This is a genomic window from Paraburkholderia aspalathi (assembly GCF_900116445.1).
Taxonomy (GTDB): Bacteria; Pseudomonadota; Gammaproteobacteria; order Burkholderiales; family Burkholderiaceae; genus Paraburkholderia; species Paraburkholderia aspalathi.
Map to the genome: position 1 here is coordinate 114658 of NZ_FPBH01000001.1, position 57671 is coordinate 172328.

The 57671-nt window shown below is 63.5% G+C and carries 47 protein-coding genes, 1 pseudogene and 1 riboswitch (2 of these 49 only partly in view); of the genes and pseudogenes, 29 read left to right on the plus strand and 19 right to left on the minus strand.

Going from position 1 to position 57671, the window contains the following annotated elements; genetic code table 11:
• The 4 genes from BM438_RS00530 to BM438_RS00545 form a co-directional block, all read left to right on the plus strand.
• Positions 1 to 787 carry the 3' portion of an ABC transporter ATP-binding protein gene (locus BM438_RS00530; protein WP_093632419.1) on the plus strand. It extends 44 nt beyond the left edge of the window, so 787 of the gene's 831 nt are visible here — the last part of the coding sequence; the start codon falls outside the window, past its left edge; its stop codon occupies positions 785 to 787.
• Between the two features lie 41 nt (positions 788 to 828).
• The gene (locus tag BM438_RS00535) at positions 829 to 1866 is read left to right on the plus strand and encodes an ABC transporter substrate-binding protein (protein WP_093632420.1); all 1038 of its coding nucleotides are present in this window, start codon (positions 829 to 831) and stop codon (positions 1864 to 1866) included.
• Between the two features lie 116 nt (positions 1867 to 1982).
• Positions 1983 to 3251, plus strand: coding sequence for a sulfite dehydrogenase (gene soxC / locus BM438_RS00540; RefSeq protein WP_093632421.1), 1269 nt, complete (start codon positions 1983 to 1985; stop codon positions 3249 to 3251).
• The gene (locus BM438_RS00545) at positions 3244 to 3834 is read left to right on the plus strand and encodes a c-type cytochrome (RefSeq protein ID WP_093632422.1); all 591 of its coding nucleotides are present in this window, start codon (positions 3244 to 3246) and stop codon (positions 3832 to 3834) included. Before soxC ends, BM438_RS00545 begins: the two co-directional genes overlap by 8 nt.
• A gap of 94 nt (positions 3835 to 3928) precedes the next feature.
• Here the strand turns inward: BM438_RS00545 and BM438_RS00550 are convergent, their stop codons facing one another.
• Positions 3929 to 5077 (minus strand): acyltransferase family protein, encoded by a 1149-nt coding sequence (locus tag BM438_RS00550; protein WP_093632423.1) that lies wholly within the window; start codon positions 5075 to 5077, stop codon positions 3929 to 3931.
• Positions 5078 to 5339: 262 nt separating this feature from the next.
• Between BM438_RS00550 and BM438_RS00555 the strand changes: the two genes are divergently transcribed.
• A complete protein-coding gene (locus tag BM438_RS00555) occupies positions 5340 to 5759 on the plus strand; it encodes a DUF1801 domain-containing protein (RefSeq protein WP_093632424.1) in 420 nt (139 codons plus the stop codon).
• A 63-nt stretch (positions 5760 to 5822) separates the two neighbouring features.
• Here BM438_RS00555 and crcB read toward each other — a convergent pair whose 3' ends face one another.
• Positions 5823 to 6203: a fluoride efflux transporter CrcB gene (crcB, locus tag BM438_RS00560; RefSeq protein ID WP_093632425.1), complete on the minus strand. Its 381-nt coding sequence runs from the start codon at positions 6201 to 6203 to the stop codon at positions 5823 to 5825.
• 80 nt (positions 6204 to 6283) lie between these two features.
• A riboswitch (Fluoride riboswitch) is annotated at positions 6284 to 6360 on the minus strand.
• Between the two features lie 152 nt (positions 6361 to 6512).
• Between crcB and BM438_RS00565 the strand changes: the two genes are divergently transcribed.
• Positions 6513 to 6860 carry a DUF190 domain-containing protein gene (locus BM438_RS00565; protein WP_093632426.1) on the plus strand — a complete coding sequence of 116 codons (348 nt, stop codon included), beginning with the start codon at positions 6513 to 6515 and terminating at the stop codon, positions 6858 to 6860.
• Between the two features lie 43 nt (positions 6861 to 6903).
• On the opposite strand, the gene BM438_RS00570 is transcribed toward BM438_RS00565, so the two are convergent.
• Entirely contained in the window at positions 6904 to 8106 is a 1203-nt protein-coding gene (locus BM438_RS00570) for an ammonium transporter (protein WP_093632427.1), read from the minus strand.
• Between the two features lie 408 nt (positions 8107 to 8514).
• On the opposite strand from BM438_RS00570, the gene BM438_RS00575 reads away from it, so the two are divergent.
• Positions 8515 to 10269: a sensor histidine kinase gene (locus tag BM438_RS00575; protein ID WP_093632752.1), complete on the plus strand. Its 1755-nt coding sequence runs from the start codon at positions 8515 to 8517 to the stop codon at positions 10267 to 10269.
• Here the strand turns inward: BM438_RS00575 and BM438_RS00580 are convergent.
• Together BM438_RS00580 and BM438_RS00585 are read right to left on the minus strand one after the other, a co-directional pair.
• Positions 10256 to 10582 carry a hypothetical protein gene (locus BM438_RS00580; RefSeq protein WP_054034668.1) on the minus strand — a complete coding sequence of 109 codons (327 nt, stop codon included), beginning with the start codon at positions 10580 to 10582 and terminating at the stop codon, positions 10256 to 10258. The two genes, BM438_RS00575 and BM438_RS00580, sit on opposite strands and share 14 nt — an antisense overlap.
• A 129-nt stretch (positions 10583 to 10711) precedes the next feature.
• Positions 10712 to 11293 (minus strand): DJ-1/PfpI family protein, encoded by a 582-nt coding sequence (locus BM438_RS00585; RefSeq protein ID WP_054034667.1) that lies wholly within the window; start codon positions 11291 to 11293, stop codon positions 10712 to 10714.
• Between the two features lie 279 nt (positions 11294 to 11572).
• Here BM438_RS00585 and BM438_RS00590 point away from each other — a divergent pair, with 279 nt between their 5' ends.
• The 4 genes from BM438_RS00590 (at position 11573) to BM438_RS00605 (ending at position 16237) form a co-directional block, all read left to right on the plus strand.
• The gene (locus BM438_RS00590; RefSeq protein ID WP_167378273.1) at positions 11573 to 12046 is read left to right on the plus strand and encodes a BCAL1086 family glycoprotein; all 474 of its coding nucleotides are present in this window, start codon (positions 11573 to 11575) and stop codon (positions 12044 to 12046) included.
• A 105-nt stretch (positions 12047 to 12151) separates the two neighbouring features.
• Complete coding sequence (locus tag BM438_RS00595) at positions 12152 to 12607, plus strand: Rrf2 family transcriptional regulator (RefSeq protein ID WP_093632754.1); 456 nt, start codon at positions 12152 to 12154, stop codon at positions 12605 to 12607.
• A 169-nt stretch (positions 12608 to 12776) separates the two neighbouring features.
• Positions 12777 to 13424 (plus strand): NAD(P)-dependent oxidoreductase, encoded by a 648-nt coding sequence (locus BM438_RS00600; protein ID WP_093632428.1) that lies wholly within the window; start codon positions 12777 to 12779, stop codon positions 13422 to 13424.
• Positions 13425 to 13624: 200 nt separating this feature from the next.
• Positions 13625 to 16237, plus strand: a complete 2613-nt coding sequence (locus BM438_RS00605; protein WP_093632429.1) for a mechanosensitive ion channel family protein — start codon at positions 13625 to 13627, stop codon at positions 16235 to 16237.
• 97 nt (positions 16238 to 16334) lie between these two features.
• On the opposite strand, the gene BM438_RS00610 is transcribed toward BM438_RS00605, so the two are convergent.
• Positions 16335 to 16979 carry a cysteine dioxygenase family protein gene (locus BM438_RS00610; RefSeq protein WP_093632430.1) on the minus strand — a complete coding sequence of 215 codons (645 nt, stop codon included), beginning with the start codon at positions 16977 to 16979 and terminating at the stop codon, positions 16335 to 16337.
• Positions 16980 to 17117: 138 nt separating this feature from the next.
• Between BM438_RS00610 and BM438_RS00615 the strand changes: the two genes are divergently transcribed.
• Positions 17118 to 17600 carry an Lrp/AsnC family transcriptional regulator gene (locus BM438_RS00615; protein WP_093632431.1) on the plus strand — a complete coding sequence of 161 codons (483 nt, stop codon included), beginning with the start codon at positions 17118 to 17120 and terminating at the stop codon, positions 17598 to 17600.
• A gap of 86 nt (positions 17601 to 17686) precedes the next feature.
• Positions 17687 to 17905 (plus strand): hypothetical protein, encoded by a 219-nt coding sequence (locus BM438_RS00620; RefSeq protein ID WP_093632432.1) that lies wholly within the window; start codon positions 17687 to 17689, stop codon positions 17903 to 17905.
• A 14-nt stretch (positions 17906 to 17919) separates the two neighbouring features.
• On the opposite strand, the gene BM438_RS00625 is transcribed toward BM438_RS00620, so the two are convergent.
• A complete protein-coding gene (locus BM438_RS00625) occupies positions 17920 to 20409 on the minus strand; it encodes an FUSC family protein (RefSeq protein ID WP_093632433.1) in 2490 nt (829 codons plus the stop codon).
• 212 nt (positions 20410 to 20621) lie between these two features.
• Here BM438_RS00625 and recC point away from each other — a divergent pair, with 212 nt between their 5' ends.
• The 3 genes from recC to BM438_RS00640 are packed head-to-tail and all read left to right on the plus strand — an operon-like array spanning position 20622 to position 29880.
• Positions 20622 to 23999, plus strand: a complete 3378-nt coding sequence (gene recC, locus BM438_RS00630; RefSeq protein WP_093632434.1) for an exodeoxyribonuclease V subunit gamma — start codon at positions 20622 to 20624, stop codon at positions 23997 to 23999.
• Complete coding sequence (gene recB / locus BM438_RS00635) at positions 23996 to 27688, plus strand: exodeoxyribonuclease V subunit beta (RefSeq protein WP_093632435.1); 3693 nt, start codon at positions 23996 to 23998, stop codon at positions 27686 to 27688. The genes recC and recB overlap by 4 nt, the downstream gene beginning before the upstream one ends.
• A complete protein-coding gene (locus BM438_RS00640) occupies positions 27685 to 29880 on the plus strand; it encodes an AAA family ATPase (protein ID WP_093632436.1) in 2196 nt (731 codons plus the stop codon). The genes recB and BM438_RS00640 overlap by 4 nt, the downstream gene beginning before the upstream one ends.
• A gap of 127 nt (positions 29881 to 30007) precedes the next feature.
• On the opposite strand, the gene BM438_RS00645 is transcribed toward BM438_RS00640, so the two are convergent.
• Entirely contained in the window at positions 30008 to 30649 is a 642-nt protein-coding gene (locus BM438_RS00645) for a VC0807 family protein (RefSeq protein WP_093632437.1), read from the minus strand.
• A 150-nt stretch (positions 30650 to 30799) separates the two neighbouring features.
• Here BM438_RS00645 and arfB point away from each other — a divergent pair, with 150 nt between their 5' ends.
• Positions 30800 to 31204 (plus strand): alternative ribosome rescue aminoacyl-tRNA hydrolase ArfB, encoded by a 405-nt coding sequence (gene arfB, locus BM438_RS00650; protein WP_093632438.1) that lies wholly within the window; start codon positions 30800 to 30802, stop codon positions 31202 to 31204.
• Between the two features lie 123 nt (positions 31205 to 31327).
• Here the strand turns inward: arfB and BM438_RS00655 are convergent, their stop codons facing one another.
• Positions 31328 to 32623 (minus strand): EAL domain-containing protein, encoded by a 1296-nt coding sequence (locus BM438_RS00655; RefSeq protein WP_093632439.1) that lies wholly within the window; start codon positions 32621 to 32623, stop codon positions 31328 to 31330.
• Positions 32624 to 33186: 563 nt separating this feature from the next.
• On the opposite strand from BM438_RS00655, the gene BM438_RS00660 reads away from it, so the two are divergent.
• Entirely contained in the window at positions 33187 to 33477 is a 291-nt protein-coding gene (locus BM438_RS00660) for a putative quinol monooxygenase (RefSeq protein WP_093632755.1), read from the plus strand.
• 164 nt (positions 33478 to 33641) lie between these two features.
• On the opposite strand, the gene BM438_RS00665 is transcribed toward BM438_RS00660, so the two are convergent.
• The 3 genes from BM438_RS00665 to BM438_RS00675 all read right to left on the minus strand — a co-directional run bounded on the left by BM438_RS00665 (position 33642) and on the right by BM438_RS00675 (position 35306).
• Positions 33642 to 33899 carry a hypothetical protein gene (locus tag BM438_RS00665; RefSeq protein ID WP_007182306.1) on the minus strand — a complete coding sequence of 86 codons (258 nt, stop codon included), beginning with the start codon at positions 33897 to 33899 and terminating at the stop codon, positions 33642 to 33644.
• Positions 33900 to 34098: 199 nt separating this feature from the next.
• A complete protein-coding gene (locus tag BM438_RS00670; RefSeq protein WP_093632441.1) occupies positions 34099 to 34341 on the minus strand; it encodes a hypothetical protein in 243 nt (80 codons plus the stop codon).
• 245 nt (positions 34342 to 34586) lie between these two features.
• Positions 34587 to 35306 (minus strand): YdcF family protein, encoded by a 720-nt coding sequence (locus tag BM438_RS00675; protein ID WP_372341958.1) that lies wholly within the window; start codon positions 35304 to 35306, stop codon positions 34587 to 34589.
• A gap of 266 nt (positions 35307 to 35572) precedes the next feature.
• Here BM438_RS00675 and BM438_RS00680 point away from each other — a divergent pair, with 266 nt between their 5' ends.
• Positions 35573 to 35896: a hypothetical protein gene (locus tag BM438_RS00680; RefSeq protein ID WP_054034659.1), complete on the plus strand. Its 324-nt coding sequence runs from the start codon at positions 35573 to 35575 to the stop codon at positions 35894 to 35896.
• A gap of 374 nt (positions 35897 to 36270) precedes the next feature.
• Here BM438_RS00680 and BM438_RS00685 read toward each other — a convergent pair whose 3' ends face one another.
• Both BM438_RS00685 and BM438_RS00690 read right to left on the minus strand, forming a co-directional pair.
• Complete coding sequence (locus BM438_RS00685; RefSeq protein WP_093632446.1) at positions 36271 to 36525, minus strand: hypothetical protein; 255 nt, start codon at positions 36523 to 36525, stop codon at positions 36271 to 36273.
• 299 nt (positions 36526 to 36824) lie between these two features.
• Positions 36825 to 37220, minus strand: a pseudogene (locus BM438_RS00690) (transposase); the annotation flags it as partial.
• Positions 37221 to 37628: 408 nt separating this feature from the next.
• Here BM438_RS00690 and BM438_RS00695 point away from each other — a divergent pair.
• The 4 genes from BM438_RS00695 to rluB all read left to right on the plus strand — a co-directional run bounded on the left by BM438_RS00695 (position 37629) and on the right by rluB (position 43382).
• Positions 37629 to 38531: a LysR family transcriptional regulator gene (locus tag BM438_RS00695; RefSeq protein ID WP_093632447.1), complete on the plus strand. Its 903-nt coding sequence runs from the start codon at positions 37629 to 37631 to the stop codon at positions 38529 to 38531.
• A gap of 137 nt (positions 38532 to 38668) precedes the next feature.
• Complete coding sequence (locus BM438_RS00700; RefSeq protein ID WP_093632449.1) at positions 38669 to 39892, plus strand: pyridoxal phosphate-dependent aminotransferase; 1224 nt, start codon at positions 38669 to 38671, stop codon at positions 39890 to 39892.
• Between the two features lie 372 nt (positions 39893 to 40264).
• Entirely contained in the window at positions 40265 to 41419 is a 1155-nt protein-coding gene (gene scpB, locus BM438_RS00705; RefSeq protein WP_093632452.1) for an SMC-Scp complex subunit ScpB, read from the plus strand.
• Positions 41420 to 41483: 64 nt separating this feature from the next.
• Positions 41484 to 43382, plus strand: a complete 1899-nt coding sequence (gene rluB / locus BM438_RS00710; protein WP_093632453.1) for a 23S rRNA pseudouridine(2605) synthase RluB — start codon at positions 41484 to 41486, stop codon at positions 43380 to 43382.
• On the opposite strand, the gene BM438_RS00715 is transcribed toward rluB, so the two are convergent.
• Positions 43379 to 43729 (minus strand): hypothetical protein, encoded by a 351-nt coding sequence (locus BM438_RS00715; protein ID WP_093632455.1) that lies wholly within the window; start codon positions 43727 to 43729, stop codon positions 43379 to 43381. The genes rluB and BM438_RS00715 overlap by 4 nt on opposite strands.
• Positions 43730 to 43915: 186 nt before the next feature.
• On the opposite strand from BM438_RS00715, the gene rimP reads away from it, so the two are divergent.
• The 5 genes from rimP (at position 43916) to truB (ending at position 50508) form a co-directional block, all read left to right on the plus strand.
• Positions 43916 to 44374, plus strand: coding sequence for a ribosome maturation factor RimP (rimP, locus tag BM438_RS00720; RefSeq protein ID WP_028199738.1), 459 nt, complete (start codon positions 43916 to 43918; stop codon positions 44372 to 44374).
• Positions 44371 to 45846 carry a transcription termination factor NusA gene (gene nusA / locus BM438_RS00725; protein ID WP_054034655.1) on the plus strand — a complete coding sequence of 492 codons (1476 nt, stop codon included), beginning with the start codon at positions 44371 to 44373 and terminating at the stop codon, positions 45844 to 45846. Before rimP ends, nusA begins: the two co-directional genes overlap by 4 nt.
• Before the next feature lie 94 nt (positions 45847 to 45940).
• Complete coding sequence (infB, locus tag BM438_RS00730; RefSeq protein ID WP_093632457.1) at positions 45941 to 48901, plus strand: translation initiation factor IF-2; 2961 nt, start codon at positions 45941 to 45943, stop codon at positions 48899 to 48901.
• A 202-nt stretch (positions 48902 to 49103) separates the two neighbouring features.
• Positions 49104 to 49469, plus strand: coding sequence for a 30S ribosome-binding factor RbfA (rbfA, locus tag BM438_RS00735; protein WP_054034654.1), 366 nt, complete (start codon positions 49104 to 49106; stop codon positions 49467 to 49469).
• Between the two features lie 103 nt (positions 49470 to 49572).
• Positions 49573 to 50508: a tRNA pseudouridine(55) synthase TruB gene (gene truB / locus BM438_RS00740; RefSeq protein WP_093632460.1), complete on the plus strand. Its 936-nt coding sequence runs from the start codon at positions 49573 to 49575 to the stop codon at positions 50506 to 50508.
• A gap of 120 nt (positions 50509 to 50628) precedes the next feature.
• Here truB and BM438_RS00745 read toward each other — a convergent pair whose 3' ends face one another.
• The 4 genes from BM438_RS00745 to BM438_RS00760 form a co-directional block, all read right to left on the minus strand.
• Positions 50629 to 52191, minus strand: a complete 1563-nt coding sequence (locus BM438_RS00745; protein WP_093632463.1) for a DHA2 family efflux MFS transporter permease subunit — start codon at positions 52189 to 52191, stop codon at positions 50629 to 50631.
• A 31-nt stretch (positions 52192 to 52222) separates the two neighbouring features.
• Positions 52223 to 53497, minus strand: coding sequence for an EmrA/EmrK family multidrug efflux transporter periplasmic adaptor subunit (locus BM438_RS00750; protein WP_200618550.1), 1275 nt, complete (start codon positions 53495 to 53497; stop codon positions 52223 to 52225).
• Positions 53498 to 53573: 76 nt separating this feature from the next.
• Positions 53574 to 55097, minus strand: a complete 1524-nt coding sequence (locus BM438_RS00755) for an efflux transporter outer membrane subunit (protein ID WP_093632465.1) — start codon at positions 55095 to 55097, stop codon at positions 53574 to 53576.
• 49 nt (positions 55098 to 55146) lie between these two features.
• Positions 55147 to 55662 (minus strand): MarR family winged helix-turn-helix transcriptional regulator, encoded by a 516-nt coding sequence (locus BM438_RS00760; RefSeq protein ID WP_093632466.1) that lies wholly within the window; start codon positions 55660 to 55662, stop codon positions 55147 to 55149.
• A 318-nt stretch (positions 55663 to 55980) separates the two neighbouring features.
• Between BM438_RS00760 and typA the strand changes: the two genes are divergently transcribed.
• On the plus strand, positions 55981 to 57671 hold the 5' portion of the coding sequence (gene typA, locus BM438_RS00765) for a translational GTPase TypA (RefSeq protein ID WP_093632467.1). The gene runs 136 nt beyond the window's last position; only the first 1691 of its 1827 coding nucleotides appear in the window; the start codon lies at positions 55981 to 55983; the stop codon falls past the right edge of the window.

Consider the following 57671-nt stretch of genomic DNA (forward strand, 5'->3'; position numbering starts at 1 on the left):
GTCGATCCGTGACGGCGCGCGCATCGACGTGCGCCACGTCAGTCATCAATTCGCGCTGCGAGGCGCCGCGTTGCCAGTGCTTCAGGATGTCAGTTTCACGGTCGAGCCGGGCGAGTTCGTCGCGTTGCTCGGTCCGAGTGGTTGCGGCAAGTCCACCTTGCTGCGGCTGGTCGCTGGACTCGATACGCCGACGCAGGGCAGCGTGCAGGCCGATGGTGCGGCAATAGCCGGTCCTGATCCGTCGCGTGTAGTGGTGTTTCAGGATCCAACCTTGTACCCATGGCGTACGGTGCGTGGCAATGTCGGGGTCGGTCCGCAGGCGCAGCGCAAACGCTTCGCGCGACGCAACGGTCCGCAAGAGAAGCAGGCGGAGCAACGGATCGACGCCGCACTTGAGTTGGTCGGCCTCAGCGAATTCGCCGAAGCGTTTCCGCATCAATTGTCGGGTGGCATGGCGCAGCGCGTGGCGTTGGCCCGCGCGCTCGTCAACGATCCGGCGCTGCTGGTGCTGGACGAGCCGTTCGGCAAGCTCGACTCCCTCACACGTATCCGCATGCAGGGTGAACTGGCGCGGCTTTGGTTGGACGCGCGCTTTTCCGTGCTACTGGTGACGCATGACGTGGAAGAGGCGCTGTTGCTCGCCGACCGCGTGATCGTTTTCAGCGAGCGGCCTGCGCGCGTGGTCGCCGAAGTGCGCAACGACGCACCGTATCCGCGCCATCGCGACGATCCGAAACTGGTGGCGCTGCGCCGTGAGGTGCTCGCCCAGCTCGGACTCGACACCTGAACGAATAAAACAATCGATAATGACCAGAGGAACAGTCAACCATGAATCCCTACGATGAATCTCCGCTGAGTCCGGCCCGCCGCGCGTGGTTGCGCAAGATGGCCTGGACAGCGGGCGCGGCGGCGCTCGGTGGTGCGTCGCTGATGCCAGGAACGCTTGCGTTCGCTCAAACGCCGCAGGCTCCGCTCAAGCCCCTCAAGCTCTCCTGGAACGCGGGCGCAATCTGTACCGCGCCTGTGGCTGTTGCAGTGAAGCAGGGCTTTTTCGAGCGGCACGGTTTGCAGGTGGAACTCGTGAATTTTTCAGGGTCGACCGATCAGTTGCTCGAGGCAATCGCGACGGGCAAGTCCGATGCGGGTGTCGGCATGGCGCTGCGTTGGATCAAGCCGCTGGAGCAGGGCTTCGATGTGAAACTCACTGCGGGGATTCACGGCGGGTGCATGCGTTTGCTGGCCACGCGCGCGTCGGGCATCGTCGATGTGGCGGGGCTGAAGGGCCGCACGATCGGCGTGAGCGATATGGCGAGCCCGACCAAGAATTTCTTCGCCATCGTGCTGAAAAAGATCGGCGTCGATCCGGAGCGCGATGTGAACTGGCGCCAGTATCCGGCGAACCTGCTGGGCGAGGCGCTGAAGAAGGGCGAAGTGCAGGCGATCGCGGATGGCGACCCGACGATCTGGTCGATCCGCGAATCCGACCACTTGTATGAGGTGTCGAACAATCTGTGCGGTGAATATCAGACGCGTTCGTGCTGTGTGCTCGGCGTGCGCGGTACGCTGGTGCGAAAGGATCGCGCCACCGCGCAGGCGTTGACGCAGGCGCTGCTCGAAGCGACCGAATGGACTGCGAATCATCCTGCGGACGCCGCCGCGATTTTCTCGGTCTATACGCCGTCCGCCGATGTGGGCCAACTGGCGGCGATGCTCAAGAGCCACACCGATCGCCACCATCCGGTTGGGGATGCGTTCAAGAAGGAGATCTCGCTTTATGCCGACGACCTGAAGGCGGTGGGCGTGCTCAATAGCGGCACCGATTCCAATCGTCTCGCGGATCGGGTGTTCTCGAACGTGCTGGCTTGACGGCGCGCCGTATCCGTCCGATATGCGGTTTGTGTCGATCGATAGTCGAATTTATCGTTTGGCCGTGGCGGAAGGCATCGTTACGCTAATCGGCTTGCCTATGATGCGCCGACGCCATGATGAACCCGCACAATTCTCCGCCGTCGCGCGGCCGCCGTCGACTGCTGGGTCGTCTGGCGGCCGGCGGTCTCGTCGTTTCACACGCCGCGGCAGCTAGCGAACTGCTGCGGCCGCTCGAGGTCGCGTCTTCGACTCGGGTGCCCGGCGGGCCTGTACTCGAGCATCCATACGGCGTGCCGTCGCCGCATGAAGCAAATGTCGTGCGGCGGAGTGCGCGCGCGTGGCCGCTGCCCGGCGCGGCTTCGTCGATGACGCCGCTTGCCGATCTGCACGGTACGCTCACACCCAACGGTCTGGTCTACGAACGTCATCACGGCGGCGTGCCCGACATCGATCCCGATCAGCATCGGCTAGCCATTCATGGCCTCGTGCGCACGCCCAAACTGTTCACGATGGACGACCTGCTGCGCCTGCCGTCCGAATCGCGGATTCATTTTCTCGAATGCTCCGGCAATACCGGCAACGAATGGAATGGCCCGAGCGGCATGCCGGTGCAACTCACGCATGGTTTGCTGTCGTGCTGCGAATGGACCGGTGTGCGTTTGTCGACTTTGCTGGAGGAGGTGGGTGGTGTGACGGCGTCCGGCAAGACAAGCGGCGGCGGCTGGTTGCTGGCCGAAGGCGCGGATGCCGCTGCGATGACACGCAGCTTGCCATTCGATCGGATACTCGACCGCGCGCTCGTGGTCTATGCGCAGAACGGCGAACGCTTGCGTCCCGAGAACGGCTATCCGTTGCGTCTGATCGTTCCCGGCTTCGAGGGCAATACGAACGTCAAATGGCTACGTAGGCTAAAGGTGGTCGATGCGCCGTTGCAAACGCGCGAGGAAACTTCGAAGTACACGAGCCTGCTTGCGAACGGCACCGCGCGTCAGTTTGCGTTCGAGATGGATGCGAAGTCGGTTATCACGCGACCCTCGCCAGGACATCGTCTCACCACGCACGGTTATTACCCGATCACGGGTCTCGCCTGGTCCGGACGCGGGACGATCCGCAAGGTGGAGGTGTCGACCGACGGCGGCGCGACGTGGCGTCCCGCGCGTCTGGACGGTGCGATCCTGGATCGTGCGCTCACGCGTTTTCAGGCGGACTGGCGCTGGGATGGCGGTGCGACTGCGATTCTTTCGCGCGCCACCGATTCGACCGGCTATGTGCAACCGACACGAGCCGAACTCGTCGCCGCGCGTGGCCTGAATTCGCAGTACCACTACAACGCGATCCAGCAATGGCGAGTGGATGCTAACGGCGAGGTGCGTAATGCGTGATGACCGCCGTTTGACCGGCGTGCGGGCGCGAACGGCACGGACCGCGCTGGCCGTGCTGCTTTCGCTCACGGCACTGACATCGTGCTCATCGATTGCGCCGGGTGACCAGAGCGCCAGGTCGATCCATGATATCGGCACGCCGCTCACCGAGCAGGACCTCGCTGCCTGGAACATCGACGTGGCGCCGGATGGCCGCGGCCTGCCTGCGGGCAGCGGCGACGTCGCCACCGGCGCGCACATATTCGCCGCAAAATGCGCGGCGTGCCACGGCGCGCAGGGGCAGGGCGGTCTCGGCGATCAACTGGTGGGTGGGCAGGGCACACTGACCAGCGCGAAGCCGAAGCGCACCGTGGGCAGCTACTGGCCCTATGCGACGACGCTCTTCGACTATATTCGCCGCGCGATGCCCTACAACGCGCCTGAATCGCTTTCCGCCGACGAGGTGTACGCGCTCAGCGCATTTCTGCTCAACCAGAACGGCATCGTGCCGGCGAATACGCGGCTCGACGCGGCCTCGCTGCCGCGTGTGGCGATGCCTAATCGCGGCGGTTTTGTGGCTGATCCGCGTCCAGGGCAGCTATGAGGCGCTTGCGCTGATCGGACGGTCCGGGAGCGGGCCCGAAGCGCCGCTAACCGTTATTGCCGGCTCGCTCATGTAACCGCTCATGCAGTCGGCTTCATGCAGCCGGCGCAGCAGGCGCATTCGGTGTGTATTTCCGCAGCCGCTGGGAAATCAGATGCGAAGGTTTTTCGATCATCCGGTAAAACGCGTAGCTGATGGCGAACGCCAACGCCACCTGCACGAACCAGGCGAATCGGGACGTCTCGTCGAATCGGGTCATTTCCAGCAGGGCGAGCGCCATCTTGTGGCAAAGATAGAGGCTATAGGACCACGCGCCAAAAGTAGCCAGTCTGGACCAGACGCCGCCTCTGGAAGGCGTGGCTGTCTCCGCCGCGATCCAGATTGCCGCGAGGAACTGAAATAGCGGAAGCGTGATATCGGGCGTAATCAACGGCACAACGGCCGGTTTGAGATTCGATTCGGACAGCAGAATCATAACGGCGGCCCCGGCAGCGACAATCACCACTCTCAGCGCAACCAGGTGATTCGCGAGAAAGCGGGTGCTGCGATCAAGGCCGCGCTTGATCATCAGGGTAAGCGGCGAATACGCGCCACGAACGTGGAACTGCTCCGCGTTGCGCTGAGTCTCCGCGATCAGGCAGCCGAAGATCCATCCAGCCGCATACAGTAAAGCCGTACCCGGAACGCCATACGTCTCAATGACGCAGCCGTGGCAAACGGGATGCCCGATCAGGCGAACCACAGCCACCATCACGCCCGCCGCAACCGCGCAGCCAACGATCATTTCGCCGATGTAGCGAAAGCGGGCGCGCAGGAGCGGATAAGCGGCGTAATACACCATCTCGCAATAGAGCGACCACAGCACGGACTCCAGATAGTTCTGCCCCGTCGGCAACGGTTGAACGAGGCACAGCAGGATGACTAGCGGTAATCCAATGCGGATGAATCTGGACGCGTAATAGTTGATTGGCTTAAGCGTCACATCCTTTTGATATGCGTTATGGATGCAATAGCCGGAAATGACAAAGAAGACGATGACGGCGGCAGGGCCCGCGAACAGCGCTGTCGAGCCGGACCATAGTGCGCCGCCGAGGAAGGCGAGTTGATGAGGCAGAAGTTCTTTAAACGCGGGTGGCTTGAAGTGATACATCAGCACCCAGACAGCCGCGAGGAATCGAATCGCATCAATCTTTAGCGACTTGTTCAGATTCGCAGACGCTGAGAGATTCAAGGTGATCGCCATTTATTGCCCCTTCTTCTATTCAGGCTGCGGCGATCTTACGTCTGTCGTGATCAACAAAAATCGAAAAAAATGGGGAAATAAATGTCCCACCAGGCCTCAGTAAAATGCAATGTTGGGCGGTTGTTTTTGTCAGCGTCAGGTGCGGGTTTACAGCAATACCTTGCGGCATTGGCATAGGTTTTAGCCCGAATGGATTGATGCGGGCACAATTCAAAGCTAGGCTCTGTCGAAACCGAACAATAATTCGAGGCGCAAGGATCCAATGACTCCATCGGAAAACATTGACCAGCTGATCGCAGGCATCACGGACTGGCGTGGCAAAACATTCGCCAGCATCCGCAAAACCATCCTTGAAGCCGACCCGGAGATCATCGAGGAATGGAAGTGGATGGGAAGCCCGGTGTGGTCCCGCGACGGAATGATCGCGGTCGCCAATGCTCATAAAGGGGAGGTGAAGCTGACCTTTGCCCACGGGGCGAATCTCGCCGATCCCGACAAGCTTTTCAACGCGGGCCTCGACGGTAACGCGAGACGCGCGATCGATTTTCTCGAGGGCGATAAGGTCAATGGGCCCGCTTTAAAGAAACTCGTGCGCGCCGCTATTGAGTACAACCAGACCAAATTGAAGAAAAATGCGCCGGCGAGTACTCGAGCGAAAGCACATAAAGCTAAAGAGGCGTGAAGCAATAGCGTTATCTTGGGGAAGCGCTTGGGCCGATCAGGCTGATTGGAATATCTACGGTTCTCAGCGCGACAGCAACGAAACGGTCGCGATGCCGAGAATCGTCATGATGAGCGAAGCCGCTACGTGAATGACGATTTCGCCTGCCGCCCAGCCGAGCCGGCCGTCCTGCAAGCGCTGCACGACTTCCGCTGAGAACGTCGAGAACGTCGACAGGCCGCCCATCAAGCCTGTGATGACGAAGAGCCGCCATTCCGGCGCGATCTGCGGCACCCTTGCGAACCACGCAACCGCGACGCCGATAACGTAGCCGGCAATCACATTAGCGGCGAAGGTGCCGAGCGGCATGCCCGTGAACAGGCCGTTCAGACGGATACCGAGAAACCAGCGGAACAGCGAGCCGAGCGCGCCGCCGATGCCGACCGCGAGAATGGACAAATACATGAAGAAGTACTCTGGCGAAGCCGAAAGGTCGACAAACCGGGCTTGAGCGGAAGGCGTGATGCCGCGTCCGCAGTCGTCCGGGCGAAGCAGGCATCATCAGCCATCGAGGGCGGTTGAGGGAGAACGCCATCGGGAGAATGCCATCTCCAGCGCGCCAGTCTAGCATTGGCAGGGCATTGGGGACAGGTGAGCGCCGTCGCGGCGCGCGTGTCCGGTCTGCATCGCGTGGGGCGTGATCTAGAATCAATAGAGGGCCTGCGAGCGTCTGCCGTGGTCCACTGCAACGCCGCAACCGCGCGGGAGGCCGACATGACGAAGGGCTACCAGCTCACGTTCTATACGGAGAAGAACCGGCGCCACGGCCATCAATCGGTCGTGGAATGTCTGCTGTCGATCGCGAAGCTCATCGGCATTCATGGCGCGACCGTCGTGGCGGCGGCCGAAGGCGTCGGCCACGCTGGCGCGCGGCATGCAGCGCGCTTCTTCGAACTGGCGGATCAACCGCAACTGGTGATCTTCGCGGTCACCGAAGGGGAGGCGGAAGCCTTGCTCGAAGCGGTGCGAGCGGGCTGCCTCCCGGTGTTCTACACGCGTTGCCCGATCGAATTCGGCCTGATCGGTGAACACGGGGACGCGAAACATCCGGCGCGCCGCTAAGCCTGGTTTGCGGTCAATGAGCGACTAACTAGCGGTTAAGCCGTCAGCCGACGCTTTCGCGCTCCGGCGTCGCCGAAATCTTGTGGATCGACAGGTCCGCGCCGTTGTATTCGTCTTCCTGGTCGAGCCGCAAGCCCACCGTCAGGCGAATCGCCCCATACACGAGCGTGCTGCCGAGCGTCGCCACCACGATGCCGCCCAACGTGCCGATCAGTTGCGCGCCGAACGATACGCCGCCCAGTCCCCCGAGCGCATGCAAGCCGAAGATGCCGGCGGCGAGGCCGCCCCACGCGCCGCACAGACCGTGCAATGGCCACACGCCGAGCACGTCGTCGATACGCCAGCGGTTTTGGACGCAGGTGAACATGTACACGAACAGCACGCCCGCAATGCCGCCCGTCACCAGCGCGCCGAGCGGATGCATCACGTCGGAGCCGGCGCACACCGCGACCAGCCCGGCGAGCGGGCCGTTGTACGTGAAGCCGGGGTCGTTGCGGCCCGCGAGCCACGCGCTCAGCGTGCCGCCGACCATCGCCATCAGCGAATTGACTGCCACGAGGCCGCTGATCTTGTCGACGGTCTGCGCGCTCATCACGTTAAAGCCGAACCAGCCGACCGCCAGCACCCACGCACCCAGCGCGAGGAACGGAATATTCGATGGCGGATGCGCGGCGATGCCGCCGTCGCGGTGATAGCGGCCATGGCGCGCGCCGAGCAGCAGCACGGCCGGCAACGCGACCCAGCCGCCAAACGCATGCACCACTACCGAACCGGCGAAATCGTGAAACGGCACGCCGAATACCTGGGTGAGCCAGCCCTGAATACCGAAGCGGCCGTTCCACGCGATCCCTTCGAAGAACGGATAGACGAAGCCGACCAGCACGAAGGTGGCGAACAGTTGCGGATTGAATTTCGAGCGCTCGGCGATACCGCCCGATACGATCGCCGGGATCGCCGCCGCGAAGGTCAGCAGGAAGAAGAAGCGCACCAGCGCATAGCCGTTGTGCGCGGCCAGCGACTCGGCGCTGCCGAAGAACTGCACGCCGTAGGCAATCGTGTAGCCGATGAAGAAATACGCGATCGTCGAGACCGAGAAGTCCACCAGAATTTTGACGAGCGCATTGACCTGATTCTTTTTGCGGACCGTGCCGAGTTCGAGAAACGCGAACCCCGCATGCATGGCCAGCACCATCGCGGCACCCAGCAAAAGGAAGAGGGTATCGGTGCCGGTTTTCAGACTTTCCATCGATGTGTCCCGCTTATGACAAAAAAGCGGGCATGGAATGCAAGAAGTGGGCCAAATTTGTGCCGAAAGCGTCGATAAGGTGCAAAACCGCACCGGGGTGGGGTTCATGACTTCCATGCCCGATCTGGTGATGCACCATCGTTTGCACCTCGGACAATGACAAAAGCACCATATATGTGCGTTATGGCTTCGTATCGGTCGTCGCGATCCAAACCAGGGCACGACATTCGATTTGATTTACGTTTAATTCAAAAGTCTGACGTTTTATGCGGATTCATTGCACCCGGGTTCGTATTTGGCGGCAGAAGCCTGGTTAGTGGCGCATCCTCTTTGTCTTCCTGCGTAAACGCCGACATAATGTGCCGTCCCGCGCACGATCTGCCGGCCATCGACTTCCAATGCGCACGCATGAGACTGACCACTAAAGGCCTGTTGCTGATCGCAATTCCGGCCGTCTTCGAACTGGCGTTGCTGTCCGGCCTGGTTATGGCGCAGGCCGACGCGACGCAAGCCGAACGGTGGGCCATCCATAGCGAAGACGTGCTGCGCCAGACCACCGCGATTCTCGATCCGGTGCTGGGTGAGTCCGTGGCGCTGCGCGGCGCGGTGCTCGCCAACGACACGCACTTTACGACGCCGGTCGCCTTGTGGGTGGACGTCGACCGTCGTATCGATCAACTGGCCGAGCTGGTTGCCGACAACCCGGCGCAAGTCGAGCGCGTGGTGCAGGTGCGCCAGGCCGTGCAGGGGTATCGGCAATGGTCCGACCGCGTTCAGGACATGCTGCATTCGGGGCGGCGGCGTGACCTGCTCGATCGCTTCCGCGACCTGGCCTCGGCCGACGTGCTCGATCGTTTCCGTCAACAGGTGGTGGCTTTCCAGGCCGAAGAGCGGCGCCTCGACACCTTGCGCTCGAATGCCGCCGCTGCCGCGCGTGAACGGCAACAGACGCTGGTCGTCGCGGCCGTGTTCGGCTCCTTGCTATTCGTCGCGCTGGCCGTGTGGCTGTTCACGCGCGGCGTGCGCGGCCGGCTTGCGGTGCTGTCCGATAACGCCGGGCGCCTCGCGGGCAACGAGCCGCTGGCGCCGATCAGCCCGGGGCGCGATGAAATCGCACGGCTCGATCTGACCTTGCATGAAACCAGCAGGCGCCTGCTCGAAGCCGAGCGCATCCAGGCGCGTTTCCAGTCCGATCTGGCGCGGCGCACGAGCGAACTGGCGCGCATCAACGAGACCTTGCGGCAACAGACTCAGGAAAACGAAATGTTCATCTACAGCGTGTCGCACGACCTGCGTGCGCCGCTGGTGAATCTGCAGGGCTTCTCGAAAGAACTGATTCGCGCGTGTGACGAACTGCGCGTGGTGCTGCGCCAGTCGTCGCTCGCGACAGAGTCGCGGCAGCGCATCGAACGGGTGGTGGACGAGGATATCGGCGAGGCGCTGCATTTCCTGCAGACGGCCGTGCTGCGGGCATCTCATATCATCGACGCGCTATTGCGGCTGTCGCGGGTCGGCCGTGTGGAATACCGGCAGCAAAAGGTCGAAGTGCGTGACATCGTGCCGCGCGTGGTCGATGCGATGCAGGGGTCGATCCGGGCGCGCCGGGCGAACGTTATCGTCGAGGATTTGCCGGCTGTCTGGGGCGACCCGACCGCGCTCGAACAGGTGTTCGCGAACCTGATCGGCAATGCGGTCAATTATCTGGACCCCACGCGCGAAGGCCGGGTTGAAATCGGCACGACGCCGGCGCCGCCGGGCGTGCATTCGCTACGGATTTTCTACGTGCGGGATAACGGTCTGGGTATTCCGGCGGTCGCGCTGCCGCGGCTTTTCAACGCGTTTCAGCGGCTGCACGGCAATGTGGCGGCGGGTGAGGGCATCGGCCTCGCGCTCGTGCGGCGCGTGGTGGAACGGCACGGCGGGCGCGTGTGGGCGGAGTCGAAAGAGGGCATTGGCACGACGTTTTATCTGTCGCTGCCCGAAGCCGAGGTGCGGACGGCGCAACCGGCGGTCGAAACGCAGGCCACGCAGGCAGACGGCGTTCAGGCGATTCGTGGTGTGCGCGAAGCACGCGCGGGCCTCGGCGATCGTGATGGCCAGGGCCCGCGCGGCGGTGCGCCGGCACATGCCGCCAATGCGGCATCGGGTATCAGTACGCGGTAAAGAGCCGGCGCGGCTTGAGGAGTTTGCTGCCGCGAATCGACCAGTAGCAGCCGCAAACGAGCAGGATCGCCACGCCGGTCAGCGCCTCGCGCGGCGCAGGGTGCAGGCCGGGCAGGCCGTCCAGGGCGAACAGGCCGTGCGCGACGATCAACAGCGCCGCCCAGAGCGAACACGCCGCTTGCACCAGCATGCGTGTGCCAGTCAGACGCCGCGCACGGTTTTCTCGCGACCAGTTGGCCGGTGTACGCGCGCAGAAAAAAGCAATCGCCATCAACGTCACGGCGAGCATGACGATCCAGTCAGTCAGTTCCATCGAAAGGGGCTCCAAAGTCAACCGGCGACTATAGGAAACCCTTGCGTTGCGAACTATCGGACGAGTCTCAAATGTGGGTGTGTTCTGGCGAGCGCGCAGTGCCGCGAGGGCAAGGCGCTCGCCTGAGGATCAGAGTTCGATCCGCGTGCCGAGCAGCACGAGGAACTGACGCAGCCACTCAGGGTGAGCGGGCCATGCGGGTGCGGTGACGAAATTGGCGTCGGTGATCGCCGCGTCGACCGGAATGTCGGCGTACTCGCCGCCGGCCAGTTTCACTTCGGGTGCGCAGGCCGGGTAGGCGGAAATGCGCTTGCCGCGAATCACGTCGGCGGCAGCCAGCAGTTGCGCGGCGTGGCAGATCGCGGCGATCGGCTTGCCTGCTTCGGCGAACTGCCGCACGAGTTCGATCACCTTGTGGTTGAGCCGCAGGTATTCCGGCGCGCGGCCGCCTGCAATTGCCAGCGCATCGTATTGACGCGGATCGGCGTCCTCGAACGTTGCGTTGAGCGTGAATTGGTGGCCGGGTTTTTCGGTGTAGGTCTGGTCGCCTTCGAAATCATGAATCGCGGTCTTGATCTTGTCGCCCGCTTTCTTGTTCGGGCAGACCGCGTCGACGACGTGGCCGACCGCCTGCAGTGCCTGGAACGGCACCATCGTTTCGTAATCCTCGGCGAAGTCGCCGGTCAGGAACAGAATCTTCTTTGCTGCCATCGCATGCCTCCTATTGATCAACGGAACACATCGAACGCTCAGGCAGTCTACTCCAACACGTTTGACAGAACCGCGACGAGGTGTGCAATGAAGTATTTCGAAGGGCGTGCACTATACGCTGGCGATACGGCGGCGCTGGTGCAATTGTTTCGAGCCGCAGCCGGGCAGCTTCGGGTCCGCGGGCTTCCAGGTGCTCGCCGAGGAGAGCGTGCCGCGCAACGGCGTATCATGAGCCCGTTTTCGCATGCGGAAGCCGCTCGACGCGGCTCACACTTAAATATGACTTTATCCATTCGTTCGCCGTTGTTGCGCCGCGTCGCGGTTGTCGCCCTCGTGTTCGGCGGCCTCACGGCTTGTCAGAAGAACGACGCGTCGGCACAGGTTGCCGGCAAGCTCAACGATGCGGCGCAAGCCGCCGGTCAGAAGCTCGATCAGGCGGCCAGCTACGTTGGCCAGCAGGTCGACGCGACCAAGGCCGCCGCGCAGCAGAACCTCTCATCGGCGTCCGCGCCGTCGATCACGATCGATCCGGCCTCGCTGGCGTCGAGCGCGCAAGCCAACCTGCAAGGCGCGGCCAGCGCGACCAATGCGCAACTCGGCAAGGCGGCGGCGCTAACCGGGCAGAGCCTCGAGACGGCGGGGCGCAAGCTGCAGGAATGGTCGGCGCAAAGTTCGGCGTCGGCGGCGGGCGTTTCGGCTTCGGCGTCGACATCGAGCGATTCCAGCGATGCGCAAAAGCAGATGGACAAGTGAGATCGCGGCCGGCGCATCCGGCCGCTCGTGCTCGTTCGTCCGTTTGACAGCCGGATTAAATGTAATTACTATGGTTACACATCGTCGTTGCCGGGCAGGTTTGCTGTGAATACGAGTAGCCGGTTTGCATTTGCAGTGCACGTGCTCGCGCTGCTGTCGTTGCAGGAGGGCGTGCCGCTCTCGTCGGAGATGATCGCGGGCAGCGTGAATACGAATCCTGCGTTGATCCGGCGTTTGTTGAGCATGCTGGCCGATGCGGGTCTCACGACCTCGCAACTCGGCGCGGGCGGCGGCGCGCTGCTCGCCAAAGCGCCTGACGAGATCACCTTGCTGCAGGTGTATCGCGCGGTAGACGACGCGCAATTGTTCGCCATGCATCGCGAGGAGCCGAACCCGGCGTGCATGGTGGGGCGGCACATCCAGGTCGTGCTGCGCGGCATTATCGACGAAGCGCAGCAGGCCATGGAAGCGTCGCTCGGCGCACGCACGCTGGCCGATGCCACTGCCGATCTGATGCGCGCTGAACGGGCGCTTGAACGCAAACGGCGTTCGAATGGGTGATGCGGCGACGAGTGTGGTTAAGAAGGTAGCAATGAGGCGGTATCGAAGGGCGCGCGCGGTGTAGCTTGAACCTGCGCACCTGAGAACGGACGGGGGCTTACGCCCCTCTTTTTTCCACTTGATATGTAATCAACATAGTTACATATAAGCTAATCACAGGAGCATTGAAATGAGCAAACAGTTGAAGATCGCGTTGTTCGGCGCCACCGGCACGATTGGTTCGCGGATCGCCGCGGAAGCCGCTCGCCGCGGGCATCAGGTGACGGCGCTGGCGCGCAATCCGGCGCGCGTGCCGACCGACGTGGCGAATCTGAAAGCGGCGCAGGCCGATCTGCTCGACGCCGCGAGCGTCGGCGCCGCAGTGCGTGGCCACGACGTGGTGGCGAGTGCGTATGCGCCGCCGCATGACGATCCCGCGGCGGTGTCCAAGGCGACCCATGCGCTCGTTGAAGGCCTGCGCGCAGCGGGCTTGAAGCGCCTCGTGGTGGTGGGCGGCGCGGGTTCGCTCGAAGTGGCGCCGGGCAAGCAACTGGTCGACGCGGACGGTTTTCCGGACGCCTACAAAGCCGTCGCACTGGCCCACCGCGATGCACTCAATTACTACCGCGGCATCACCGACCTCGACTGGACGTTTTTCGCGCCGGCCGCGCTGATTGCTCCGGGCGAGCGCACCGGCACGTTCCGCACGGGCGCGAACACGCTTCTGGCCGACGCCGAAGGCAATAGCCGCATTTCCGCGGAAGACTATGCGATCGCCTTTGTCGACGAACTGGAGCAGGGCCGTTTCGTCCGTCAAATCGCGACGGTGGCTTATTGAGCCTTGACGGAGGGCGGGACCACGCGCGGCTCGTGTCGCGCGTCGCCCGTCGCGTGCGCCCTGGCGGCGGTTCGAGGGGATGAAGGCAGCCCGCCGTTCCTCGAACTTGCGCAAGCGTCCTAACAATCGGTTACGCATGTTCAGGCGCGGGTGGTGCAACTGCGGCTACACTGGCGTCTCCCGTTTTCTTACGGAACGCCATGCAGTCATGCCCATTGCGGCGTGAGTCCGGGGCCGCGCCGTCTAACGGCGGGCAACTGGCGACTCGCGCCGTCTTTCATTTACCTTCCAATCATATCGGGCGCGGCATTCGCGCTCATGTCGCGGCGTGGTTCGGCGCGTGGACGGCCGCGGTCTGCCTCGTACTGACCCTCGGCATCGGATGGATGCCCGCGACGGCCCAGGCCGCCGGCGCTGCCACGCCGGTCATTCCGGCCTTGCAAAGCCTGATCAATAGCGCGACGGCAACGCCGGCGTCTGCCGCCTCGGGCGCCTCGGCTGCGGAAGCGGCTTCGGCGCCGTCGCCCGCCAGCCAGGCGGAACTGGCGCGCTCGCTCGATAGCGTGATCGCCACGCTCGACAACGACAAGCAGCGCACCGCGCTCGTCGCCCAGCTCAAAAAGCTTCGTGACGTGTCGCAAAACGTTGCGCCAGCCGCGCCCGCGTCTGCGTCGGCCCAAACGAGTGCTGGCTTGCTCGGCGCGATCGCGTCGGGCATCGCGTCGTTCGAATCCAATGTGCATCAGGGCCGCACGCCGGTGCGCTATTGGGGCGGGCGCTTCAACGCGGCCGGCAACGAGCTCTACACGATCATTTCGGGCCAGGGGCAGGAGAGCTTCGGGCGCATCATCTTCTCGATGATTGCCATGCTGGCCGGCTGGGGCGCATGCGCCGGCGCGATAATCTACGTGCAGCACCGGCTGTACCGGCGCTTCGGTATCGTCATGGGGCTCAAACCGAATCCCACCACGCGCGAACTGCTGATCTTCGCGCTGCGCCGCGTCGGCCCGTGGATCATCGCCTTTCTCGCCGCGTTGCTGTTTGTGCGCGCGATGCCCGATGCGCTCGGCCGCACGCTCGGCCTGGTGGTCGCCTATGCGATCGTTGCGGGTGCGGTGTTCTCGGCGATCTGTCTGATCATGTTTTCGCTGTTCGGCTCAGGGCATCGGCGGGTTGCGGTGCACCTGCTGATCGAACACGCGCGGCGCGTGCTGTTCGTGGTGGGCATATGCGCTGCCCTCGGCGATGCGGCGGTCAATTACGACGTCGAGCATCAGCTCGGACCGAATCTCGCCGCGCTGATTTCGACGGCCGCCAACATGACGGCCGCTGTGCTTACCGGCTATTTCGCGCTGGCATTCCGCCGGCCGGTCGCGCATCTGATTCGCAACCGGCCTTACGAGCAGCGCCACGATCACCGGGCCGCGACCGACGCCTTCGATGTGCTCGCCTCGCTCTGGCACGTGCCGGTGCTGGTGCTCGCCGCCGCGTCGGTGGTGGCCACGCTCGGCGGCTCGGGCTCCAGCGAAAACGTGCTGCAGATTTCGGTGGTCACCGCACTGTTGCTGGTGTTCGCATTTTTCCTGTCAGCTATCGTGCTGCGTGTGACGCGCCCGCGAAGCCACCGCGCGCGGCGCCGCTCGCCTTATCTGTCGCGTTTGCTGCGCTTTTGCGGCACGCTGCTGACGCTGTTCATCTGGCTGTTCTTCTTCGAACTGGCGGCGCGTTTATGGGGCGTGTCGCTCGCGGAAGTCGTGGAGAAAAACGTTGCGGCGCGCGGGATTGCGCACGCGGTGACCGCGATCATCGCGACGGTGTTCATTTCATGGCTGCTGTGGATTCTGGTCGACACGGCGATCACCGAAGCCCTCAATCCGGGTGGTCCACGCAACAAGTCGCGCAATCCGAGCATGCGGGCGCGCACGATGCTGCCGCTGCTGCGCAACGTGCTGCTGGTGACGATCATGACGATTGCCGGCATCGTCACCGCGGCGAACCTGGGCATCAATGTCACGCCGCTGCTGGCCGGCGCCGGAGTGATCGGCCTCGCGATCGGCTTCGGCGCGCAGTCGCTCGTGACCGACCTGATCACGGGCCTGTTCATCATCATCGAAGATACGATTTCGGTCGGTGACTGGATCGACGTGGACGGCGGCCACGCGGGCACCGTCGAACATCTGTCGATCCGCACCGTCCGCCTGCGCGACGGGCAAGGGGCGATTCACGCCATTCCGTTCTCGCAGATCAAGATTGTCAAGAACCTGTCGCGCGATTTCGCCTATGCGGTGTTCGAAGTGCGCATGTCGTTCTCGACCGATGTCGATGAGATCACGCAGCTGATTCGCGAAGTCGGCGCCGATCTGATGGCCGACTTCCGCTACCGGCGCGAAATGCTCGGCCCGATCGAGGTGTGGGGGCTCGACCGCTTCGATCCGAACTGGATGGTCGTGAAAGGGCAGATCAAGACGCGGCCGTTGCAGCAATGGAGCGTGGCGCGCGCCTTCAATCTGCGGCTCAAACGCAAGATGGACGAAGCCGGCATCGAGATTCCGGTGCCGCAGATGCGGGTGTACACGTCGTCGAAGGATAGCGAGGGACAGCCTTTGCCGGACGATGAACTGCCTGAGCTTGGCCCGCATGGCCATGGGCAGGCGCATACCGAGGCGGCGGCTGCCACGCGGACCGCGCACGCTGCGATGGCGGTGGCGCGCGACGTGTCGCACGAGCCGCGTCCGGCGCCGCCGCCGACCGGGCAGACCGCGCCGATTCCGCCGCAGATTCCGACGGCCGGAGAAGCGGGCGGTAAAAGCTGATTTGTGCTGGATGCGAGGCGAGGCTAGCGGACCTTGGCGCGGTCCGCGTCCGCTTTTCGCGCCCGCGGTTCGCGTCTTTAGGCAGGACCTACCGGTTTCAGACGAGCGCCGGTGCGTCGGCGGCGCGCACGATGTCGTTGACGTGCGTGGCGATCTGCGCACCCGCCACACCATAGATATGCAGTGAGACGGCAGGCGCGTCGCTGCAATTGCCGAGGCGATGAATGCCGCCCTTGCCGCCGCGTACAAACGACACGGCTCCGGTATTGCGCGCCTGGGTGCGGGTGGCGCTTGCACAGTGCTGCGCGCCATTCCATTCGAAAACCGTTTCGCTCAGCGTGCCGTCGATCACGGCATAGCCGCACCATGTGTGGTGCGCGTGCACCGGGCTTGCCTGGCGCGGCTGCCACACCAGCGCGGCAATCGCATAGCGGCCGTGCGGATCGGCGGCCAGCAGATGACGCCGGTAATTTTCAGCGGAGCCTTCGCGTTGCGCCGACGTGAGCAAATCGGGATTCGCCGCGGCTTCGGCCAGCGCGATGCGCATGCTGCGCGCGAAGAAGGTCGAATCCGACGGTTCGGGAAATTTCACGCAGGCTTCGAACATGGCGTCGAGTGCGTCGCACAGGTTCGCGAGCGGCGCGGTGTGGTGCGCGCGCGAGGGCGTTTCATGCGCTCCGGCAAACTGTGCGGCATGGGTAGAGGAACGGGCGACGGGTGTTGAACGGAGGTCTTGGCTCATGATCGCGGCGCAGCGGCATGGCTGCTTATCGGCTATTTTTGGATAGACATATTTATACCGGTTTGCCCGGAGAAAGAGTTTCCATATAATTCCCCTTGCAGTCTTAAAAGTAGAATAATTTCCTATGGGGGTTTGAAGATGGGAATGGATATCATCGATCGGAAGCTGCTCGAGCTGTTGCAGGAAGACGCAACCATGCCGATCGCCGAGCTGGCGCAGCGCGTGAATCTGTCGCAAACGCCGTGCTGGAAGCGGCTGCAGCGGCTTAAAGAAACGGGTGTGATTCGCGCCCAGGTGGCGCTGTGCGATGCGCGCAAGTTAGGCGTGGGCACCACCGTATTCGTCGCGGTGCGCACCAACGAGCACACCGAGGCCTGGGCGCAGACCTTTACGCGCGCGGTGCGGGAGATCCCGGAGGTGGTGGAGGTGTACCGGATGAGCGGCGAAACAGACTACCTGCTGCGCGTGGTGGTGTCCGATATCGACGACTACGATCGCGTCTACAAGCAGTTGATCGCCGCCGTGCCGCTATACGACGTGAGTTCGAGTTTCGCGATGGAACAGATCAAGTATTCGACGGCGCTGCCGGTGCGGCCGGCGGCGGTGGTGGAGGGGCGCTGACTGCAAGCCGTGTGCAAGCTCAGTGGGCGTAGAATGCCGCCTTCCCAGACACTATCCGCGACTGCCTCGCGAACCGAGCCCGCCTCATGAACAAACCGCCACGCAAGAAGAACCCGACCTTTGGCATTGCTGTTTTCATCGTGGTCGCGGTACTGCTGGTGATCGCCACGCTCTTCTATAACGCCATCACGGAAAAGCGCGATTTCGATCGCCAGAACGAGCCGGCGCCGACGATTTCATCGGATGCGGCGGCTGCAGCGGCTGCGGCTACCGCAGCGAAGCCCGCAAGCGGCGCCGCACAATAAGACGACCCGAGCGTTCACTCGTCCGGCAGGCGAATGACGCTCGCGTCCTTGCGAATCTGCGCCGAGGCCGTCAGCATCTGCTTGCATTGATGGGCGAGCAATTTCATGTCATGCACGGCGTCCGCCGGGTGGTCCGGCGATTTCTCCGTCTCGACCACCATCGCATCCAACTCACGCGACAATTGTTTGATCTGCTCGGCCTGATCGGCGGGCGGGGCGCTGCCGGCTTCGGCTTCGGTCAGATTGTCGCGGACCGTGCTCAGGGCGCGTTGCAAGGGCTGCAGTGAGACGTTGTCAGCCCGCTGCGCGGAGGTGCGCAGCAACGGCGCCGCCACCGTGATCTGCGAGGCGAGCACGTGGCTGCGCACCAGCAGATCATTCAATTCCGGCACGAACTTCTGCGCGGACTTCGGTTCGAGCATCATGCGCTGGAATGCCTGACCCAGATTGGCAAACGCCACGTGGACGTTCTTGCGCGCGAGCCGGTAGCGGTAATCGCGATCGAGCGCTGTTGCAGCGGCTGCGGCGGCAGGGGATGCGCCGCCGGCCGGCTTGGCGGTCGGGTTGCTGATCGTGGTGGTGCCGGCGCCGCTTGCACTGGTGGTCGCCCCCGTGCTTGCTGCACCAGCAGTTGCGCCGGCTTTGAGAGCCGCGTTGCCGCCCGCGTTCGCTCCTGCGTTGGCCACCGCGAGCGCCGGTGCGCCGAGTTCGATCGCCGGATCCGCCATCGCCGCGGCGGGCGCGAACGCACCGGCCTCTGTCACCGTAGCGACCACCGCTGCGGCCGGCTTGCCGCTCCACCACCAGCTCGCTTCCAGGTATTGCCGCGTCGCATTGATCATGTTGTTGACGAGCTTGCCCATCAACCGGTATTCCCAGTAGGGGAACAGATGGCTCGCCGCAATGGCGATCGCGCAGCCCACCACCGTATCGATTGCGCGCTCGCCGATGATGCGCATGCTGCCCGGCGCGAGCAGATGGAACATGAGCAGCACATACGAGGACGTGAACACCACGCTCGCCGTGTAATTGAACAGTAGCAGGCTGTAGCTCATCACCATCGAGGCGAACATCACCACCAGCAGGATGTGCGGCTCCTTGACGAAGATCATCAACGCGATACTCGCCGCGCAGCCGATCAGCGTACCGACTATCCGCTGCCCGTTACGCTGCTTGGTCAGCGAATAGCCTGGCTTCAGGATGATGACGGTGGTCATCACGATCCAGTATGCGTTGGTGAGCGGCAGCAGGCGGCCGAGCCAGAAACCCACGGCCACCGCGATCGTCACGCGCAGCGCATGGCGGAAGCTCGGCGAGGCCATCGTCAGATTCGAGAAGATCTGCCCGAATGGCACTCGGCGGCTCGAGACGAAGCGGGAGAGCGCCTTGTCGAGCCGCAGTTCGGTCTCGGTCGCGCTTGGATCGCTCGACAGGCTTTGGTGCATCCTGTCGATCAGGCGCGTGGCGCTCCAGATGCGCCGGAAGGTGGACGAGACCGCCGAATAAGCCTCAGGATTTTTGGCAGCCAGGTCCTGCTTGCGCATCAGTTCGATCTCGAACTCGATGGCGCGCAATTCGGCCTTTACATTGATGCGCGTACGCGCCGGCTGGTTTTGCAGCACCGCAAGTCCGATTTCTTCGAGATCGGCCGCGGATTTGCGAATCAGATCGCGGTAGAACACCAGCAGGTCGGAGCCGCCAAACGTGGTTCGCACCAGCGAGTAGTCCACGTGCGTGCCGACAAACAGCTCGTGCAGATCGACGGTATTGATAAACAGATTGAACAGCATGGCCCGGCGCGGTTCGAGCCGGCCGGCTTTCAGCTTGGGCAGATTGCGCAGCACGATATCGCGTGCGGCGTCCTGACGTTCGACGGCGGTAATCTGCTTGTCGACCAGATTGCGATAGCACTCGTCGAGATCATTATTGAGATCGTAGAAGGCGGCGCGCGCGAGCAGATAGTCCGCGCACGCGAACACGCTTTCGGCAAGCGCCTGCTGTTCGATGCGGTGCATCATCCAGCGGCTCACGAAGGTCGACCAGTACGTGTACCAGAGACCGCCCACCAGAATCCACGACGCATTGACGAGCGCCTGCATGGGCGTGAAATGCTCTTCCAGCGTCATGATCATCATGAACAGCGTGGCGAAGCTGATCTGCGGCCAGCGGTTGCCATACACGACGATCAAGGAGAGCACGAACGTGAGCGGCACGACTGTGCACCACAGCGCCACGGGGTTGACCGTGGCGATGCCGGTGGCGAGCGCGGACAGGAAGCCGATCACCGTGCACGCCAGCATCTCGTTGTGCTTGTACTTGAGCGGGCCCGGCATATCGACCACACAGGCGCCGAGTGCGCCGGTCGCGATCGTGAAGCCGAGTTCGCGGTCGTGAAATACGATCAAACACAATATGGCCGGTAATGACACGCCGACTGCGATGCGCAGGCCGCCATAGAAGTACTGGCTGTAGAGGAATTTTTTTATTTCAACCGAATAGCGCATCGACTGCCTGGATTCCATTCACTGAGAAAACGCGGTTGAACAGGCCGACCTGGGCCGACCCCAAACTGCCGTCGAGTCTAACTGATTTTGAACCTGATCTGACCTCGTCCATTCGGCCAGGTTCTGCGCTGGGAGCGCGTTTGTTATGCTGTCGCTTCAATGTCTGTCGCGGCCCGGGCGTTCCGCTCGCGTCGCCTGCTTTCCCAGGATCCATGCTCCAACTCTTCTACTCGAACCGCTACGAAACCCTTGTCGGCGCGCTACTCGACGACCTGGCAGAAGCGCCGTCCGATCCCTGGACCGCGCAGCCCGTGATCGTCCCGAGCGCGGCGGTGCGGCGGCGGCTCGAGCTCGACATCGCGGCGCGCCAGGGAATCTGCGCGAATGTCAATTTTGGTTACCTCGCGCAGTGGTTGTGGGCGCAAATCGGCGGCGTGATCGAAGTGCCCAAGCATTCGCCATTCGCGCCGGACCGGCTCGTCTGGCGCTGCTACCGGTTGCTGGGGGAGGCGGATGAAGCATTGCCGTGGAATGCGTCGCCGCGTCTGCGTACTTATCTCGATGCGGCGGATGCATCGATGCGCTATGAACTGGCGCGGCGCGTCGCGACGGTGCTCGACCACTATCTGACTTATCGCCCGGAATGGCTGCTGCAATGGCAGAAGGGCGGTTCGATTTTCGCGAGCGGCGCGGCGGATGACAAGGGGCCGCGTCTCGTTGGCGCAAGTCAAGCGGCCCGTGAGGACGAGCGTTGGCAAGCCGCGCTGTGGCGTGCCGTGCTCGCCGAAGTAGCGGGCGACGCGCAAACGCCTGCAGCCGCCTTACCGCCCGCTTATCGCTTTCTCGAGGAAATCGGCACGCTCGATCTCGAAGCCATCTCGAACGCACAGTGGCCTGAAGCGGTCAGCGTGTTCGCGCTGCCGACCATGCCGCCGCTGCACGTCGCTTTGCTGCGCGCGCTGTCGCGCTGGGTCGACGTGCGTCTGTATGTGATGAACCCGTGCCGTGAATTCTGGTTCGACGTCGTCAGCGCGGGCCGCGTCGAAGCGCTCGATGCCGCCGGCCAGCTCGATTATCAGGAAGTGGGTCATCCGCTGCTAGCCGAATGGGGCCGTCAGACCCAGGCGCAACTGCATATGCTGCACGAGCTGACTGAGAGCGCCGCATCCGGCGAGACGGGCGACTTCACCGAGAATCCGGAACCGAGCTGGCTCGCCTCTGTGCAGAACGGCATCCTCGATCTGCGGGCAGAAACGGACACGGACGAATTGCCGATCGAAAACGGCATTGAAGTCCACGTGTGTCACAGCCTGTCGCGGCAGCTCGAAGTGCTGCACGACCGCCTGCTTGGCTGGTTCGATGAGTTCGACGATCTGCAGCCGTCCGATGTGCTCGTTGCCGTGTCCGATCTCGCCGCCGCCGGGCCGTTGATTGATGCGGTATTCGGCACCGCGCCGCCTGGCGATACTCGCCGCATTCCGTATCGGATCACCGGCTTGCCGCCTTCGCAGGCCAATCCGGTCGCGCGTTTGCTGCTCGATTGGCTGGCCTTGCCTGAGCGTAGCGTGGGCGCGCCGGATCTGATCGAATGGTTGCGTGTCGATGCGATCGCCGCGCGTTACGGCATCGATGCCAGCGCGCTTGAAGCTGCGCAGGAATGGCTCGCGGCAGCCGGTGCGCGTCGCGGGCTGGCGCCTGGCGAGCCGACGGGCGAGCACGTGCCTGTCGAGCGTCATACGTTTGCGGATGCGCTGACCCGTCTGTACCTTGGCTATGCGATGCCGGATGGCGGCGAGCCGGTCGATGCCTGGCTGCCCGTTGAAGGCGCCGATGGCTCGGACGCCGAGCTTCTTGGCCGCCTCTCGCGTTTCGTCGACGATATCGAAACCTTCGCGCAGCGCTGCTCGGTCGAGCAGACTCCCGCCGAATGGACGCAACTGCTGCTCGAAACGCTCGCCCAGTGTTTCGATGGCGGCGTGGCGTTTGCCGATTCACTGGCGGCAGTGCGCGACGCGATCGACAAGATGGGCGATGCGATGCAAGCGGGCGCGGACGACGTCGTGCTGCCGGCCGCCGTGGTGCGCGGCGCGCTCACGGAGGCGCTCGACGACCCGGCGCGTGGCGGCGTGCCTTGGGGTAGCGTGACGTTTTCGTCGCTGACCAGCTTGCGCGGTTTGCCGTATCGCATCGTCTGCCTGCTCGGCATGGATGACGGCGTGCTGCCGAGTCTCGCCCGCGCGGACGAATTCGATCTGATGGCCGCGTTCGGTAAAGCCGGTGACCGGCAGCGCCGCGACGATGAACGCAACCTGTTCCTCGATCTGCTGCTGGCCGCGCGCGACCGGCTGTTCATCGCCTATACCGGCCGCAGCATTCGCGACAATGCGCCGTTGCCGCCGGCCGCGCTGGTCGATGAATTGCTCGATCACCTCGCGCAAGTGTCGGCGGGGGAAGGGGCGAGTCCCGCGGAAATCGAAGCCGCACGGCATGCGTTCATCATTGATCATCCGCTGCAGGCGTTCGCGTCGGACTATTTCTCGTTGCAGCGCGGTCTTTTCACTTACGACGTGGATCGCGCGGAACTGGCCAGTTTGCTGGCCGCGCCGCAGCATCCGGCCGCCGCGCCGTTCTTCGATCAACCCTTGCCGCCCGAAGAGACGGCCTCCGTCGCATTCGACGAATTCGTGCGCTTCTGGCGTCATCCGGCGCGTGCGTTGTTGCGCGACCGTCTGGGGATCGTGTTGTCGGATGCGCAGGGTGAATTGCTCGACACCGAACCGTTCGAACTCGATTGGGCCGGACGGGATGCGCTGGCGGAGCGGCTCTTGCCGGTACTGCTGGACAGCGAGATCAAAGACGACGACAGCATGTTCGAGCGCGTGCGCCGCGTCGCCGCGGCCAGTCCCGAACTGCCGGGTGGCGCGACCGGCGCGGTATGGCGCTCGCGCGAACTCGGCGCGCTGCGACAGCTCGCCGACAGCGTGCGCCGCGAAGTCGCCTCGGGTGTGGAACGGTTGCCGTTCGTGCTGGATATCGTGCCGCGTTGGCCTCACAGCGCCGACATTGCAGATACGCTCTTCGGCACTCATGACGCGGCGCTCCGCAAAGCGGCCGAAACACCGCTGCAACTGCATGGCACCTTGAATTTGCTGACCGAAACAGGACAAGTGATTTTCCGCTACGCCAAGCCCACCGCGCGCGACTATCTGTCGGCGTGGCTTGCGCATCTGGTCTATTGCGCGGCGCTGCCGAACGGCCCACGCCGTACGGTTTGGCATGGCAGTGGCGAGAGCTTCGAGCTCACGCCGGTCGCCGCGCCACTCGATGAGCTGGCGCCGCTTGCGGCGTTGTTCAGAGCCGGGCGCATGCTGCCGCTGCGCTTTTTTCCGAAGAGTGCATGGGTGAAAGTCAGCGAGAGCGATTCCGCGGCGCAGGGGGTGTGGATCAACGATCGGGTCCGCGGTGAATCCGACGACCCTGCCTTGCGCATCGCGCTGCGCGGCACGCCGCTTTCGCTCGACGAACCGTTCGGCAGTCTTGCCTCGATCGTGTTCAAGCCGCTCGTGCAGCATCTGCGGAGCGCGTCATGAGCGGCGCCGTTCACCATCACGCACTGGTCGCTGAAGAGCTCGACGTCTTTGCCTGTTCGCTCGACGGCGTCAATCAGATCGAGGCGTCGGCGGGAACCGGCAAGACCTGGAACATCTGCGCGTTGTACGTGCGGCTGCTGCTCGAAAAGAACCTGAACGCGGATCAGATTCTTGTTGTGACCTTTACGAAGGCGGCGACCGCGGAGTTGCACGAGCGGATTCGCGGGCGGCTCGCGGAACTGGACCGGGCTATCGATACAGACGACGACGGCGGCGATCCGTTCATCCAGCGTCTCTTTGAAACGACGCTGGCGCCGGAGCGCGGCATCGATCGCGAGACCGCATTGAAGGTCGTCCGCCGCGCACTGCGCACGTTCGACCAGGCCGCGATTCACACCATCCACGCGTTCTGTCAGCGTGCGTTGCAGGAGGCGCCGTTCGCCGCGGCCATGCCGTTCGCCTTCGAAATGGAAGCCGACGATGCGGCCTTGCGTTTCGAAATGGCGGCCGATTTCTGGCGCGAGCAGGTGGAACCGGTGGCCTACGCGCATCCTGCGTTTGCCGCATGGCTGGTGGCCAAACGCGCCGGTCCCGCGTCGCTCGATGAGCAACTCGCGCGGCGCCTGAAGAAGCCGTTGGCGCAGTTGCGCTGGGGCAAGCTCGATTCAGGTGGAAACAATGCCGATCCGCAGACGGTTTTCGATGCGGCCTGCGCGATGTGGCGGGCGGAGCGCGACGCGATCGTCAGTCTGCTTGGACAAGCGCAGGACCGTCTGAGCAAGACCTCGCACAAGCCTGAACTCGTGAGCGCCGCGATTGCCGCGTGGACCGAATATTTCGCTCAGGGCGATTGCCATGCGCCGCCGCCCAAGGCTGCCTTGAAACTGACGGCGTCGGCGTTGAAGAAGGCGACCAAGGTCAAGTTCGAACCGCCCGAGCATCCGTTCTTCGAGCACGCCGAGGCGCTATCTGCCGCCGTGATCGCCGCCGAAGCCGCGCAACGCGCGCGCTGGCTTTCGCTCGTCGAAACCTGGCTCGACTACGCGCCCGCCGAACTGATAGCGCGCAAACGCTCGCGCCGGGTGGTGTCGTTCGACGATCTGCTGTCCAACCTGTATCGCGCGCTCGCGGCCAACCCCTGGCTGGCCGATGCTTTACGCGCACGTTATCCGGCCGCGCTGATCGACGAGTTTCAGGATACCGATCCGTTGCAGTTCGCGATCTTCAGCCGCATCTTCGCGCCGGCTGGTCCGCTGTTTCTGGTCGGCGATCCGAAGCAGGCGATCTACAGTTTTCGCGCGGCGGATTTGCATACTTATCTGGCGGCGCGTGAGGCGGCTTCGGCGTGCTACACGCTTGCGGTCAATCAGCGTTCGACCGCGCCGATCGTCGAGGCCTGCAACCGGCTGTTCGAAGCCAATCCACAGGCGTTCGTGCTCGACGGTCTCGGCTATCAGCCGGTGCGGGCTGGCGAGCGGCGTCGTCCGCCGTTCTCCGAACCGGATGCAAACGCGGGGGACTTCCGCATCTGGACTTTGCCGCAAGGCGACGCCGCGTTGACCAAACGCGAAGCGCAGCGCGCGGCGAGCGAAGCCTGCGCCGCCGAGATCGTGCGGCTCCTGCGCGGTGCGCGTGAAGGGTCGGTGACGATCGGCGACGCGCCGCTCGCACCGGGCAATATCGCGGTGCTCGTGCAAACTCATAAGCAAGGCAGTCTGATCAAGCGTGTGCTGGCGTCGTGGGGCGTGGGCAGCGTGGAACTGGCGCAGGCTTCGGTGTTCGCCACGTTCGACGCCGAGCAGATCGAGCGCGTGCTGGCCGCGGTTGACACGCCGGGCGATCTGCGCCGCTTGCGCGCCGCACTCGCCACCGATTGGCTTGGTCTTGATGCCGCCGCACTGTGGCGCCTCGAGCAGGTCGCCGACGCACCGGCACCGGTCAACGATCCAGCGCATGCCGCGGACGCAATGGGTTGGGTCGAACGTTTCTCGCGCTATCGCACGCTATGGCACGAGCGCGGCTTCGTCTTGATGTGGCGCACGCTGATGCGCGAGCTGCGCGTCGCACAGCGCCTGGTGGCCGGACCGGACGGCGAGCGCCGTCTGACGAACGTGAATCATCTGGCCGAACTCGTGCAGGCGCGTGCCGCCACGCAGCCCGGCATCGCGCCGACCTTGCGTTGGCTCGCCGCGCAACGCACGCAAGGTGGCGGCGAAGACGCGCAATTGCGGCTCGAGTCGGATCGCAACCTTGTGCAGATCGTCACCGTGCACAAATCGAAAGGGCTGGAATATGCGGTCGTGTTCTGTCCGTTTCTGAACGACGGTGCGCTGCGCGAGCCGCCATCCTCCGGCTTGCCCGATGCACGCGAATATCACGACGAAACGGGCGGCGCGGTGCTGCACTACGGTTGTGATGACGAGGAAGCCGAACGCGCGTCACGTTACGCGGCGCGCGAACAGGCCGCGGAACGGGCGCGGCTCGTCTACGTTGCGTTGACGCGCGCGGTGTACCGTTGCTATCTCGTCGCAGGGACTTATCTTTCGTCGCGCTCCACCAAGGAGTCGCGGCGCAGCGTGCTGAACTGGCTGGTGGGTGGCAACGGTCACAGCTTCGACGATTGGCTCACCGATCCACCCGACGAAGCCGCTTTGTCATCATCGTGGCAGGCGCTGGCGGGCGGTCCGATCACGTTGCAGGCATTGCCGAAAGTGGAGCGCCGTGCGCCCTTGGAAAGCCTCCAGGACAGCGGCGCGCGGATGCAGGCGCGCGCCAATCGGCGGCCGTTGCGTGACCAGTGGCGCATGGCCAGCTTCAGCGGCTTGATCGCCGCCGGCAGCAAAGCGGAGGAGGGGCATACGCCGCTGGAAGAGGTACGCCCCGATCACGACGAGATCGCCGACGCGCTCGCGCCAACGCCGTTAGCGGCGCCACAAGCGCCGTCCTATGCTGAGGACGACATTCTCGCGTTTCCACGCGGCGCGGCGGCGGGCGAGTGTCTGCACCGCATGTTCGAGCTCGCGGATTTCACCGATCCGCAGACATGGCCGGATGCCATCCGCGGCGCGTTGCGCGAGCGTCCGGCGCCGGCAGTGCCCGAACTCGCGGCACGCTTGCCCGCCATGATGCATAACCTGATCGCGGACGTGGTGAGCACCGAGCTCGTGCCCGGCATGGCGCTCGCCAGGTTGAATCCGCGGCACCGTCTGAACGAACTCGAATTTCTGTTTGCCGCGCCTTCGCTCGATTTTCCGGCGTTGCGCGAGCTGCTGATCGAACACGGCTATCCCGACGTTGCGCTGGAACCCGGCATGTTGCGTGGGTTCGTCAAAGGATTTGTCGACATGATCGTCGAGCACGACGGACGCTTCTGGATCGTCGACTGGAAGTCGAACCATCTGGGCGACACCGCCGCCGACTACGCCGCGGCGCCGCTCGAAGCGGCCATGGCGAGCCATGCGTATCACCTGCAGGCACTGCTTTATATCGTGGCGCTGCATCGCTATCTGAAAACACGGGTACGCGATTATGCGTACGACACGCACATCGGCGGCTATCTCTATCTGTTCGTGCGCGGGGTTCGTCCGCAGTGGCGTGACGCCGATGGAGCGGCCGGCGTGCATATGCGGCGGCCTGCATTCGAACTCGTGGCGCTGCTCGACGCGGCAATGATTGGAGGTGTCGCATGAGCACGTTCGAGCGGAACTCTTCCGCGCCGCCGGAGCTCGACGACATCGGGGTGAATCTGCCCGCGCCGGCCGATTTCAGCACCGCGCTCGCCGAAGGGTTCGCGCGCCGCATCGGCACGTTGGCGCGGCGTGGCGGCGCCTCGGGCGAGGCTGTGAAGTGGGCCGCGCGGGCCGCCTTTGCCGCGAGCCGTGCGACTGCCGAAGGGCACGTGTGCCTGCCGCTGGCGGTGCTGGCGCGACGCTTCGATGCATCGAGCGCGGAAGTGCGTGCAGCGCTGTTCGCCAGCGGCATGGCTAGCGACGGGTCACAAAGTGCGGCGGCGTTGCGGCCGCTGGTGGTCGATGGGCAAGGGCGGCTGTATCTGGCGCGCTACTACGACTATGAGCGGCGTCTTGCGCGTTCGCTGGTTGCGCACGCGAGTGCAAATGCAGGCGCCAGTGCAGGCGTAGACACGGACGCTACCGCTCAAACGTTGCACGAACGTCTGTTGCGCTACTTCGGCCTCCCGCAGGACGATGAAGTCGACTGGCAACGTGTCGCGGCAGTCATGGCGCTGTCCGGGCGCTTGACCATCGTCAGCGGCGGCCCAGGTACCGGCAAGACGACGACGGTGGTCGGCGTGCTCGCCTGTTTGCTCGATGCGCGGGCCGATCTGCGAATTGCATTGGCGGCGCCCACTGGCAAAGCCGCGCAACGCATGCAGGAAGCCTTGCTCGCCCGTGCCGGCGATTTGCCGCCCGAACTCGCCGCGCGCTTGCCGCAGACGTCGTACACCTTGCATCGGTTGCTTGGTTCAGGGCCGGGTGCGCGCTTCCGGCATCATCGCGACAACCCGCTGCCTTACGACGTCGTCGTGATCGACGAGGCTTCGATGATCGACGTGGCGATGGCGGCGCATCTGCTCGACGCCATTGCGCCGCAGACGCGTCTCGTGATGCTGGGTGACAAGGACCAGCTCGCTGCCGTCGAGGCCGGTGCGGTGTTCGCCGAGCTCAGCGCGCGGCCTGCTTTTACGGAGAACGGACTGCAGCGGATTGCTGAGGCGCTCGGAATTGAAGCGGCGCGGTTGTCGGAAGCACTGCCGGATGCGTCGAGCGGCTTCGACGAAGAGCCTGACGATTTTTTCGCGCAAACAGGTGCGCCGGACGATTTCGATACGCCGCTTGACGATGTGTTCGACGATGCTGACGCACATGGCGCCTTCGGTGGGCTACCCGGCGACGATTTGTTCACAGGCACCACGGTGCCCGTTGCCGGAGAGCCATTGTTGCCGTCGTCTTCGCGAGAGGCATCGGTATCAGGAGCGGCATCGGGATCAGGGGCAGCAGCAGGATCAAACGCGCCGCTACCTTCGCCCGCCCAAAACCCGCTCGCCGATTGCGTCGTCTGGCTCGAGCGCAACTATCGATTCGGCCTCGAATCGCCGATCGGCCGTTTATCGCTCGCGATTCGCAAAGGTGCGGCCGGCGCGGCGCTCGAAGTCCTGCGCATCGATCCGGCCGAACCCTGCGCAGCGGCGCTGTACGAAGATACGCATGCGACGCTCACCGATCGCACAATCGCGCGACTCGCCGCAGGTTTTGCCCCGTACGCGGATGCGCTCGCCGAAGCACTGGCCGCCGATACACCGGACCCATTGCCGCTCTTCGACGCGCTGAACCGTTTTCGAATTCTGTGCGCGACCCGTTCGGGGCCGCGCGGCGTCGATCAGGTGAATGCCGCGATGGCCGCGCAGGTGCGGCGCGCAGCGGGCGTGACGCTGGCCGTGGGCGCGCAGTGGTTCGCTGGACGCCCCGTCATGGTGACGCGCAACGATTATGCGCTCGGACTGTTCAACGGCGACATCGGCATTGCGCTGCCGGGTGCGGGCGGTGCGTTGCGCGTGTATTTCCGTACCGGTGACGGCGGTCTGCGGGCCGTGTCGCCTGCTGCACTGCCGCCGCACGATACGGCATTCGCGCTCACGGTTCATAAGTCGCAAGGCTCGGAGTTCCAGCATGCGGTGTTGATGTTGCCGTCGGTGTTCAGCCGCGTGCTGTCGCGTGAGCTCGTCTACACGGCGATTACCCGTGCGCGTGAGCGTGTGGAGGTGATTGGCGCGCGCGCCGTGCTGGCGCAGGCCATCGCGACGCCGACGCAGCGTGATTCAGGTCTAGCCGCGCGAATTGCGGAGGCGTGCCGCGTCGCCTAGCGGGATCGTGTGGGCGAGGCACGTATTCGTTCGCGAGCTCAGCAAGGAGTCAGCACGATTCAGGCAGTCCGTGTGGCGTAGGCAGCCGAGGCAACTTGGGCAGCTAAGCGGCCGAGCAGCCAACCCCTCAGCCCGTGATCCCGCCCGGCTGCACGCGCGCCTCGACCCGGCTGGGCATGGTCTTGCGATACCACAGCGTCCACAGCGTCAGGGCGCCGTAAATGCCATAGCCTATGAACGGCGAGACCACCAGAAAGCGCTCGATGGGCCAGGTGAGCGCCATCCAGGCGCGCAGCGCCGTTTCACCGGTCAGGCCGACGCCCCATACGAGCGTCATGAGCCGCATTGCGCTGACGAGGGCAGGCCGCTCGCGCCACAAGGCTTCAAAGCGCTCGGCGCCGCCTTCCATTTCACGGGCGACGGTGGCGCGCGCGAGATAGAAGATCAGCGGACGGCGCATCGGCAACGACAGCAGAAACACCACGCCCACCGCGCCGGACACGAGCGACTCCCGCAGCAACAACATTCGGGGACTGCCGCCCAGCGCCATCGCCGCGACCGACAGTACGATGCCCGCCACGACCATGATGCTGAGCGCGTCGACGCGTCGAAAGCGCACCAGTTCGATCAGGCTCCAGACGATCGGCGGCACGGCGGACGCGATCAGCGCGCCGGTCTCGCCCAGGTGCGGAAGCGCGAACCGGTAGGCAAGCCATGGCAGCAGAAAGTTGACGGCCAGTTCCAGCACAAAACCCGGACGGAGTTTCATATTAATTTACGCTGTAAGCGAAAACCGCAGTATCGATGAACCGGCCGTGTCGATGCAAATAGTTTTTCGCATCGGCAGCCGCGGCCGATAGTCCGTAGTCGGTATTCGACTTTGCTCTGTGTACACTTGCGTCTCTAGCTCAATCCCATCATGACATCCCGTTATCCGATCCCGCCGAACGAAATCGAATTGACCGCAGTGCGCGCGCAAGGAGCGGGCGGCCAGAACGTCAACAAGGTCTCGAGCGCCATCCATCTGCGCTTCGACGTGCACGCTTCGTCGTTACCGGAGGTGCTGAAGATGCGCCTGCTCGCGCTGTCCGATCATCGGCTTACGCGCGACGGCGTGGTGATCATCAAGGCGCAGCAGCATCGCACTCAGGAGATGAACCGCGCGGCGGCGCTGGCGCGGCTCGACGAGCTGATCGAAAGCGTCAGCGTGACGCGCAAGCCGCGTGTCGCGACCCGGCCGACGCGCGCGTCTAATCGGCGTCGCCTCGACAGCAAGGCCAAGCGCAGTGAGATCAAATCCGGCCGCGGGCGGATTGAGGATTGACGGGATTGCAGGGATTAAAGGCGGCGGGGCCGGGGCGCTAAATCCCGGCAGAGCGACAAAAGCGCCCTGTGAGGCACCCTGAGAATCTCACGACAACGCGCGCCAGCTTACAGTCGCTCGCGTTCAGCGTTTGCCCCCGCGTCGGCCAGAACGCGTATCGGCCGGCGAAGTCATTGGCACAAAATCGACGCACAGCACATGCGTGCCGTCACGCTCGAATGCGATTGCCGCGGTATAGCAATCCTGGCCGTCCGCGAGCGAGTAGTGCGGCCCCATCATGGCGACGCGTCCTGGCGCGGCGAGTGCGTGCTTGAAGTACGCGCGCCGCGACCAGTTGCTGCGCGTATCGGTATAGAGCGGCGCGAGCCGCAGCGGAGGCGGCGGCAGCGAGACGGCCGAGACCGACGCTTGCGTCTGTTCGCCTTGGCCGTCGGTGACGAACACGCGGCGTGCTTCGGGCAGATGCCACACCTTTTGCGCCGCCTGCCGCAGATCGCCGGTGGCTTTGAAGGTGTCGGAAGCGGCGAGCACGGCTTCGGCGAACCCTTCGAAACCAAGCCGCTGGTGGCCCGCATGAGCCTGTTCATAGGCGGCGAATTTGCTCCACATCGACTCGATCAGCGCCGGCACTTTGGCGCACGCCGCCTGCACCGAACCCTTCGGCTGGCCGAGCCAGAAGCCTTGCACGAAATCGACGTCGGCCTGCATCAGAATCATCAACTCTTCGTCGGTTTCGACACCTTCGGCCAGCACCAGCGTACCGGACTGGTGGAGCATCGCGATCAGATGGCTGATCATCGAATCGTCGCCTTCACGCTTGCCCGCGCGCGCGACCAGCGAGCGGTCGAGTTTGACGATGTCGGGGCGAAAGCGCCACACGCGGTCGAAGTTTGAAAAGCCGGTGCCGAAGTCGTCGATCGCAATCAGGAAGTCGCGCGGCTGCGACGCCGCGAGCATGCTGGCGACAGCGGATTCATCGTCGGCAGGTTGTTCAAGTACTTCGATGACGATGCGCTCCTGCGCCAAGCCGAAGTGCGCCGAGAGCTCGTCGATAAAGGTGCGCTGCGGCCAGCCGGTTTCGAACACCTGCGGACGCGTATTCAGAAACAGCCAGCCGGTGCTGATACCCTGTTCCATGAAATTCGCCACGTGCAGGCAGCGTGCGATGCGATCGAGCTCGCGTGCGTCGGCGGCCGAGCGTGTGCCGGAGAAGAGCACCTCCGGCGATACCGGCAAACCGACCGGATCGAACGCGCGCAGCAGACCCTCGTAGCCGACCACGCACTGATGCGTAACGGACAGCACCGGCTGGAACACGCTGTGCAGGGTTAGCGCGCGCCACGTCGCGGTCCAGCCGGACTCGTCCCGGACCAGATGCGGGAGCAGGCCGCTAAGGGTCAATTCGCTGACGGTCGGCATAAGGGCAGGCATGAGTGCGGGCATAGTGACATCGCGGCAAGCGGGTGACGGGGCGCGCGGACAGATTTAACGCGCAACGGATGCACAGCCCAGGCGCCGGCAGGGTAAGGCGGGCACAGCCCGGGAACGCGGAGAGCAATGCCAGCCATGCTGGGCTCCGGCGGGATTAGTCAAAACCAGTCTAGCAGTTCGAACTTCGCGTGAATGTGCGGGTTATCACAGACGCGGGATGTGGCTGGGCGGCTAACAAACCGGCCGTGGCGCGGTGGCCGGCCCCGGTCCTGTGGGTGTTTGGCGTGGGTTTCGCACTCGTTTGCCGCGCGCAGGACCGACCGTTCGAATGCAATCAATCATGCGTATGAAACCGAGGGTAGCAGGGCGGTAAGTGGCTGTCCGCCAAACTCCAGGCAAGGACGGTGCTCAGACTTTTTGCGTCCGCGGGTGGCTCTGCTGCAGGGTAATCACGGCGTGGCCGCAGGAGCCGGCCCAGTGCGCGTGAGCGCCTGCAGGATTGACGGGCGGCGGGTATGCTGCTGCTTTTCCTGAACAAACGGAGTACAGGCATGACGGAAATAGCGGTGGTCGCAATCTCGGTGGCAAAGCCGGGTTATGAAGAGCAATTGCGCGAAGCGGCAGAAGGCATCGTTGGGCCTACGCGCGAAGAGCAAGGTGCGCTTCAATACGATCTGCACCGTGACGTGCAGGAGCCGCGCCGGTTCGTGTTTGTCGAGCGTTGGAAAAGCCAGGAAGCGCTGGCGGCGCATGCAAAATCCGCGCACATTGCCGCTTATAAGAAAGCGGTGGCGGATTGGGTCGAACACGCGGAAATTCGCGTCTTGTCGAAGATCGCGTAAGCGTTCAAAGGGCGAAAAGCGGGGACGAAAAGCGGGGGCGAACAGCGGGGGCGAACAGCGGGGGCGAACAGCGGGAGATCTCTGAAGGTCGAACCCCGAAAGTCGAACGACGGCGAGTGAGCTGCCAGACCGGACACGGCCTGCGCGGCGCTCGCCGTTTATCTTTAGTGCGTGGCTTGCGGGACGTCGAGGATCAGGATGATGGTCCAGTCGGCATCGCCGTCGTGGTGATACTGGCGTTCCGCGACAATGAACGGCTGTTGCTTGCCGTCCGGGCCAAGAAACAGCACGTCGCCTTCCATCGGCAGGCACTCGACGGGCGGCAGCGCGAGGAACGCTTCCTGACCGCCGCGCGGCATCAGTTTTTCGATTTTGCGAGATGCTGCTTCAGTCCATTCGATATCTAGCTGGATGTTGCTCATGCTGTCCTCCGCACCAAGGTGCGCACAGGTTAGGGGGAGTCCGGCAGGCGCCGGTCGGTGCGCGACTTTAGCATAACGTCGGCCGGCCGCAGCGGGCCTGCGGCGAGTCCATTAGACAACAAAAAAGCCGAAACCGGCGGTGCCGGCTTCGGCTTTTCACCTTCGCGGCGAGGCCGCAGGTGATGCTGTCAAACTGCGCTTACGAACTGGCGGCTTCGGCCTTGGCGGCCTTCTTGTGATGGTGCGGGGCCATCTTGTGATGTTTCTCCGGCATAGGCGCGCTTTCCATTGCTTGCTGGCGGTTTTGCAAATCTTGCGCGCGCTGCTCGACGTCGGCGGCCTTGGCCGGATCGGTGCTCATCATGACGCCGTTGTCCTGCGCATAGGCCGCGCCTGTTACGGCACTGAGGGAAACCAGGATCGCCAGGGACACTTTCTTCATTGTTACCTCCGCAGAGTGGTAATGGACCCGAGTATTTGCCTGTCCAATCGGAAAGACAATGCATTCTAGCCAGCAATATCCGCTCCAGCGGACGTTTTGTAACTACAGTGACAATTGGTTACACCTTGTTACGTTCGGTCCACAGTCGCTGTCGACGACGATCTCATTTCGAACTCGACAATGCGTTGGCGGCACAAAGAATATTCGCATCTCTAAATAAATTGCTTTGTCAGGAATCGCGAGATTCAGAACCATCCGATTGCACGATAGACGTGAAATTGCGCGATTCCAATCAGTTCGTGCAGTGCAATCTCTGCATTCACCAGATTGTCATAGCGCGGCAGTACACCGGGATCTGTGTGCAGCGCGCTCGAGATCAGCGGCTGTGGCGTGAGGCCGAAACGATGGAAGTCGAGCAATGCGCGCGGCATCTGATAGGCGGAGGTGACGAGTATCAGGGAATCGTAACCTGACCGGCCGAGAATAGCAGAGACGTTGCGCGCATTTTCGTAGGTCGTGCGGCTGGTGTTTTCCAGCACGATGTCCGCACGCGGCACCTGGCGGCGCAGCAGGTAGGGCAGGTAGGTATCCGCTTCGGTTGCGCTATGCCGCTGCGGATTGCCCCCGCTCACGATAACCTGACACGTGGCGGCCGTACGCTTGCAGGCTGCGTAGTTTTCCGCGCTCGCGGCGATGCGCGCGAGCACGTCACGCGGTGGCACGAGCACATCGTCATCGCCGTAAATGGTGCCGCCGCCGAGCATGATTATCGCGGTGCGCGGCGCGAAGCGGGCGGGCGTGTCGGTCTGCCGATGCGGCTGCGCCAATTCCAGCAATGGAGCCGTGAGCCAGCCGGCGGCGAGCAGCCAGAACAGGGCGATCGCGCCTATGGCGAGCGGTCGGCGGGCGCGTTTCCACAGCACGATTGCTGCAAAAAAAAGCGCTAATAAAGTGAATAGAATCAATTTAAATGGGGTAACGTATGACTTTCGGGACAAATCTATGGGCCTGCCATCGCGCCGCAGCGGTTGCATCGTCGGCCCGTAGACAGAACGCTAACATGGTGTTCAGACGGGGGTTCCGAAAACGAGACCAGGGCAGCACCTGGCGGAATTCGACCGCATGAAACCGGCCAGTTTCCAGCCAAGGGCGGGTGCTATGCGCGTCACTGGTGGCGCGGTGACGTGTTGGGCATAGATGTGTCATAGCTGCACTTTAAGAAAGAAGTGAGATGACCACGTATTCCAACGAAGCGGTACTTGAAGCGCTGCGGCGGGCGCAATATCGCCAGGTCCCATGGGCCAGACGACCGGGTGTCTTCCAATATCTTCGCGCGCTAGGCTTGATGGACACTGTTCGGCAGCGCACCGTCGCACCGGCTCCGGGCTTTCATGCACCGGTTGATATTGCCGTGCTCACTGACCGCGGCAGAGCCGAGTTCGCGAGGCTTGCGCACGACGAACGCCTGTTGAGCTGGACCGCACAGCGAATGAACGACTACGTTGTCGCGACAGCCGAAGCGCGGCCCACAGCCGCTCTCGAAGCCCGGCCTTAAGGGCGCGGGCGAAAGGCGCTGGCGCTGTATTTCCCAGCCGCTCCACGCGGCTGGTGGTGATTCCATTGCTTCGCTTTATTGGCTGGCTGGTGCGCCGGGTACAGTGCGAGCCGCGCACCCGTTGACGCAAAAAAAAGCCCGTATCGCGAGGATACGGGCGTACCGGAATTACTACTGCCACGCTGTGCTAATGGCGTTGAATCAGACTGGCGCATTGGCTGGTGGTTCCCTGATCGTTCAATTCGCCACGTAGCACGTTGTCTTGCAGTGACGATGGACGCCGGCCATAGCAAACAATGGCGGCGAACTACAGCGGCGATCCCCTGATTTGATTTGACACACGCCGAGCCGGTCACCGGCGCGGCGGCGCATGCCTAGCGGCGGCGTGCAGGGTCGTCGCGCGGCGGTTCAGGTCGCGTTCGTACATTGCTCGCGATATCGCCGCGCAAGTCGCCACGGGGCGCAGGCGGCGTGAAGTCGCGGTTGCGTGTTCCGCTTTGCTGCCAGGCTTCGATGGTGGCCGTGTGATCCGGCCGCCAGTTCCACCCTTGTGGGCGCTGCTGTGCGAGCGCCGGTGCGGCCATTGATGAAACGACAATGCCGCACAGAAGCAGTGACATTGGTTTCATGCTGAGCTCCCGTCAAGCCGATCGACTCAAGGCCTGTTTGCATACACATAAGGTATGCCGAGTAGCGAAAGCACGCTGTAAGCAATAGTAAATGGATGTTTCACCCGCAATAATCGACTCGCTTCAGGTGTCTGAAGCGAGTCGACAATGACGGCGAAGAAACGGAAGGGGACGACTCAGTTGGGCGCGCCGAAGAGCGGTGCCCATCGCAGGTCGGACAGGCGTCGAAAGACGGCGCACGACGGCCCAGATACACGCCGGGCGCCCGCAGGCGCCCGGAGGCAAAACAATTCGCGTCAGGCCATCTTGACCGGCGCGCGCCACGATTCCGGATTGGTCCAGAATGCGCCACGCAGACGGTCGCGGCTCGGCGGTGCCGGCGGTTTCGCCGCAGTCGCGCCAATGCGGCCGCGCAGCGAAATTTCACGGCCGCTCGTGCCGAGTCGCTTAACTATTTCGGCGAGCGTACCATCGGCTTGCCATTCGTCGAAGCGACGGCGGCAAGTCGGCGGCGACGGATAGCGGCCCGGCAGTTTGGACCAGCCTTCTCCAGTCGACAGCACCCAAAGCACGGCATTGACTACTGCGCGCGCTTCCACGCGTGGTCGACCACGACGTTCGCTCCGTGCTGGCTCCGCACAGAACAACGCCTCGACCAGCGCCCACTCGTTGTCTCTCAAATCGTCGAACAGCATCATGTTTCACCTCAGCGAAGCTAACTCCGGTGCGCTGCCCCGCGCCGCGCACTCTCCATGCACTCGATAGGCGAGTGCCAAGGGGGGTCGGGCTTGCCACGATCTGCTATTCAGTCAGTAGTCATGGCGCCGACCCTGTGTGCATGTAAATGCAGGAAGTGTGCCAACTTGATCCAACTACCTGAAAGCCCTGTGACAGCGGGCCAGCGCGGGCGCTAGCTAGGGGCGTATAAGAATCCAAAAAACCCATCTCGCAAATCGGGACAATCACCAATCTTGTGCAATCAAGCCCGTCCAGCGTGCGTTTGCGCCTTATTGCTGCGCTGCAGCGTTAGCACTAAATGCGAATGTGGTGCGGCATTTCGCCATACAATGCGCATCAAACTGGGTTATTGATGAGGCTGGTAAATGAATGTGACGCTGCGTCAGCTAAGGGTTTTCATTGAGGTCGCCCGTTTGCAGAGCTTTAGTCGGGCCGGCGATGAAATCGGTCTGACGCAATCGGCGGTCAGCCGCTGCGTACGCGAACTGGAAGGGGAGATCGGTCTGAAGTTGATCGACCGGACCACACGCGAGGTGCAGTTGACGGATGTCGGCGGCAACCTGGTGTCGAGCGTGTCGCGACTGCTGACGGATCTGGACGACGCCTTGCGCGAGATCCGCGAAATCGGCGAGCAACGCCGCGGACGGGTGGTGGTGGCCGCAAGCCCGACGATCGCTTGCCGGTTGATGCCTGGCGTGGTGGCGTCGTGCGGACGCCAGTTTCCCTACATCACCTTGGGTCTGCGCGACGACGTGCAAAGCGACGTGGTGCGCAAGGTGAAGTCGGGTGAAGTCGATTTCGGCGTGATCATCGGCCCATTTTCCGCCGATGACCTGCTGAGCGAATCGCTGATGACTGATTCGTTTTGCGTCGTTTCACGCGAAGACCACCCCCTGGCGGCACATAAGCAGGTGGCATGGACCGACCTTGAGGGCCAGCAGCTCGTCATGCTCGATTACGCGTCAGGTAGCCGCCCGATCATCGATGCCGTGATGCAGGAGTACGGCGTAAGCGCCACCGTGGTGCAGGAGTTGGGGCATTCCGCGACCGTTTTTGGGCTGGTCGAGGCGGGCGTGGGCGTGAGCGTGCTGCCCTGGCTGGCCTTGCCGTTGCCGGCTGGCGCCTCGCTGGTGGCGCGGCCGCTCGTGCCGCGCGCCGAGCGCACTGTGGAACTGGTACGGCGGCGCGACCGTTCGCTGTCGCCGGCGGCGGAGGCGGTGTGGAGTCTGATTCGTCAATTGCCGGCGCGGGCTGAGGATTTGGGCTGATGACTTTGGCTGTGCCGCTTGACTCGGTGACGTCGCCGGCGACTCCGCCGTCCCAAAAGCCGGCGCCGCGCTAAACTGTCGCCTCCCTTGGCGTCAGCCTCGACCCATTACCCGTCCATCACTGTCTGGAAGTCTCGATGAGCGAAACGGATCTGCCCGTGCCCTCCGTCCCCAACGCGCGCGACGCCGTGCGCGCACTGCGTCCTTCACAGATCCGGGAAGTCGCGAACGCCGGTTTCGGCGTTGCGGACGTGTTGCCGTTCTGGTTCGGCGAGTCCGACCGGGTGACCCCGGCTTTCATCCGCGACGCCGCTAGCGCTGCATTGGCTGCCGGCGCCACCTTCTATACGCATAACCTGGGTATTGCGCCGTTGCGGGCGGCGCTCGCGGACTACGTCAGCAAGTTGCACGGGCCGACGTCGTCCGATCACATTGCGGTGACGAGCGCCGGCGTCAACGCACTGATGCTGGCCGCGCAGCTGGTGGTGGGCGCGGGCGACCGCGTTGTCGCGGTCACGCCGCTGTGGCCGAATCTGGTCGAGATTCCCAAGATTCTGGGCGCGCATGTAGAAACCGTCGCGCTGGGCTACGGTGAGCGCGGCTGGCAACTCGATCTCGAACAGTTGCTGGCGGCGCTGACGCCGGACACGAAGATGCTGCTGATCAACTCGCCGAACAATCCGACCGGCTGGGTGATGAGCCGCGACGAGCAGCGCGCCGTGCTGGCGCATTGCCGCCGCCACGGCATCTGGATCGTCGCCGACGAAGTCTACGAGCGTCTTTATTACGCGGCCCCTGAAGCTGGCGTTGAGAGTACCCATTCACGCACGGCGCCGTCGTTTCTCGATCTCGCCACGCGCGACGAACGCGTGATCTGCGTGAATTCGTTTTCCAAGGCGTGGCTGATGACCGGTTGGCGGCTCGGCTGGATCGTCGCGCCGGCCTCGCTGATGGACGATCTGGGCAAGCTGGTCGAATACAACACGTCGTGTGCACCGGCTTTCGTCCAGCAGGCGGGCATCGCGGCCGTCCAGCAGGGCGAGCGCTTCACACAGGAACTGGTGCTCGACCTGAAGGCATCGCGCGACCATCTGGTGCGGGCGCTGTCCGCGGTGCCGGGTGTCGACGTGAAGGCGCCGCCCGGGGCGATGTATGTGTTTTTCTCGATGCCGGGCGCGTCGCGCAGTCTCGAGCTATGCAAAGCCATGGTGCGCGAAGTGGGCCTGGGCGTGGCGCCCGGCAGCGCGTTTGGTCCGCAAGGCGAGGGTTTCGTGCGCTGGTGCTATGCCTGCGACACGGCGCGGCTGGACGTGGGTGTCGAGCGTCTGAAGCGTTTCCTCGCGCAGCACGGTACGCGTTGAGGCGCGGCGGAAAGGGCGCTTGGCGTGACTGAAGGGCCCGTAAGGTTCCAATTAAGGGTCCATTTCAGTCCGATTCTCGTGCATTTCCGCCTGGTTTTCCGCGAAAGCACGCAGCTTGGGACGTCGCTTAAAAATGCGCCGGGGATTTCGTCTTTACGCACTGGTTGTTTTTGCGTAATATGGCGCTCAGTCACGCGATTCCTTTCAGGAATATCGCTGCTCCGTCCGGCTGGGTTTGGCTCGATTGCCTGTTTCGCCTCCCCCCGGTGCGTGCTCCCATCAATATGACCGATCAGAATCGGGCGAGCGCGTCTTCAGTTCCACATCGTCTGTTTGATCCGGTTCTTTGACCACAGGGTCTGACCTAGCTGCATGAATACCCAAGAGGCGAAGATCGTCCTCGAGACTGCCTTGATCTGCGCGCAGGAGCCGTTAAAGCTCGTCGATTTGCGCAAGCTCTTTGCCGACGGCGTGTCGGCAGACACTGTTCGGAATTTGCTCGAGGACCTGAAGCAGGATTGGTCTGGGCGCGGTGTGGAGCTGGTCGGGCTGGCGTCGGGCTGGCGATTTCAAAGCAAGCCCGCGATGCGTTCGTACCTGGATCGTTTGCATCCCGAGAAACCGCCGAAGTATTCGCGCGCGGTGCTCGAGACGCTCGCGATCATTGCGTACAGGCAACCGGTCACGCGCGGCGATATCGAAGAGATTCGCGGCGTCACGGTAAATACGCAGGTCGTCAAGCAACTCGAGGATCGCGGCTGGATCGAAGTGATCGGCCATCGTGATGTGCCGGGGCGTCCGGCGCTGTACGCGACAACGCGGCAATTTCTCGACGACCTCGGTTTGAAGGCGCTCGACGAATTACCACCGCTCGCGGATCCGTCGGCGCAACTGAATGCGGATCTGCTCGGTCAGCATGCGATCGAGTTTTCCGAGGCCGGGGCCGTACAGGCATTGGCTTCGGACGAAGAGAGCCCGCTCGAAGGGCCGTCGGAATCTGTCATCGGGGAGGCTGACGCTGAAGTAGGCGAATCTCTCGACGAGACTGCCGATCACGGCCACGTTGAGGCGGTTGGCGAGGCGGCCGGAACGGAAATCGCCGGCGAACACGCTGAAGAGCATCAAACGCCGGCCGCTCAGACGCAGCACGCGGAGCCGGCTGAGGCCAGCGGGGCAGTCGAAGCAGGCGAAACTGAACTTGCCGAGGCAAGGCATGATCCGGCGGACGCCGCACCGGCGCCTGAGTCCCATCAGAGCGCTGCAGCAGCGCCGAATGGGCAGGAACATGCCGAAGCGGCGAACGTTGAACCGCAGGCCGGCGCCGCCGAGCCCGCACTGAATCACGATCCGGTCTCCCAGGCCGATCCGGCAATACCCGCGCACGACTCGGGCGTACTCCGCAATACGGAGCACGCCGCCGAGCCGAACCCGACCACGGCAGCGCACGGCGATCCTGAGGATCGTCGCGATGCTGCACAGGACGCAGGCATTCTGACCGACGACGAACCCGAGTCGCGCAGCGCCTGACGTAACCGAACTTTTTTTGCCGCGCCCGCAATGGGCGCGCGCGACCTGACATTTTGAGGTTGTTTTGACACATACCCACGACACCGATTCGTCCGAATCCGAGCGCGCCGTGCCGTCGGCACGCGCCGACGAAGCGCGTACCACGCAAGCGTCGGCAGGCGAGGGCGAGCGCCCGGCGCAGGCCACGGAAGCAGACGGTGAAGACCGTCCGCGCCGCGGCCTGCGTCGCGGGCCGCGCAGCCTGATCGCGCGGCGCCGCGCCGGAGCGAAGACGAAGGGCGCCGAAGGCGCGCCCGCGCAAGGAGCGCCGGTCGTCACCGAAACGCCGCCGGACGGCGAGGTGGTCGCGCAGGTGCGCATGCCACGCAAGGATGGCGGCGCCAAGGGCCAGGGCCCGCGTCGCAATGCGGGCGGCGCGAAGCGCGAGGGTGGTCAGCGCGAAGGTGCGCCCCGCGAGGGCGGCCCCCGTGAAGGTGGGCGCGGCGAGCGTCAGCCGCGCGAAGGTGGTCAGCGTCAGAATCGCCGTGGCGCCGAAGCGCCGGTGGCAATCGCAGCCGAAGCGAATCCGGACGATCTGTTCTCGTACGTCACCTCGCCCGCATTCGATGCGGACAACAGCGCAACCGGCGGCGTACGCGCCCCGATGCTGCGCCGTGGCAAGCCGGCCGCGCCCAAGCGCGTCCTAGCTGCGGACGACGATGCGCCGAAGCTGCACAAGGTGCTGGCCGAAGCCGGCATGGGCTCGCGCCGCGACATGGAAGAACTGATCGTCGCCGGCCGCGTGTCGGTGAACGGCGAGCCGGCTCACATCGGCCAGCGCATCATGCCGACCGACCAGGTCCGCATCAATGGCAAGCCGGTCAAGCGCAAGCTGGCCAACAAGCCGCCGCGCGTGCTGCTGTACCACAAACCGACTGGCGAAATCGTCAGCCACGCCGATCCGGAAGGCCGTCCGTCGGTGTTCGACAAGCTGCCGCCCATGAAGACCGCCAAGTGGCTCGCGGTCGGCCGCCTCGACTTCAACACCGAAGGTCTGCTGATGCTGACCACCTCGGGCGATCTGGCGAACCGTTTCATGCATCCGCGTTACAGCGTCGAGCGTGAATATGCGGTGCGCGTGGTCGGCGAGCTGGCGGAAGGTATGCGTCAGAAGCTGTTGCACGGCGTCGAGCTGGAAGACGGCCCGGCGAATTTCCTGCGCATCCGCGACGGCGGCGGCGAAGGCACCAATCACTGGTATCACGTCGCGCTCGCCGAAGGGCGTAATCGCGAAGTGCGCCGCATGTTCGAAGCAGCCGGCCTGATGGTCAGCCGCCTGATTCGCACGCGTCATGGCCCGATCTCGCTGCCGAAGGGCTTGAAGCGCGGTCGCTGGGAAGAGCTCGAAGACAATCAGGTGCGCGCGCTGATGGCGTCGGTCGGCCTGAAGGCGCCGTCGGAAGAAAAGGGTGGCCGCCGAGAGGCGCCGGAGCGTAAGCAGCCGGACCCGATGCAAACGTCGATGGGCTTCATTGGCCGCGAACCGGTGCTGATGTCGCATGGCCGTTTCGACCAGCAACAGCCGCGCGGTCAAGGCCGTCGCGGTGCGGCGGGTGGCGGCTTCGGCGGTGGTGCGGGCGGTGGGTTTGGCGGCAGTAGCGGCAGCGGCGGCGGTTACGGCAATCGCGGCGCTGGCCGCAGCGCCGGTGGTTTCAGCGGCCCGATGGGTGGCGGCGGTGCACCTGGCCCGCGTGGCGGCCGTGACGTCGACGGCAATCGCGCGCCGTCGGGCAATGGCAATCGTGCGGCCGGCGGCGGTAAGCGCGCTGGCGGCCCTGGCGGCGGCAATCCGGGCGGCGGTAGCCGCGGGCCGGCCGGCAATCGCGGCGGTAACGCCAATCGCGCCGGTGGCGGTGGCAACCCCAACGCGGGTGGCGCCAATCGTGGTGGTGGCGCACCGCGCGGCCGTTCGCGTGGCCGTTAAGCGGCAAGTAACTTGAGCATGACGGTTGGCCGCTGATCGTTCATCAACGATTTACGCTTCGCCGCCGTCAGAATCGATCGACGAGCTCCGCGGATTTCATCGTAAGTTTCATCTGATGCATAAAACCGCGGCGTGCGCATAAGTAGGGGCAGAGTTTTCTCGCCCTGCTTGTCCGGCGCAGGTTCGAGGCGGCGCAAGCCGCCTTGCAAAAGGCCCGGCGCGCCGCCATATCGTTGAAAGATTCCCATGAAATCAAGCGGAAATGCGCTCCCTACGGCGTTCTGCGGTTTGCGTTTGTCCCGAAAAATGGCTACAATCGCGGAGTCGCTGGGCGTGCGGCTTTTCATGTGCGGCTCAGGTGCGACCACCGGTAATAAGATGATGGGCGTTTAGCCCATTTTTTTTTGCCGCGCAGTTCTAAGTGGTTCGGCATCTCGGGTAGCACGAACGTGCGCCGGCTTGGCGCGCGGCCCGCATTGGTGTTTGCAGACAAACCCGGCAGGTCTCGCCGCGCGAACATCTTAGAGGGCACTGTGCAACTGACGGAACTGATTGAAACCACGGTCGTGGGACTCGGCTACGAGCTCGTCGATCTCGAGCGCACCGGGCGCGGCATGCTGTGTATTTATATCGACCAGCCGGCCGGCATCGCGATCGAAGACTGCGAGAAAGTCACGCGTCAGCTCCAGCACGTTCTGACGGTCGAAAATATCGATTATGAGCGGCTTGAAGTGTCGTCGCCGGGTCTCGACCGCCCGCTGAAAAAACTGGCGGATTTTGAACGCTTCGCAGGCAGCGAAGTGGTAATCACATTGAAAAAGCCATTGGACGGACGGAAATCGTACCGGGGCATCCTGCATGCTCCGCAAGGCGAAACGATCGGTCTGGAATTTGAAGGGAAGGAAGGCGCCGCGATGCTCGATTTCACCGTCGCGGATATCGATAAGGCACGCCTCGTTCCGAAAGTTGACTTTAGGAGCCGCAAACAATGAGTCGCGAAGTGTTGATGCTGGTGGATGCGCTGGCACGCGAGAAGAACGTCGATAAAGACGTGGTATTTGCCGCGCTCGAGGCGGCCCTCGCTTCGGCCTCCAAGAAACTCTTCGAAGAAGACGCGGATATCCGCGTCCAGATCGACCGTGAAAGCGGCGAGCACGAAACGTTTCGCCGCTGGAAAGTGGTGCCGGACGAAGCCGGCCTGCAAGAGCCGGATCAGGAAATCCTGCTGTTCGAAGCACGCGAACAGAAGCCGGAAATCCAGCTCGACGAATACATCGAAGAACCGGTGCCGTCGATCGAATTCGGCCGTATCGGCGCGCAGGCCGCCAAGCAGGTGATCCTGCAGAAGGTGCGCGACGCGGAACGCGAGCAGATCCTGAACGACTTCCTCGAGCGCGGCGAGCACATCATGACCGGCTCGGTGAAGCGCCTGGACAAGGGCAACTTCATCGTCGAAACCGGCCGTGTCGAAGCGCTGCTGCGCCGCGACCAGCTGATTCCGAAGGAAAATCTGCGCGTGGGCGACCGCGTGCGCGCCTATATCGCCAAGGTCGATCGCACCGCTCGCGGTCCGCAGATCGAACTGTCGCGTACGGCGCCCGAATTCCTGATGAAGCTGTTCGAAATGGAAGTGCCGGAAATCGAACAAGGCCTGCTGGAAATCAAGGCGGCAGCCCGTGATCCGGGCGTGCGCGCCAAGATCGGCGTGATCGCTTATGACAAGCGCATCGATCCGATCGGCACCTGCGTCGGTATCCGCGGTTCGCGTGTCCAGGCCGTGCGTAACGAGCTTGGTGGCGAAAACGTCGACATCGTGCTATGGTCGGAAGATCCCGCTCAGTTTGTGATCGGCGCGCTCGCGCCGGCAGCCGTCCAGTCGATCGTCGTCGATGAAGAAAAACATTCGATGGACGTCGTCGTAGACGAAAACGAACTGGCGGTCGCGATCGGCCGCAGCGGCCAGAACGTGCGTCTTGCCAGCGAACTCACCGGCTGGCAGATCAACATCATGACGCCGGACGAATCTGCGCAAAAGCAGAATCAGGAGCGCGGTGTACTGCGTGACCTGTTCATGGCGCGTCTCGATGTCGACGAAGAAGTTGCCGACATCCTGATCGACGAAGGCTTTACGAGCCTCGAAGAGATCGCTTATGTGCCGCTCAACGAGATGCTCGAAATCGAAGCATTCGACGAAGACACCGTTCACGAACTGCGTAATCGCTCGCGCGATGCGTTGTTGACGTTGGCGATCGCGAATGAAGAAAAGGTCGAGAATGTTGCACTCGACCTGAAGAGCCTGGACGGCATGGATGCCGACCTGCTCGCCAAGCTTGCCGAACATCAGATCCAGACGCGCGACGAACTCGCCGAGCTGGCTGTGGATGAACTGGTTGAGATGACCGGAATGGAAGAGGATGCCGCTAAGGCGTTGATCATGAAAGCACGTGAACATTGGTTCCAGTGAGAAATGACCATGGCGCACTAAATTGAACGCGGCCGTTAGGCCGCATGACAAGATGCTAACCGCAAGGAATCGGTCCTTGCATTAAGAGGAATGAATGGCGAGTAACAACGTAGCCCAATTTGCCGCGGAACTGAAAATGCCTGCAGGCGTGCTCCTTGAGCAGCTTCAGGCAGCAGGCGTCACGAAAGCGAGCGAAGACGACAGCTTGTCCGAAACGGACAAGGCGCGTCTGCTCGACCACTTGCGCAAGTCTCACGGCTCGACTGATGCGGACAAGCGCAAGATCACGCTGACGAAACGGCATACGTCGGAGATCAAGCAATCCGACGCGACGGGCAAAGCTCGCACCATTCAGGTCGAGGTGCGTAAGAAGCGCACTTTCGTCCGCCGCGACGAATCCTCCGCTGAAGGCGGGGATGCATCGAATCATGTGGCCGAAGCTGATGTAGACGATCTCGAACTCCAGCGTCGTGAAGAGGAAGCTCGTCACGAAGCCGAGCTGCTCGAAAAGCAGGCTCAGGAGTTGAAGGCGCGTCAGGAACAGCTCGAGCGCGAAGAAGCCGAACGTCAGGCGCGCGAGCAGGCTGCTGAAGCCGAGCGTCGTCGTGCGGAAGAAGAAGCGGCGAAGAAGCGCGCAGCGGCTGCGGCCGAAGCGGCGGCTCGCGAACAGGCTCAGGCTGCCCAGCCGGCGCAGGCCGCCAAGGCGGCGAAGGCTGAACCGGTTGCGGCCAAGGCTGCAGAACCGGCGGCTGCCAAGGAAAGCGAGCAGGACGACGAGCGCGCCGCGGCAGAACGCGCAGCTCAACGCGAAGCAGCGAAGAAAGCGGAAGACGCAGCGCGTCAGGCCGCCGAGAAAACGCGCGCCGAGCAGGAAGAAGTCAGCAAGCGCCGTGCGGCGGCAGAAGCCGAAGCACGTGCGATTCGCGAAATGATGAACACGCCGCGCAAGGCGCAGGTCAAGGCGCCGGAACCGGCACCGAAGCCCGCTGAGCCGGCCAAGCCGGTGGAAGCCAAGGGCACGCTGCACAAGCCGGCGCGTCCGGCGGGTGAAGCACCGGCACGTCCGGCCGCCAAGAAGCCGGCTGCTGCGGCTCCGGCTGCAACGACCACGCCGTCGGCTGGCGACAAGAAGAAGCCGGGCGGTGGCAAGGGCGGCTGGCAGGACGACGCAGCGAAGCGCCGCGGTATCAAGACGCGTGGCGATTCGAGCGGCGGTGTCGATCGCGGCTGGCGCGGCGGCCCGAAGGGCCGCGGCAAGCATCAGGATCAGAACACCACGTTCCAGGCGCCGACCGAACCGATCGTGCGTGAAGTGCACGTGCCGGAAACCATCACGGTCGCCGATCTGGCGCACAAGATGGCGGTGAAGGCATCGGAGGTCATCAAGTCGATGATGAAGCTCGGCCAGATGGTCACGATCAACCAGATGCTGGACCAGGAAACGGCGATGATCATCGTCGAGGAATTGGGCCACCACGCGGTTGCCGCCAAGCTGGACGATCCGGAAGCCATGCTGGTCGAAGGCGAGATCACGGACGCAGAAGCACTGCCGCGTCCGCCGGTCGTCACGGTCATGGGTCACGTCGACCACGGCAAGACCTCGCTGCTCGACTACATTCGCCGCGCCAAGGTTGCAGCGGGTGAAGCGGGCGGGATTACGCAGCACATCGGCGCGTATCACGTCGAAACGCCGCGCGGTGTCATTACGTTCCTCGATACGCCGGGCCACGAAGCATTTACGGCCATGCGTGCTCGCGGTGCGAAGGCAACCGACATCGTGATTCTGGTGGTCGCAGCCGACGACGGCGTGATGCCGCAAACGAAGGAAGCGATTGCCCACGCGAAGGCAGGCGGCGTGCCGCTCGTCGTCGCGATCAACAAGATCGACAAGCCGGATGCGAATCCGGAGCGCGTCAAGCAGGAACTCGTCGCGGAAGGCGTCGTGCCGGAAGAATATGGTGGCGATTCGCCGTTCGTGTCGGTGTCGGCTAAAACCGGCGCGGGCATCGACGACCTGCTCGAAAACGTGCTGCTGCAAGCCGAAGTGCTGGAGCTGAAGGCACCGGTCGAAGCGCCGGCCAAGGGTCTCGTTATCGAAGCGAAGCTCGATAAGGGTAAGGGTCCGGTTGCAACGATCCTGGTCCAGTCGGGTACGCTGAACCGCGGCGACGTGGTGCTGGCAGGTAGCGCTTACGGTCGCGTGCGAGCCATGCTCGACGAAACCGGCAAGCCGACCAAGTCGGCAGGCCCGTCGATCCCGGTTGAGATTCAAGGTCTGTCGGAAGTGCCGCAAGCGGGCGAAGAAGTCATCGTCATGCCGGACGACCGCAAGGCGCGTGAAGTCGCGTTGTTCCGTCAAGGCAAGTTCCGCGACGTCAAGCTGGCCAAGCAACAGGCCGCGAAGCTCGAGAACATGCTGGAGCAGATGGGCGAAGGCGAAGTGGCGTACATGCCGCTCATCGTCAAGGCCGACGTGCAAGGTTCGCAGGAAGCTCTGGTGCAGTCGCTGCTCAAGCTGTCGACCGACGAAGTCCGTGTGCAGATCGTGCACGGCGCTGTCGGCGGCATCAGCGAGTCGGACGTCAACCTGGCTACGGCTTCGAAGGCGGTCATCATCGGCTTCAACACCCGTGCTGATGCACAGGCGCGCAAGCTGGCGGAAACCAACGGCGTCGATATTCGCTACTACAACATCATCTATGACGCAGTGGATGAAGTGAAGGCTGCGATGTCGGGCATGCTGGCACCGGAGAAGCGCGAAGTCGTGACGGGTACGGTCGAAGTGCGTCAGGTCTTCAAGGTACCGAAGATCGGCGCGGTGGCCGGCTGTATGGTCACGGACGGTTTCGTCAAGCGCTCGTCGTCGGTGCGCGTGCTGCGCAACAACGTCGTCATCTTCACGGGCGAGCTCGATTCGCTCAAGCGCTTCAAGGACGACGTCAAGGAAGTCCGTCAGGGCTTCGAGTGCGGTATGTCGATCAAGAACTTCAACGATATCGTCGAAGGCGATCAGTTCGAAGTCTTCGAAGTTACCGAAGTCGCGCGTACGCTGTAATTCACGCGGCATTGGCTCAACGGGCGGAGCGGGCTTAAGCGCCCGCTTCGCCCGTTGTCTTTGGGCCCGCGCATTTGTCGCGTATTGCGCCCCGCGGTGGCTTGCAGTCGCTATCAAGCCGCTCATTGCCGTCCGGGCAATCACCACCTCGGTTCGCGCGAACAACTTTATTGCATCCGTCAGAACGGAGCACACAAACACCATGCCTAAAAAACGTTCTTCTCCCAATCGCAACGTGCAGATCGCCGATCAGATCCAGCGTGACCTGTCCGAGCTGCTGCGCGAGGTCAAGGATCCGCGCATCGGCCTCGTCACGATTCAAAGTGTCGAGTTGACGCCCGACTACGCACACGCGAAGGTCTACTTCACGACGCTAACCGGCGACCCGCAGCAGACGCTCGAAGCGCTCAACCACGCGGCCGGCCATCTGCACAATCAGCTGTTCAAGCGCCTGCACATCCATACCGTGCCGACGCTGCATTTCCATTACGACCAGACGATCGAACGGGCCGTCGAAATGTCCCGTCTGATCGACGAGGCGAATGCCAATCGCGCGAAAGAAGACTGAGCGCGCGGGTTGAACGTTGTTCTCCGCGTTCCGGGCTGCGCTGCGTCAGTTGCAGCTCATTTGGCGCTGTTTCCGTACACTTCGAAGACTCTGTCTTTCTGACATGACCGCACCTCAACGCCCCCGCGTGCCGCGTCGCGCGCTCGACGGCGTACTGCTGCTCGACAAACCGCTCGGCCTGTCGAGCAACGACGCGCTGATTCGCGCGAAGCGTCTCTACCTGGCGAAAAAGGCGGGCCACACAGGCACGCTCGATCCACTTGCCACCGGTCTTTTGCCGCTGTGTTTCGGCGAAGCGACCAAGTTTTCGCAAGACCTGCTCGAAGCCGACAAGACCTATGAGGCGACCATGCGCCTCGGTATCCGCACGACCACCGGCGACGCCGAAGGCGAAGCCATCGACACGCGCGACGTGACGTGCGATCAGGCCGCGGTAGAGGCGGCCATGCAGAAATTTCTCGGCGACATCGTTCAGGTCCCACCGATGTACTCGGCGCTCAAGCGCGACGGCAAGCCGCTATACGAATACGCGCGCGCCGGCCAGACGGTGGAGCGCGAAGGGCGTCAGGTGACGATTCACGCGCTCGAGATGCTTGCCTGCGCGTTGCCCGACGTGACGTTTCGCGTGACGTGCAGCAAAGGCACCTATGTGCGCACGCTTGCTGAGGATATCGGTGAAGCGCTGGGTTGTGGTGCGCATCTGGTCGCGCTGCGGCGTACCGGTGTCGGCGCGCTGACGCTGGAGAATTCGGTGACGCTCGACGCGTTGTCCGATGCGACGGAGAGCGAGCGCGATACGTGGCTGCAACCGGTCGATGCGTTGTTGTCCACGTTCCCGCTTGTCACGCTGGACGAAGACGCGACCCGTCGCTTCCTGCATGGGCAACGCCTGAAGCTCTCCGAGTTGACCATTGTCGGCGATGCGGTGAATGCGCCGCGCGTACGCGTGTATGCAGCGGACGGTCGTCTGCTTGGCGTCGCGAAGCAAGGCGAGGGCGTGCTGGCGCCGGAACGGCTCGTGGTTACCGCAGCGAGCTAACGCGGAACTTAAGCGCCGCCTCGTCAGCAGCAGCAACAAAAAAGGCGGGACCGCTCACCAGCGGCCCCGCCTTTTATTACATACATACAGCTCGCGTCGCGGACTAATAAAACCAGAACCTCAATGCGCCGCCGCAGCTGCCGCACCTGCATCACCGCCGGCGCGTTCAGGCTTTGCCATCCAGATCAGCGCGATCAGTGCGACAAAGATCCCCGCCGATACAAAGAACAGATCGTTCACGCCCAACTGCGCGGCCTGCTGCGTCGCCATCGTATTGAACAGACCATATGCCTGCGGCTGACTGAAGCCCGCCGCACCCATCTGCCGGATCGACTGATCGAACACCGGGTTGTACGCACTCGCCTGTTCGGCCAGTTGCGCATGATGCATGATGGTGCGGTGATCCCACGCGGTCTGGAAAATCGACGTGCCGATACCGCCGCACATGATCCGCACGAAATTCGACAAGCCCGACGCCGCCGGAATCCGGTTGCCCGGCAAACCCGACAACGTGATCGACACCAGCGGGATGAAGAACCCGGCCATGCCGATCCCCTGAATCAACGTGGGCATGAGCAGCGAATAAGTATCGACGCCAGTCGTATAACGTGAGCGCATCCAGAAGCACAGCGCAAACACGAGGAACGACAAGGTCGCGATATAGCGCGGATCGGTACGCGGCAACACCTTGCCGGTGATCGGCGACAGCAGCACGGCGAACAGGCCGACCGGCGCCATCACGAGACCTGCTTCGGTGGCGGTGTAGCCGATATCGGTTTGCAGCCACAACGGCAGCAACACGAGGTTGCCGAAGTAGAGTCCGTAGCCGATCGACAACGCAATCGTACCGCTCGTGAAATTGCGCCGGCTGAAGAGCGACAGGTCGACCACCGGATGCTCGGCCGTCAATTCCCACACAATGAAGAACGCGAGCGAAATCACCGCAACCAGCGCCAGCACGACGATGGTGGTCGACGAGAACCAGTCGAGATCCTTGCCCTTGTCGAGCATCACCTGCAACGAGCCGACCCAGAGGATCAGCAGACCGAGGCCGACGCCGTCGATCGGCGCCTTTTTGACGACAGAATCGCGATTACGGAAGATCGTCCACGTTGCCACCGCGGCGATCGCACCGACCGGAATGTTGACGTAGAAAATCCACGGCCACGAGATGTTGTCCGAGATCCAGCCGCCAAGAATCGGCCCGGCCACCGGTGCGATCAGCGTGGTCATCGCCCACATCGACAAAGCCATCGGCGCCTTGGCGCGTGGATAGCTCGCGAGCAGCAGCGTTTGCGACAGCGGAATCATCGGGCCGGCGACGGCGCCTTGCAGCACGCGCGAGGCCAGCAGGAACGGCAGAGTGGGGGCGAGACCGCACATCCACGACGAGATCACGAACAGGATGATCGACGCCATGAACAGGCGCACCTGGCCGATACGATCGGTGAGCCAGCCGGTCAGCGGCACGGAGATCGCGTTTGCCACCGCGAACGACGTAATCACCCATGTGCCCTGGTCGGACGACACACCGAGGTCGCCTGAAATGGACGGGATCGACACGTTCGCAATCGACGTGTCGAGCACGTTCATGAACACGGCGAGCGACACCGCGATGGTGCCGATCACCAGTTGCGCGCCCTCGAGCGGCGGATGAGGGACTTGCGCCTGAGCCTGAGCCATTAAAAAAGCCTTCTATGAATCGTCGCGCCGCTTACATCAGCTTCGCGGCGGCCTTGGTAGCGCCGCCAGCTTGAGCCGACTTCTGCGAGCCGCCGTTCGGACCTGCATTCTCCGAAATGATGCGGGCGATTTCCGCATCCGCCTGGTCGCCGTACTTGTCGAACACGTTGGTCTGATAAACCGTGTTCGGCGCCTGGCCAAGCTGGCCGCCCTGGTCGTCCTTGATGCTCACGTCGGCTTGCATCGACAGGCCGATACGCAGCGGATGCTTTTCAAGTTCCTGCGGGTCGAGCGCGATCCGCACCGGCAGACGCTGGACCACCTTGATCCAGTTGCCGGTTGCGTTCTGCGCGGGCAGCAGCGAGAACGCCGAACCCGTACCCGCCGAGAAGCCAACCACCTTGCCGTGGAACACCACCGACGAACCGTACACGTCGGCCGTCAACTCGACCGGCTGGCCGATGCGCATGTGCTTCAATTGCACTTCCTTGAAGTTCGCATCGACCCACACTCCGCCCAGCGGCACGATAGCCATCAGCGGGGTGCCCGGCGAGACGCGCTGGCCGACCTGCACCGAGCGCTTCGCAACGTAGCCCGTGACCGGCGCCGGCAGGTTGTTACGCGCGTTGGCCAGATACGCGTCGCGGACCTTCGCAGCGGCAGCCTGCACGTTCGGGTGATTGGCGATCGTGGTGTTGGCAGTCAGCGCGCGGTTTGACGCCAGTTGTTGCTCAGCGGCGTCGACCGAGGCTTGCGCGCTCTTCACGGCGTCGCGGGCGTGCGAGATTTCTTCCGCTGACACGGCGCCGGTTTGCGCGACTGTCAGGCGGCGCTTCAGGTCGTCCTGGGCGCGCGACAGATCGGACTGGCGCTGGGCAACTTGCGCCTGGTACTGGTTGTCGTCGGCGAACAGGCCGCGCACCTGACGCACCGTCTGCGCGAGATTCGCTTCGGCCTGTTCGAGGGCGACGCGCGCGTCGGCCGGATCGAGCACGACGAGTGGGTCGCCGGCCTTCACGGTCTGCGTGTCGTCTGCGTTCACGGCGACAACCGTGCCGGTGACCTGCGGCGTGATCTGCACGACGTTGCCGTTCACGTAGGCGTCGTCGGTGTCCTCATGGAAGCGTGCGTCGAGGAAGTAGTACAGGCCGTAGGCGACCGCGGCGATCAGGATCACGATGACGAGCAGCGTCATCATGCGCTTGCGTTTGCCGTTGTTCGCCGGCGGTTGTGCCGGTTGAGTCGGCTGCGGGGCCGGCTGCTGAGTCGGCTGTGTAGTAGCCGCGGGCTGTTGGGTGGTGCTCATTGATGTGCTCCGGGTTCTCTCAAGCGTCGTCGTTTATTCGGATGTTTATGCGAGTGTGGGTCGCGTCGATGTGGCTTCAGTTTGCAGCGGCGGTCGCAGCGGTGGCCGATGCGGCGGCGGCCGGTGCCGGGGCATCGGTCGGCACCACGAGGCCGGTTTGCGTGGCGTCGAAACCGCCACCGAGCGCCTTGATGAGGCCGATCTGCAGATCGCGGCGGCGCATCTTCAGGCCCGTTACCGTCTGTTCGGCGGCAAGGCGGTTCTGGTCGGCGGTCAGCACCTGCAACTGCGGCGACAAACCGGCCTTGTAGCGGATCACCGCCAGCTGATAGGCCTTGGTCGACGCGTCGAGCGCGCGCTGTGCGTCGCCCGATTGCTGGTCGATCGAACGGATCGACGACACTTGCGTCGCGACATCCGAGAGCGCATTGATCAGCGTCTGGTTGTAGTCCGCCACATCGAGGTCGAAGTCCGCGTAGCGCCCCTTCAACTGCGAGCGCAGCGCGCCAGCGTCGAAGATCGGCAGGTGAATCGCCGGACCGAATTGCATCTGACGGCTGCCCGACTTGAGGAAACGGCCCCAGCCGAACGCATCGAAACCGAAACCGGCGGCGAGGTTGACGTCCGGGAAGAACTCGGCCTTCGCCTCCTTCACGTCGTGCATCGCGGCTTCGACCTGCCAGCGTGCGGCGACGATATCCGCGCGACGCGCCACTAGGTCGGCCGGCAGATTGTTCGGCAGCGCTACCGTGTCACCGGTGGTAAGAAGCGGCTTGGCGATCTGCAAGCCACGATCCGGACCCTTGCCTAGCAGCGCGCCCAACTGATAGCGCGCCACGGTGATCTGGCCGTCGAGATCGGTCAGGTTCGCCTGGCTGGTCGCGATGTTGCCGTTCGCGGTTTCCCGTTCGACGTTGGTGTCGAGCCCGGCGGATACGCGGCCATTGGTGATGCGGCTGATGTCCTGGCGGTTGGCGATTTCGCGCGCGGCGATGTCGCGGAATGCGTACAACTGGGCGAGCTGGTTATAGGTGCTCGCCACGGAGGAGGCGAGCGTGACGCGCGCCTGCTGCATGTCGGCTTCAGCGGCTTTTTCCTGTGACACGGCCTGGCCCAGACGCTGGCGGTTCTTGCCCCACAGGTCCAGATCCCACGACGCGCTCGCCAGCACGTTGTTCTCGCTATACCAGGTGCCGCCGTACGGAGGCGGGTAGAGCGCATTCGCCGAGAACAGCTCGCGGGTCCACGAGTAGCTGCCGTTGACCTTCGGATACAGCGCCGAGCGCGAGCTTTCAATGTAGGACGAAGCCTTGGCGAGGCGAGCCTGCGCCTGCGCGATCGAGGGGCTGCCTTCCAGCGCTTCCGCGATCAGCTTCGGCAGTTGGGGGTCACCGAACTGGTTGGCCCAATCGAGCGACGGCCACTGGCCGCCTTGGCCCGGCAGGCTCTGGGTGGACTCGTACTGAGCCGGCGACGAGATCTGCTTGTCGCTCTTCATGCCGAAGTAGTTCGCGCACCCCGTGAGGACGAGCGCCGTCACCGCGGCGGCGACAGCGGCCCGGCTCGAAAGTGCGGGCGCGGACAGGGAAAGGGATTTCATCGCTCGACTCTTTGAGTGGAATGTAATGATGGACGCTGCAAGCAATTTATTACGATTTGCTGTCAAAATTGCTTGCTGCATCACGGGTTAGTCCCGTTTGTTCGCCGGAATTGATGAGTACGCGGCGCAGCATGCTCTTCAGAAAACCCACTTCTTCGGGGGTGAAGCCGCCCAGCAGGTTGTCCAGCACGCCGTTGAAAATGGCCGGCATTTTGGCCGCGATCGCATGGCCTTCCGGGGTCAGCGCGAGTCGCACGACCCGCCGGTCCTCGTTGCTGCGCACTCTTGTCAGCAGGCCGCGTTTTTCCAGCCGGTCGACCAGACGCGTGACGGCGCTTGCGTCGATGCCGTATTCGCGCGCCAGTTCGGCCGCCAGCAGGCACTTGCCGCTCGCCACCATGAACAGGATGCTGCCTTGCTGGCTGGTGATGCCCAACTCGGCCATGCTGCGCTGTGTGACCAGGTTCGACATGGTCGATTTCACTCGCGAGAGCAAATAGCCGACGCTTTCGCCCAACTGATACTCGCTGATCTCTGAGCTGGGTGTTGAGGACGGATCCGTCATGATTCTCGTGCGAATGCAATGGTTGACTAGGCAGGATTATAGACAGCGGTTGATTGACGCGGCAAGCGTTATTACAGCTTAGGCAAGGAACTTTTCCGCCTCAAGGCACAATCCGCGTGGATTTGCGTAGGATTTCGCCGAAGCCGTGTGGGACTGTTTCTTAGGCAGCGCTGCGTGGAAGGCGATGGAGCTATCAGGGAATACCAGAAAGCTTCATTTGGGCGTGCTATAATGTTGGGTTCCCAAAAGTGCGCTTTGGGCTTTGTTGGCTTCGTACACAATGCTGCTGCTGGCGCACTCAACTGTCTCCAGGTTCCTATGACTCGCGCCCTACGCAATATCGCCATCATTGCCCACGTCGACCACGGCAAGACCACGCTCGTCGACCAGCTCCTCCGCCAAACCGCTACCTTCCGCGACAACCAGGCGGTTGTCGAGCGCGTGATGGACTCGAACGACATCGAAAAGGAACGTGGCATCACGATTCTTTCGAAGAACTGCGCGGTCGAGTACGAAGGTACGCACATCAACATCGTCGACACGCCGGGCCACGCCGACTTCGGCGGTGAAGTGGAGCGCGTGCTGTCGATGGTCGACTCGGTGCTGCTGCTGGTCGATGCGGTGGAAGGCCCGATGCCGCAAACGCGCTTCGTGACCAAGAAGGCGCTGGCGCTCGGTCTCAAGCCGATCGTCGTGATCAACAAGGTCGACCGCCCGGGCGCGCGGATCGACTGGGTGATCAACCAGACCTTCGACCTGTTCGACAAGCTGGGTGCAACTGACGAACAACTCGATTTCCCGATCGTCTACGCATCGGGTCTGAACGGCTACGCCGGCCTGACGCCGGACGTGCGCGAAGGCGACATGCGTCCGCTGTTCGAAGCCGTGCTGGAACACGTGCCGGTCCGCCCGGCTGATCCGTCGGCGCCGCTGCAACTGCAGATCACGTCGCTGGATTATTCGTCGTACGTTGGCCGTATCGGCGTCGGCCGCATCACGCGCGGCACGATCAAGCCGGGCATGGCCGTCGCCGTGCGTTCGGGCCCCGACGGCGCGATCCTGAACCGCAAGATCAATCAGGTCCTGTCGTTCAAGGGTCTCGAGCGCGTGCAGGTCGATTCGGCTGAAGCCGGCGACATCGTGCTGATCAACGGTATCGAAGAAATCGGCATCGGCGTGACCATCTGCGCACCGGAACAACCGGAAGCGCTGCCGATGATCACCGTCGACGAACCGACCCTGACGATGAACTTCCTCGTCAATTCGTCGCCGCTGGCCGGCCGCGAAGGCAAGTTCGTCACGAGCCGTCAGATTCGCGACCGCCTGATGAAGGAACTGAACCACAACGTGGCGCTGCGCGTGAAAGAAACGGGCGACGAAACCACGTTTGAAGTGGCAGGCCGCGGCGAGCTGCACCTGACCATTCTGGTCGAAAACATGCGTCGTGAAGGCTACGAGCTGGCCGTGTCGCGTCCGCGCGTGGTGATGACGGAAGTCGACGGCGTGAAGCACGAGCCGTATGAAAACCTGACGGTCGACATGGAAGACGGCCACCAGGGTGGCGTGATGGAAGAGCTGGGCCGCCGCAAGGGCGAAATGCTCGACATGGCGTCGGACGGCCGTGGCCGTACGCGTCTCGAGTATCGTATTTCGGCGCGTGGGCTGATCGGTTTTCAGGGTGAATTCCTGACGCTGACGCGCGGCACGGGTCTGATGAGCCACACGTTCGACTCGTACCAGCCGGTCCGGGAAGGTGGTGTCGGCGAGCGTCGTAACGGCGTGCTGATTTCGCAGGACGACGGCGCGGCAGTGGCGTACGCACTGTGGAAGCTGCAGGATCGCGGCCGTATGTTCGTGTCGCCGGGCGAGCCGCTGTACGAAGGCATGATCATCGGCATTCACAGCCGTGACAACGACCTGGTTGTGAACCCGATCAAGGGCAAGCAACTGACCAACGTGCGTTCGTCGGGTACGGACGAAGCGGTGCGCCTCGTGCCGCCGATCCAGAT

Bases quoted from the DNA above. Each gene is read 5' to 3' on its own strand.
- BM438_RS00535 (WP_093632420.1), top strand. From the start codon at position 829: ATGAATCCCTACGATGAATCTCCGCTGAGTCCGGCCCGCCGCGCGTGG.
- soxC (WP_093632421.1), top strand. From the start codon at position 1,983: ATGATGAACCCGCACAATTCTCCGCCGTCGCGCGGCCGCCGTCGACTG.
- BM438_RS00545 (WP_093632422.1), top strand. From the start codon at position 3,244: ATGCGTGATGACCGCCGTTTGACCGGCGTGCGGGCGCGAACGGCACGG.
- BM438_RS00550 (WP_093632423.1), bottom strand. From the start codon at position 5,077: ATGGCGATCACCTTGAATCTCTCAGCGTCTGCGAATCTGAACAAGTCG.
- BM438_RS00555 (WP_093632424.1), top strand. From the start codon at position 5,340: ATGACTCCATCGGAAAACATTGACCAGCTGATCGCAGGCATCACGGAC.
- crcB (WP_093632425.1), bottom strand. From the start codon at position 6,203: ATGTATTTGTCCATTCTCGCGGTCGGCATCGGCGGCGCGCTCGGCTCG.
- BM438_RS00565 (WP_093632426.1), top strand. From the start codon at position 6,513: ATGACGAAGGGCTACCAGCTCACGTTCTATACGGAGAAGAACCGGCGC.
- BM438_RS00570 (WP_093632427.1), bottom strand. From the start codon at position 8,106: ATGGAAAGTCTGAAAACCGGCACCGATACCCTCTTCCTTTTGCTGGGT.
- BM438_RS00575 (WP_093632752.1), top strand. From the start codon at position 8,515: ATGAGACTGACCACTAAAGGCCTGTTGCTGATCGCAATTCCGGCCGTC.
- BM438_RS00580 (WP_054034668.1), bottom strand. From the start codon at position 10,582: ATGGAACTGACTGACTGGATCGTCATGCTCGCCGTGACGTTGATGGCG.
- BM438_RS00585 (WP_054034667.1), bottom strand. From the start codon at position 11,293: ATGGCAGCAAAGAAGATTCTGTTCCTGACCGGCGACTTCGCCGAGGAT.
- BM438_RS00590 (WP_167378273.1), top strand. From the start codon at position 11,573: ATGACTTTATCCATTCGTTCGCCGTTGTTGCGCCGCGTCGCGGTTGTC.
- BM438_RS00600 (WP_093632428.1), top strand. From the start codon at position 12,777: ATGAGCAAACAGTTGAAGATCGCGTTGTTCGGCGCCACCGGCACGATT.
- BM438_RS00605 (WP_093632429.1), top strand. From the start codon at position 13,625: ATGCAGTCATGCCCATTGCGGCGTGAGTCCGGGGCCGCGCCGTCTAAC.
- BM438_RS00610 (WP_093632430.1), bottom strand. From the start codon at position 16,979: ATGAGCCAAGACCTCCGTTCAACACCCGTCGCCCGTTCCTCTACCCAT.
- BM438_RS00615 (WP_093632431.1), top strand. From the start codon at position 17,118: ATGGGAATGGATATCATCGATCGGAAGCTGCTCGAGCTGTTGCAGGAA.
- BM438_RS00620 (WP_093632432.1), top strand. From the start codon at position 17,687: ATGAACAAACCGCCACGCAAGAAGAACCCGACCTTTGGCATTGCTGTT.
- BM438_RS00625 (WP_093632433.1), bottom strand. From the start codon at position 20,409: ATGCGCTATTCGGTTGAAATAAAAAAATTCCTCTACAGCCAGTACTTC.
- recC (WP_093632434.1), top strand. From the start codon at position 20,622: ATGCTCCAACTCTTCTACTCGAACCGCTACGAAACCCTTGTCGGCGCG.
- recB (WP_093632435.1), top strand. From the start codon at position 23,996: ATGAGCGGCGCCGTTCACCATCACGCACTGGTCGCTGAAGAGCTCGAC.
- BM438_RS00640 (WP_093632436.1), top strand. From the start codon at position 27,685: ATGAGCACGTTCGAGCGGAACTCTTCCGCGCCGCCGGAGCTCGACGAC.
- BM438_RS00645 (WP_093632437.1), bottom strand. From the start codon at position 30,649: ATGAAACTCCGTCCGGGTTTTGTGCTGGAACTGGCCGTCAACTTTCTG.
- arfB (WP_093632438.1), top strand. From the start codon at position 30,800: ATGACATCCCGTTATCCGATCCCGCCGAACGAAATCGAATTGACCGCA.
- BM438_RS00655 (WP_093632439.1), bottom strand. From the start codon at position 32,623: ATGCCGACCGTCAGCGAATTGACCCTTAGCGGCCTGCTCCCGCATCTG.
- BM438_RS00660 (WP_093632755.1), top strand. From the start codon at position 33,187: ATGACGGAAATAGCGGTGGTCGCAATCTCGGTGGCAAAGCCGGGTTAT.
- BM438_RS00665 (WP_007182306.1), bottom strand. From the start codon at position 33,899: ATGAGCAACATCCAGCTAGATATCGAATGGACTGAAGCAGCATCTCGC.
- BM438_RS00670 (WP_093632441.1), bottom strand. From the start codon at position 34,341: ATGAAGAAAGTGTCCCTGGCGATCCTGGTTTCCCTCAGTGCCGTAACA.
- BM438_RS00680 (WP_054034659.1), top strand. From the start codon at position 35,573: ATGACCACGTATTCCAACGAAGCGGTACTTGAAGCGCTGCGGCGGGCG.
- BM438_RS00685 (WP_093632446.1), bottom strand. From the start codon at position 36,525: ATGAAACCAATGTCACTGCTTCTGTGCGGCATTGTCGTTTCATCAATG.
- BM438_RS00695 (WP_093632447.1), top strand. From the start codon at position 37,629: ATGAATGTGACGCTGCGTCAGCTAAGGGTTTTCATTGAGGTCGCCCGT.
- BM438_RS00700 (WP_093632449.1), top strand. From the start codon at position 38,669: ATGAGCGAAACGGATCTGCCCGTGCCCTCCGTCCCCAACGCGCGCGAC.
- scpB (WP_093632452.1), top strand. From the start codon at position 40,265: ATGAATACCCAAGAGGCGAAGATCGTCCTCGAGACTGCCTTGATCTGC.
- BM438_RS00715 (WP_093632455.1), bottom strand. From the start codon at position 43,729: ATGAAAAGCCGCACGCCCAGCGACTCCGCGATTGTAGCCATTTTTCGG.
- nusA (WP_054034655.1), top strand. From the start codon at position 44,371: ATGAGTCGCGAAGTGTTGATGCTGGTGGATGCGCTGGCACGCGAGAAG.
- infB (WP_093632457.1), top strand. From the start codon at position 45,941: ATGGCGAGTAACAACGTAGCCCAATTTGCCGCGGAACTGAAAATGCCT.
- rbfA (WP_054034654.1), top strand. From the start codon at position 49,104: ATGCCTAAAAAACGTTCTTCTCCCAATCGCAACGTGCAGATCGCCGAT.
- truB (WP_093632460.1), top strand. From the start codon at position 49,573: ATGACCGCACCTCAACGCCCCCGCGTGCCGCGTCGCGCGCTCGACGGC.
- BM438_RS00745 (WP_093632463.1), bottom strand. From the start codon at position 52,191: ATGGCTCAGGCTCAGGCGCAAGTCCCTCATCCGCCGCTCGAGGGCGCG.
- BM438_RS00750 (WP_200618550.1), bottom strand. From the start codon at position 53,497: ATGAGCACCACCCAACAGCCCGCGGCTACTACACAGCCGACTCAGCAG.
- BM438_RS00755 (WP_093632465.1), bottom strand. From the start codon at position 55,097: ATGAAATCCCTTTCCCTGTCCGCGCCCGCACTTTCGAGCCGGGCCGCT.
- BM438_RS00760 (WP_093632466.1), bottom strand. From the start codon at position 55,662: ATGACGGATCCGTCCTCAACACCCAGCTCAGAGATCAGCGAGTATCAG.